The organism is Ureibacillus acetophenoni, from assembly GCF_900220965.1.
Lineage (GTDB): Bacteria > Bacillota > Bacilli > Bacillales_A > Planococcaceae > Ureibacillus > Ureibacillus acetophenoni.
Genome location: NZ_OBQC01000010.1, coordinates 57,672 through 115,342, shown reverse-complemented (window position 1 = coordinate 115,342; position 57,671 = coordinate 57,672). Strand labels below are relative to the sequence as shown.

The window sequence follows — 57,671 nt, the reverse complement described above, 5'->3', positions numbered from 1 at the left end:
TACGGGCGACTTTTAATCTCTTATGAGCAACTTTCTGAGGATTACGAGCAACTTCTTGAGGATTACGAGCAACTTTTCTTCACTTATGAGCGACTTCATGTGGTTTATGAGCAACTTTTCATAGCTTATGAGCAACTTCTTGAGGATTACGAGCAACTTTTCTTCACTTATGAGCGACTTCATGCGGTTTATGAGCAACTTTTCACTTATGAGCGACTTTCTGAGGATTACGAGCAACTTTTCATTTATGAGCGTCTTCTTGGGGTTTATGAGCGACTTTTTATTACTTATGAGCAACTTCTTGGGGGTTACGAGCGACTTTTTATTACTTATGAGCGACTTCCTGGGGTTTATGAGCAACTTGCGGATGTATATGGGAATTTGAACAATAAAAAAACACCGACCCTATTAGATCAGTGTCTTCACATTTTATTCCGCAATTAATACGCTCAATCCACCAGATATTCCAAAGGGGATTTCCTCTTTTCCATCTTTATAATATCCTCTTAACTTAATATTTGGATATTCAATATCTAGTAAATCCGTATCCCCAAATACCTCTTTTATAGGCGCATCAATTAAAAAGGTCATTGTCTCGCCAGATTTCAGATTGACGTGTAGATCTGCGTTAACTGGTTTTCCTTCTATCTCGTACGGATTACTTTTTGAACCATTTAACTCTTTAATTGGATAACTTAAATTAAAGATTAAGTGAGTTAGCTCATATCCAGTATTGTTTGCGATTTCGAATCTGTAAGATTCATACTCTGCAGTTGCTTCTTTTTCAACAATATAGAAACTAATATTTCTATCATCAAAGCTTTCTTTATTCGCCGAACAGCCAAATAGTGTGCCGAGTAAAATCACAAAAAAAATTAAACAAACATTTCTCTTCTTCATTTTTTCCTCCTACTTAAGCTTCAGCTTCATCCCCTCGTGTGTCGCTTGAAAGCCTAGCTTTTCATAAAATCTTATGGCATCAGGTCTTTGTTTGTCTGTTGTTAGTTGTACTAAGTGACAACCACGTTCTTCGGCGCGTTGAATGGCGTAGTTTATTAGTTTCGTTCCGACACCCTTTCCTCTTGAAGAAGCAGATGTTCTTACTCCCTCGATTGTCGCACGCCATCCACCTTGATGTGTTAGATAAGGTGTAAAGGTAATTTGTAGAACGCCAATCACTTCATTGCCATCATCTGCTACAACTAACTCGTTATTCGGATCAGCTGAGATTGCTTTAAATGCCTTTATGTAACTTGTAGGAAGCGGCAACCCGTAACGCTCACGTTTACTTCCGAGTACATCATCTGCAAGCATGGCAACAATCTGTTCTAAATCATTTCTAGTAGCCAATCTAAAGTTTATTTCTTTTTCCATTGGAAACCCTCTCTTCTTATTAATCTAGAATGCTATACTATTAAATGAAATAAATTACACTAGTGAGCTGGAAATCTAGTTGAAGGTGGTAGAAAACATGTTAATGACTTTACGGGTTATATTTTCGATTCTAACATTGGCATTAGCCGGTTATGGATTAATTACTCAAAACTTCAGATATCAAGCATATATGATGCTATTTTTAGGTTTAACTATGTTGGTGACGGGAATCCAAGAAATGCAAAAAGGAAGAAAGATAATGGGTTGGTTATTAATCGTCGTATTTGCATTTGCACTCTATGTATCTATTCAAAGTTTTATGTTGATTTAGGTTAATCAAGAAGAGTATTCGAATAAATCGACTACCCTTCTTCTTTTAACTAAGTCATTTAATACTTCAATAAAAAGAGACATTAATCCTTCTTGAATTAATGCCCCGGTCGATCTATCGATTATCTACTTACCTTGCGATAAAGTAAGTACACACTAAGAAGGAAAAGTAAAAACGGAATTCCTTCTACGGCTAAGAAAATTAACCAAAATCCTGCTGCGCCCCCTGTCTGAGTCGCGATTGCCCCCATAAAAAATGCAAGTAAACCAGTAAATATATTTACAACAATCATAACTAGAAGAAAGAATAATTCCTTATGAAACTCGGGGACCATCTTCTTTATTCCAGTATAAATTACGCCTCCAATTAGAAAAGCAATGAGCAATAGCCCAACTATTGTGTAGTCCATCCCTAAACTCCTTTATATCTAGCCGTTCAAAATTATAAAATAATTATAGATATAAAAAAGAAGAATGAACAATGGGATTATTTACTTAATCTCTGAAGATAGTGTATTTAGACTAGTTCTCCGGAATTACAGGATGATGTTTTTGACAAGCATTTTAATAGTTTCTGCGGATCTTACAAAGTTAAACCCATTTATACATAAGAATGTCGTCTACGTATTCATTTTCATTTAACTTAATTTCTTTTATTTTACGACCTTCCTCTACAAACCCCATACTTTTATATAAAGAAATCGCCCTATGATTTGTTGAGAAAACTCCAAGAGATACTTTCTCAATTAAAGGATTTCTTTCTGCCCATTCTAATAAAGCCTTCAATAGCATTTTTCCAATCCCCATACCTCTGTAGTTTTTTAATATCATCATTCCAAAGGAACCGGTGTGGGCTAATCTAAGTCTATTTTGGCAAAGAAAGACGATCCAACCAACAAGTTCACCGTTCGCTTCAGCTACAATTAACGTTTCTCTATCATTTTCTATTAGCTTTTTTATCCATTCCCTTTGTTGAGCAGGTGTTTTATTAAACTCTTCCGTAACAGTTATTAAGTATTCACCTTCGGATATAACTGAATTCTGTACGGCTAAAACAGCTTCCGCATCATCTAATCTTCCAGTCCGAATATAAATTTTTGTATTACTGTTTATAGTGGACATTCAATCCCCCCTAGTAATCCCTTTGTAGTAAAATATCTTACTCATTCGTACCGTTATTAAACTTCAATAAAAAAAGCATTAATCCTTCTTGGATTAACGCCCCCGTTAGTTCAATAAAAAATTAGTCCCATATTTTTGGACGTTCAATCCCCATTGTCCTCATATAGTCTAATAGCTGACCTGTGTGAACAGATTCGTGATAAGCAATTCGGAGTAACATATCCCCAAGTTTTCTAACATAACCCACATCGGAACGGTCTATTTCAACACTCTCCAAATCACTTACACTTAACTTTTTGATATAGTCTATGAAATCGTCACGATAGGGTTTGGCAAAGATAATCTCATTATCCACAGTTGTAAATTCTTTTCCATCAAATGGATTAGTTATATCGGATAGTGCCTTGCTTCCACCTCCAATTAGAACTTGATGGTAAAGAAATTCACCTTGTAATATATGTCTAATCATTTCCGCACAAGTCATTGCATCTTCATCAGGTTTCCAATCTAACATATTGCTGGGTATTGCTTTCCATACCTTTATACTTCTACGTCTAATTTCTTCAAAGTTTAAAATTATTAAATCGTTCACATTCACTTTGTTGCTCCCCCTTTTTATCTCTTATTTATCTAATTCGACAAATTAGGAACATTTCCTTGTTCAACAAAATTGCCCCGTTAGTACAATAAGATCAACAAAAAAGGAAATTAATCCTTCTTGGATCAACGCCTTCGTTAATGGAAGAAGGCTATTATTCAAAAGAATTTCGTTAGAAAGGTTCCGAATCAACTTTTTTGATAAAAAGATACCACTTTGGAACGAATGTCGATATTAAGGCAACAAAAGGAATCCATAATATTATCCCCTTTAAAGGAGAGCCACATAACAAATTTATATTGTCTCCTTTAGCTAATTCTATTTCATATTTTTCACTCTTAACCCAATCTATTGTTATATGTAATTGATGACTTCCTGCTCTAACAGGTATGGAAATTTCTTCTCCATTTGCTATATCATTTATATATTGATTATCCAGGTAGACCTTAAATTTCCTTGCTCGATTGGCAAATTGCGATGTTCTTTTTAATCGGATAAATTCTTTATCTAAAGTTGATACCAATAGTATACACCCCTTAAAATTAACATTAATTCCTATCCCATTGTTAAACTAACCCTACCCCGTTATCTATTCATTACCAGATTTCAATGAAGATACGGTAATCAAGGGCTGTTGTTCGGTTAATACATCAATAAAATAATTTGCAGAAATATACAAATGATGTTCAATACAGCAGTTTTGAGGCGAAGGTAAAGATGGATCCATCCTTCTATACCAAGATAGAAATCTAGAATTTTGTACTTTATAAAAAGTAGGATTATATGTTAACGTCGGTAAGCCAGCTGCAGCCCTTTCTTCTCGTTATAAATCTATTAGCGTTTCATAATTAGTCCAGCAAAATTCTTCAAGCATACGAAAATGGCGAATTGCATAGAAATTTGCTTCATCTTGCTTATAAGTGAAATGATACATCCTATTATTCTGGTGATCTAAAAAGGATAATTCGAAATTGCCATTCCATTGCAGTGTTCTTAAATCCATCACGTTATAAAATCGCTCGAATGGATTATTTTTAATGGGTTCCCAAAGGATAAGTTTTTCATTTTCCAAAAATCTTTCCCCCTTGATTAATTATGGTGTTATCAATCTTATTAAGCTACCCTCATTCTTGTACTAAAACCTTCGTTCGTTTATTAACCATTTATTGTGTATTGATATACTCACTACTTTATTTTTATTACTTTTTTAATTACCTTCACTAAATATTTCGTAGCAAAGTAAGATAATGGAATTCCTAAAATCAAGACAAGATAACTCATAAAATGATTGTCAAAAAAGTACTTATCTGACAGGTAAGCAGCTAGTTTAAAGTATTGAAGAAAAAGTATTATTGCTAATACTATTAAGCCTGCTTCTCTCATCATTATTTTATTTTCGTTAACCTTTCCCTTGCCATTCCAATTTTCTTCCATAACCGAATCTCCCCCTTTTCATTTGATTCTTCTCGCATTACCTGCCCCGTTAGTACAATAAGTTCAATAAAAAGGGCGCTGAATCCTCTTGGATCAACGCCTTAGTTTAGCTTAATAATAGCATTATTGAAATGGATGACTTTATCGTGAGGAATATGCCAAATAGACAACAAATAATACCTCCTAAAGCTTCTAACTTTCCACTTTGTCTATAACGGTTAATTTGTCCTAACCCAATAACACCAAAAATCAGCCCAACAATCCCAAGTATAAAGCCTACTGCTAAAAAAGAAGTTGCAATTGAAAGAACACCAAAAACCAGTGATACGATACCTTTGTTATTCATCTTAATATTAGCCTTAATATCAATATCTCCTATTAAATTAACATTCCTTCTCCATTGTCAAACCTATAATTAAAAATATATATCTTGAAGAGATAATTACCTATACTAAAGATTATGAGTAAAGCTATGAAAATAGAATCCCAAAAGGATCCTTTTATAAGTTTCCATATATTTAGTCTTCAAACAGCGACTTTAATAAACCTATTATTACATCTTGTTCTTGTTTAACTAACCTGCCCCTTTAGTTCAATAAAAACTACTTACTATAATTATGAAGTTCGAATGATTCTTCAAAGTCATTCCATTTCACATTTACTTTTATTACTGCATCTTTAGCTATTTCCCCCCCACCTTTTGAACTTCCTGAAAATGTTAATGTAGATGGAGGTTCCGTGAATTCTTGAGATTCATAAACTCTCATATCAAAAGTTTCAAATGTGTATTCAATTTTTTGTAATGATGACATTTCTTCTAAAGAACCTTTATAATGCAATTTGAACTCATAACTATCTGTATCCTCTCCCCTCCATTTCACTTTTCCAATATAGGAGTATACCGCTTCCCAATGTTCACTTTCTCCATTAAACGTATAACCGTTAGTCGTTTCTGAACAAGCTGTTAAAAGTATCATTGTTACTAATAAAACAACTAATTTCTTCAAATCAACTCTCCCAAAAAAGTGAATTTAGTCATCTCTATAAATATATTATTTGGATATTCTCTTTCATCTAAAAAATGCGAATAAGATTTAACAACCTTTTCATCTATTTAACTAATAAAATAGAATACCTGCATACTAAACTATATTCCCTCGTTAGTAGCTTCTTATAATTAATATTTCATTGCTAAACGTTCTTTAACTCTTTCGACCATTTCATGGTGTTCATCATGCATTGCTTTGTAGAAGTCTCGGTCACTTCTTATTTCTTTTAGGTCCATGGTTATAAATTTAGTTGCGTATAGTGCTTGATTTAAATCCTCGATATCTACTTCGGATAACGTAGAGCCATATAAATAATCATTTATATATCTTTCAATATCATCTATTCGATATTTCCATTCACGATGGACATTGAATTCATAACCGTTAGAAAGCAGCAAATTTGCTGTGCGTGAAAAATCTGCAGAAAGGTGTGTAAAATAATCGACTTCTGCATCGGTTAGCGGTTGATTATAATTCCATTTAATTAATTTATCTACCATTAAAAATAAGTATCTGTTTGTATCTTTATATTGATGAACTGCACCCCAATTGTTAGACACACATCTAACAATTGGAGGTGCATTTTTTTATGGCTAAATATACAACAGAGGAAAAAATACAAGCAGCTCTTCGCTACTTGGAAGGCAAAGAAAGTTCATATGAAATTGCTAAATCAATTGGAACTAATAATTCAGCAATTCTTAAATGGGCGAAACAAATTGAGTATCACGGTGTAGAAGCATTTGTAAAACGGTATACAAATTATTCAGCACAGTTTAAACTAGATGTACTAAATTACATGATTGAACACGGTACATCCTCGCGGGAAACAGCAGCTATCTTCAACATACCAAGTCCTTCTACACTTGATAGTTGGAAAAAACAATTCGAAACAAAAGGATTTGGTGCCCTTCAATCAAAGAATAAGGGGCGCCCATCCATGAAGAAAGAAACATCTAAACAACCAAAACAAACTCCAATAGAGGGATCACCAGAAGCACTTCAAGCAGAAATCAACCGTCTACGTATGGAAAACGAGTATTTAAAAAAGTTGAACGCCTTAGTTCAATCCAAGGAAAAATCACCAAAGAAGACAAAGTGAAGGTCATCTATGAATTAAGGCATAAATACTCGGTGAAGGCGCTTGTGGCATTCGCAGGCATTCCACGTAGCACGTATTATGATTTAGTGAAGAAGTTGAATCGACCAGATCCAGATATCGAGCTAAAAGTTGAAATTCAAGCCATTTATAACGAACACGAAGGCCGTTATGGGTACCGCCGTATTCGAGATGAGCTAGCTAATCGTGGGAAAAAAGTTAATCATAAGAAAGTGCAGCGCATTATGAAAGCCTTAGGCTTAAAAAGCATTGTTCGAATGAAAAAGTATAAATCTTATAAAGGAACAGTTGGTAAAATTGCCCCGAATATTTTAGATCGTAATTTTAAAGCTGATGCACCAAACGAGAAGTGGGTAACGGATATTACGGAATTTAAATTATTTGGTGAAAAGCTCTATTTATCGCCTGTTTTAGACTTATTTAATGGAGAAATAATTACATACACAATTGGTAATAGACCAACCTATTCACTTGTTTCAGATATGTTAGAGAAAGCATTAGGAAAGCTGCCAGAGGAACATCAATTATTAATGCATTCGGATCAAGGATGGCATTATCAAATGAAGTCATATCGTCATGCCCTTGAATCAAGAGGGATTACTCAAAGTATGTCCCGTAAAGGAAACTGTTACGACAACTCTGTAATGGAGAATTTCTTTGGCATTATGAAGTCTGAATTTCTGTACTTAAAAGAGTTCGATAGTGTCGAGCATTTCAAAAAGGAACTTGAAAACTATATAACGTATTACAACACGAAACGCATGAAGGCAAAATTAAAAATGAGTCCGGTACAGTACCGAACTCATTTTAACCAAGCTGCATAAGTGAAATAACCGTGTCTAACTTTTAGGGGTCACTTCATGATAACCAATGCCTTTTTCTAATTCTTTTACTTGTAGCTTCGCTGGATGAACCAACCATACGATGCCACATAATGCTATAACAACTACTATATTCACATATGGTTTCAACCTAGCCACATGATCACTCTCCAAGACATATTTAATGATTGCCATCCATCCATGATGCACACTGCCCGTTAGAAACTTTTAGCATTATCGCATTTTAATACTATAGTATCGCATCCCCTTCGGAACACCTTCCATATCAAAGATACCGTCAACGATTAACCGTCTGATGCGATATTCGATAAATTGGTCGCCAACATACTGATTTAAATGACCAATCACTTCTCCTATTATTCGAGCTGATTTTATAAAATCATTGTGTTTTTTCTCCTCATGAACCTTCTTCACTGTCTGAATAATGTACTCATCGTAGAAAGTCTCTGGAACACTTATTATTTTGTCAGTTTCCCAAATTCTTAAAACATCCTGATCCTCGCAAAGTTGCACCCACTGCTGCTCCAATGCATGACGTTCCGTTTGAGTGAATGCATGGCTACTTTTCTTCTTTTCATAGATTTGTTTAAGTAGCTCAGCCGAAAGTTCACCCGTATGTAATGAAGTAAATTCGAATTCAGCTCGATTAAAATGAGCTTTATATGCCTCATTTGTATTGATGATGACCATTTCATTTGTTTTCTCTTTTAATAGATAGAGAACAAATCGTAACCCTGTTTGTTCATGCGCGTTGTCTCCAGTCCAGATAATAATCGGGTGGTGACTTGGCGTTTGTTCGATGTTTCTATCGTTTGTTTAAACTGATTTTCATAATGTAAAAGAACTTCCTCATCTATATTTATATGTTTTCTTAACCATTCAAAACGATTCGCAACACCTTGTGAATCATGCAAATTCCCAATTGGACCGATTGAAAATAAGTCTGAAAGGTTAATTATTCTTTCTTGTTCATTTAAACCTAACTCTTTTAAAGCTAGCTTCAAGCTACCAGCAGACGAATCTCCAAAAACTATATGTGTAGTGTAAAATTGTGCTAGTTCGGCTCTTGCTTGATTTTTCTTATACTCTAGCAGTTCATTGTATGTATTTTTTATATCTAAGAAGAATTGCTCTTCAGAATAGCCCTTTCGTTCCTCAACAGTTTGCATACGTAAAAAGAATTGAAGTAATAAAGATTTTGATTCTTTTTCATCCAATTGGTTAATCACATCTTTTATTTCATCTAACAATCCTCTCGCCTCCTACTAGAATATTTTACCATAATGTAGATAAATAACATTATTACAGTATTCCCCGGTAACCAAAATTTGCTAATATATAACTAATAGAAAATTCGAGCAATGAGTCTATTAACTGTTCTTAGAAAGGAAGTGGATTTTATGTTTCGTCATTTAAAATACCCAATCATCCAAGCTCCGATGGCTGGTGGGATTTCTACTGTTGAGCTAGCACTGGCAGTTTCGGAAAATGGTGGACTTGGTTTTTTAGCAGCTGGTTATAAAACGCCAGAAGAAATCGAACAAGAAATTGTACAATGTAATGCATCAGGATTACCATTTGGGGTGAATCTGTTTGTTCCACAAAATGATACGATTGATGAATCCGTGCATTCGTATAAGGAACGTCTTGAAAAAGACTATGACATTCAGTTGCCTATTCCAGAACCGAATGATGATTATTGGAATGAAAAACTAGAGTTAGTCATGAAATATAAAGTTCCCTATGTTTCATTCACATTCTCTTGCCCTTCCAAGGAAATCATTGAACAAGTTAAAAACAATGGAAGTCATGTCATTGTTACTGTGACGAATTTGAAAGAAGCGAAAATCGCAATAGATCTAGGTGCGAATGCGATTTGTTTACAAGGTGTGGAAGCTGGAGGGCATCGTGGAACATTTGAGAATGTGGATGAAGAAACGAATGTTTCATTAAATGAATTAATTTCCACTATTCGTAAGGAAATCTCAATCCCAATTATCGCTGCTGGTGGCATCATAAACGGAAAAGATATTTATCTTGCTTTACAAGCAGGAGCGGATGCTGTGCAACTTGGAACAGCATTTCTATGTACAGAGGAAAGTGGAGCGAATGCCGCTTATAAACAAGCTCTTCAGTCTGGTGAGTTTTCTGAAACAGCCCTTACAAGAACATTTTCAGGCCGCCTTGCGCGAGGATTAAAAAATGACTTTATGGCTAAGTATGAAAGTTTCGCACCAGCAAATTATCCTGCCGTCAATTCATTAACAAAGCCGATTCGTGCGAAAGCATTAAAAGATCAAAACCCACAAGATATGTCACTTTGGGCAAGTACACGTTTTAAAGAAATTAAACAAGGTACTGTGAAGGACGTATTCGAACAATTAACGAAGGAATTGCTATCATATCAATCATAACGCGAAGGTAGTTATGGTAAACCGTTGCTGAATTTACCTCTATGCATATAAAAGAACCTGTTCAGATTTAAATTGAACAGGTTCTTTATATATAACGAATTAGTTAATCGTAAATTCTACTTTTTCAAACTCCACTGTACCTTGAAGAAGAGGCTAGCTGCTATATCCCGGTTCAATTTACTGGCAGTGGTTGATCATTAAAAACAATTGCACCCGCGCTATTGTATGCAATAAATTCAGCTTCATAGATATCATCGATTTCCGTTCTAAATAATCCAAATTTCTCCTCTGAATCTTTCGAACGAAGTTGATATTTATGAATGGTTTCCCCTTCTTTAACGATTTCCACGCGATCAATTTCTTTATCGAATACTCTTAGCAAAACCAAATGAATATCTTCTTCATTTGTATAAGGCGAATTGGAAAAGGAAAGATGGATTGGTTTAGTGATGCCTTCTCTAATAAAAGTAAGGTCTCTTATGTTCTTCCAAGAAAACAACGATTTTTCAAGATAGACTTCCCTTTCCTCACCATCAGCTGTATGAAAGAAAGCAACTGATTTATTGTCCTCAATGACTTCTATATGCTCTATGTATACCGAGTTCCAATTGTTATGGATGACTCTTGCTATTTGTTCATGATCATCGCCTCGAGTGAACAATGGTAAAAGGATAAACAATAGAGAACTTATTATGAGTGTGATTGTTACATTCTTTGGGAGTTTCACTACTTCTTTTCCTTTATACCACCCTGAAAATTGCAACTTATTTCTATATAAAACAAAAATCAATAGTAAAATGGCGATTGTCCCAAGCCAATAATGAGATTCATTCACTGTATTTAGTGCATAAAAATTCCCTATTATCCCCCAGCCCAACGCAAAAAGGATTATTAAGATAAGTACAATACGTAGTAATTCTAAAAATATGGTCATTTTATTAATCACACCTATACGGAGTTGTGGTTTCACTGCTATGTAAGTATTACTATAAAAAAGCATATGGATTCGTTTTATATTCCATAGTTTCTTAAATTCATTAATATGAACTTTTCGGTTATAGCCCTTACCATCGTCATTACAATTCACTAGATTCTTTAATGATTCTGAAAGGTATATAAAGTGTAAATCCTTGTTAGATCAACGCCCCTCGTTAGCTTAACAAGTAAAAACAAATTTTCAACTATTTTGTTCTCTGTTCCATTTACAATTCTCTTTATATTTTGTCGATGTAGAATGATTATCGATACGCTTATTAGTAGAGAAAGTGCTATGATAATTTTATCTTCAAATATAAGACTGTAAATGAATAATGCTATACTAGCTAACATTGAACTTAATGAGACATTTTTAGTAAATAGCAAAGTTAACACAAACACAAAAAAACCAACTAAAATCCCCAATGGAGTCAAAAACAAGAAAACTCCAGTTGATGTCGCAACTGCCTTACCACCTTTTAAGCTAGCAAAAACAGAAAATATGTGCCCTAATATGGCTAATAAACCACATACAATAGGGTTAATTGTAGAACCAAGAATCAGGGGAAGTAAACAAGCAAAGGTACCTTTTAATATATCAGCAATTGCAACAATTACTCCTACTTTTATAACTCTATAAGCATTAGTTGCACCAAGATTACCACTACCGTAATCACGAATATCTTTTCTTATAAAACATTTTACCTATTACTAAAGCAAATGAGATTGAGCCAATTAAATAACTTAGAATCAAAGTTATAATGTTCAAGGTATTACCTCCTTCAGTTTCTTAATTAGCAACCCTGTGTTCTTGAACTAGCCTCCGTTAGTTCAAGAAGTATGAATAGATTTTAGCTTTCTTCCAATGAAATTAGCAGGTACAGGGTTGAGTTCTAATTCCCTTGACCAAACAGAGAGTTGACCAATGTGGTGAATCTCATGAGCAATTATATGATGTAATATTTCTTCAACCGTATATTTATCTTCGTCCCAAGGGACACTAACAACTATCTCTTTTAGTTCATCTGAATTTTTTAGAAATTCAGCTACTTCATTTTGATATCTATCTGAAAGAGATTTAACCTTCTCAGGCGTATCATAATCAGCGAATTCAACTACTATATCTTCTTTACCTTGAATACCACGAACCCAACTATATTCAACATCAATAATGTGAAATAGGGTATATAAAATACTTCCTACTCCTCCAGTTCTATCTTTTAACAACTCTACATTTGGCAGTTGTTTGCACCAATCAAACCATTCATCTCTTACTTGCCAGTTATACTCAAAAAAATTTAGCAATATAAATCCCCCTAATAATTGTTTACTTTTGTTCCCTAAATCTTCTTTTTATTCAAGTAAACTGCCCCGTTAGTACAATAAGTTCAACAGAAAGGGCTTTAATCCTTCTTGGATCAACGCCTCATTAGCTTAATGATAATATTATTGAAATGGATGACTTTATCGTAAGAAATATTCCAAGCAGACAACAAATAATACCGCCTAAAGCTTCTAACTTTCCACTTTGTTTAAGACGGTTAATTTGTTCTAGCCCAATAACACCAAAAATTAGCCCAATTATTCCCAGTATAAAGCCTACCGCGACAAATGAAGTAGCAATTGAAAGAACACCAAAAACCAGTGATACCATACCTTTGTTATTCGTCTTAATAGCAATATCTCCTTTTAAATTTATCTACCTTCTTCAATATCTAACCTATTATCTAGAAGAGAGAATTCCCTATACCAAAGATAATGAGCAAAGCTATTAAAATAGAACTCCAACAGAATCCTTTTTATAGATTTCCATATATTTAATCTTTTAACATCGACCTTAATAAACCTATTAGTACATCTTGTTCCTCTTTCACTAACCTGCCCCGTTATTCATTAACAACAAAAAAAGCATCAATCCTTCTTGGATCAATGCCGGGAATGCTATCTTAATGGTTTTCCAAAGACTATATGCCAATGGAGATGTTTGGATTCCTGGTAATCTCCTAAGTTGGTAATCACTCTGCAGGCACCGTTTTCTTCAGTAACCATCGCTGCAACCTTTTTAATGACTCCCATTAGTTCTAGTAAAAGTTCGTGATCACTTTCTTCTAATGTAATTAAAGAAGGGATATGTTTCTTTGGGATTGCAACAATATGGACTGGATAGAAAGGTTTTGTATGATAATAGGCTAAAACATTTTTTGTCTCCAACACTTTATTTACTTTTGTTTTACCACTTAATACTTCATCGCAATAAAAATCATTCATCACAATGAGCTCCCCCTTATTCTATCTTTTGTTCAACCATACTGCCCGTCAATACAGTAATCCTCCATTCCTATTGGATGAATGTCTATAAACTATTAGTCTTCTTTTAACGTTTTAATCAATTCTTCAAAGTTTTCATTAAATCTGTTTAATTGGTATTCGTACTCGTAATTACCTGTATGCGTGGTTTTCGTGTCTCTTATGGCATCTGCTATCAAATATGCAGAAAATAGTATACTGATACTTAAAATAACGATTGCCCCTGTCAAAGGCAATTTCTGTTTTTTCTCGTTCATCACTATTCCCCCTTGTAAATCTACATTTATCAACTTTAAGTGTAGCATCCATATTTACGAATTTGAGAGATGTTTTCCAATTTGCATGAAAAGTCCTAAAAATTCGACCACGCATTTGATAAGAATGAAATATCCTCCCTTTTGCTTGTAAGCTGTTAACATTTTATTCATATTACTATGAGAGGATATGTTGTTAGGAGTGATATACATGAAGCGACCAATTAAGGTTTTAACGATAGAAGATGATCCAAATATTGTTGAATTGATCCAATTATATATAGAGAAAATCGGTTTTACTTCTGTTTGCGCAACAGATGGTGAAGAAGGTTTGAAGCAATTTTACAAAGAGTCCCCTGATTGCATCATTCTCGATTTAATGCTGCCTAAAATGAATGGATGGGAAATTTGTAAAATGATTCGTTTAGAAGATAAAAAAATCCCAATCCTTATGCTGACAGGAAAAGGCGAAACTTATGATATCGTGAAAGGTTTAGAAATCGGTGCAGATGATTATATTGTTAAACCGTTTGACCCTAACGAGTTAATTGCACGTGTTAAATCTGTGTTAAGAAGAACGGTTTTATCTGAAAGCGAAGAAGGGATTCTTCAGTTTTCCAATATCGTTATTAATATGAATGAATATCGAGTGCTCATTGATGGTAAGCAAGTGTTGATGGCACCAAAAGAAATGGAGTTATTTTACTACTTAGCCATGAATCCAAATCAAGTCATTTCTAGACAGCAATTACTGGACCGCATTTGGGGGTATGATTTTAATGGTGACCCGCGCACAATTGATGTACATATTAAACGCATTCGAGATAAGTTAGCCCTACATCATGCCGATTGGTCGGTTATCACCATTCGCGGGGTCGGCTATCGATTTGAGGAGAATCCACATGATTAAAAGAAAATCAATCTTTTCAAAATTGTTTTTAAGTTATTCCTTCATCATTGTGACTTCCCTTTTATTGTTCATTGGTGTGTTTTTCTACTTATTCCACCTTACACTTTACGATGAATATGAGGAAACGTATCAGCATCAATACAAACAAATTGAAAAACAGTTGCAAAGTCACGAGAATTTGGAATGGCGTAATCCTGAAACCGCCGAGAGACTTAGTTACTCTTTAAACCAGCCAAGTTATCACATTTATATTATTAATGAAGAAAGTAGACAAATTTTTGGCCCAGATCCGAATCAAACTTCAGAAATGATTGATTTACCGGATAGAATTATGAAGCAAGTTCTTGCGGGCGAAAAAGTATCCGAAGGAGGTTTTAATAACGGCGAACTTCGATATATTGTCGCCTCCACTCTTGACTCTACTATTAATGGTGTTAACGTGCCTATCATGGTCATTATCTTTCATGATTTGAGCCATGAATATCAACAAGTCATTTATATGATTTTATTTACATTCGTTATAGCCATTGTCTTTGCGGGCGTGATTTTATGGTTTATTTCTAAAAAGATAACGGCTCCATTACGAGAAATGAATGACATTGCAAGACTTTATGCTAAAGGTGATTTTTCAAAGTCTGTACAAGCCCCTTCCGATGATGAGATTGGTAAGCTGGCGAAGTCATTTACGTATATGGCGAAAGAATTGAATCAATTGGAAAACCGACGTAAGCAATTTATTTCGAATGTATCTCATGAATTACGTTCCCCTTTAACTTCTATTAAAGGGTTTATCATTGCTTTAATGGATGGAACAATCCCCGTGGAAAAACGGATTCACTACTACAGTTTAATGAAAGATGAAACCGAGAGAATGATTAAACTCGTAAATGACACATTGGATATGAATCAGCTGGAAGAAGGGCATAGCAAATTACTAAGAGCGGATTACAATTTAACAGAACAAGTAAAACAGATTATTCATAAGTTTGAACCTCATTTTACGAAGAAAAATCTAGAGGTTCGTTTAACTTCGGATTCTGAGTACATTGTCTATGCCGATAAAGCGCGAATCGAACAAGTTATCGTGAACCTCTTACAAAATGCGGTTCAATTTTCTAAAGAGAACGATCGTATTGATGTTACTCTTACGAAGGATCGTCAAAATGTAAAAGTGAAGATTCAAGATTATGGTGAAGGTATTAATGAAGAGCATTTAGACATGATTTGGAGTAGATTCTTTAAAGTGGACGAAGCTCGGACGAATAAATCTGGAGCGGGTCTTGGATTAGCAATCGTCAAATCGATATTGGATCTCCATGAAACAGACATTCAAGTTCAATCCAAATTAGGTGAAGGCACGGTCTTTTCGTTTACCCTTCCCCTTGTTGAAAATTCATAAAACCAAGTGGACTATCGAAATTTTTCGGTAGTCCTTTTTTATTTTCTATTAAAAAGTTTTGTTAACGTTCCGTTCATATTTCATTGCTATGATTCAACATGGTAAATAAATAAGAAAGGATGTCGACTATGTATTCTCTTTATTACATTCTTCACATAGTAGGTATTGCGGTATGGATTGGTTCATTTCTAGTACTTGGGTATCTATTAAAAACATTGGCAAAAGAACAAAGAAGATTAATAGACCTATCCCCTGTCATAAAGAAAATTCAAAAATGGGTAATGGTTGGAGTTGTGCCAAGTTTGGTGCTCATTCTTGTATCTGGGTCATTTATGATTTTTGAATTTAACCGAGACTCGATGCCACTTTACCTAAAATTGATGGAACAAGGTGGAACATTAATTATTCTATTAACGATTATTTTTGTATCCATTTACAGTGTGAAAATCACGAAAAAACTACAAGGAATTCAGTTAAAGAAAGATAAATCCCTTGCCCAACTAACAAAAATCTATGCGAACTATCTATTAATCTCGACTTTATTTGGTATAGGCGTTGTGATTGTAGTTGGCTTAAGACTTGTTTAGGAATTAGAGAGGAGAAAAATAATGTTTCTTGCAACAAGGGAATTAAAACATTCGAAATGGCGTTTTGCTATGATTGGCATGATTTTAGTATTGATTTCATGGCTTGTATTTATTTTAGCAGGACTTGGTAATGGACTTTCCACGTTAAGTGCTGCCACTTTTAAAAATATGGATGCTGAATATGTAGCCTATGAGGAAGGCTCTCGCCATTCGATGTCACGTTCAGTTATTTCTGAGAATCTAGTAGAAGATTTGAAAGCTTCTGGAGATGTAAATGATGCTGCAGCAATGGGTAGCCATGTAGCAGTTGTGTTAAAAGAAGGCGTTGAAGATGATAGTGAAAAAATAGATGTTTCAATCCTTGGCGTTGAACCGGGTTCATTTTTAGAGCCTGCTGTCGTAGCGGGTAAACCTTTAACACAAGGTGATAATTACCAAGTGACTGTTAATAGTTCGTTGAAAGATAAAGGAATTGAAATTGGAGATACGTTAGAAATTGAAGGATTTAATGAAACCCTTGAAATCATCGGGTTTGTTGAAGGCGAAACGTTTAACCACTTACCTTCCATTTTCATCGACCTAGAACATTGGCGTGCGATTCATTTTGCTGCACCTGGTTCTGATATGGGTGTAGAAGCCCCTGTTAACGCGATTATGTTACAAGGTGATGGGATTGAGCAGGACAAGCTTGCCAACGCATTAGATGGCATTGAAGTTGCTACGAAAAAAGAAGCAATCAATGGAATTCCAGGTTATAAAGAAGAAAATGGAACGATTATGATGATGCTAGGATTTTTACTTGTCATCTCAGCTTTCGTGATTGGCGTATTCTTCTACGTTCTTACATTACAAAAGGCAAATCAATTCGGTGTAATGAAAGCAATCGGTGCAAGTAATGGATTTTTAGCGAAAGCGATCATTTCACAAATTACGTTATTAGCAATCATTAGTATTGGAATCGGAATCATCCTTACATATGGTACTGCAGCAATTCTTCCTGCAGGTATGCCGTTTGCATTAGATTCTACGTTAGTGTTTAGCTATGCCATTATTCTATTAGTAGTTTCTGTACTAAGCTCACTTGTTTCTGTAAGAAGAATTACGAAGATTGATCCGTTACAAGCAATTGGGAGGGTAGAATAATGAGTGGAATTCAGTTTAAAAATGTAACAAAATATTATCAAGATGGTGCAGGTACGAAGTTAACAGTTTTAGATAATGTTTCATTAACTGTCCAGCCAGGCGAACTTGTAGCAGTTATTGGCCCTTCTGGTTCAGGAAAAAGTACTTTCCTATCGATTGCTGGTGCACTCTTACAAGCTTCAAGTGGTGAAGTGATTATTAATAATACAAATCTTACTCAATTATCATCAAAGCAAGTATCTAAATTACGTTTAGATGAGATTGGTTTCATAGTGCAAACATCGAATCTTGTACCCTATTTAAATGTTCTTGATCAATTACTCGTTGTGAAGAAGATGAAGGGAAAAATAACAGCGGCGGACAAGGCGTTCGCAAAGGATTTGCTCAAAGGTGTTGGCTTAGAGGGCAAATTGAAAAAGTATCCTGAACATCTATCTGGAGGCGAACGTCAACGTACTGCCATTGCTCGTGCATTTATGAACAATCCAGACATTATCCTTGCCGACGAACCAACTGCGAGTTTAGATAGTAAACGAGCCTTTGAAGTCGTTGAGCTAATAGCTGATTTTGTTAAGACAAGAAATAAAGCAGCCATCATGGTAACCCACGATGAACGAATGTTTTCTTATTGTGACCGAGTTTATCATATTAATGATGGTAAGCTGAAATTGGTAGAGAAATAATTAATGCGAGATCAATAAATAATACTAACCTATCCAAAAAGCGACTCAGAAAATGGTTCTGAGTCGTTTTTACTTTTCGCGAGATTAGTTTTGTTGTTGTTCGGACATCAGTTGGGTCCTTAGTTGTTGAACCACCTCATCCGAAGCTGGCGCTGCAGGTTTATAGTGTCCCTTTTGAAGAGCATACATATATAATGTTCGTTGACGTGACTCATCCTGATTTCTCAAATGTATTAATGTCTGTCTGAGATCTGAATTATTCGTTTGGGCAATGATATTGGCATAACCTGTTAAGCTCGCATTTAATCCAGCTAGATAATCATTTACCATTTCTTTATCTTGAAACATGGGAAACCTCCTTAATTTAAATAGGCCATTAATTCTCGTTGGGCTTGTTTAGCTGCTTGTGCATCTCTTTCTAAGATGGTTTTTAACTCAGGATCTGTACAATTTTGTGCATACATTTCTAGTTTTTTTGATAGATTCCCATGGCCACCGATTAAACTTCTTAAATGCTCCACTTCAAGTTCCGTTAACTGATAGTTCATACCTCATCCTCCTTTACTATATAAATTCTCCATTTTATATAGTTACATACATTTCTTTATAATGAATTAGCCACACCTATACCTTTGGAAGGTTTAGGTATTTGAAGGCAAGTCTGGGTTCTAATGGACAAAACTTCGGTGTATCGCTGCTCTAATGTCCTTTATACGCCTTCTTATGGACAAAACTTTGGTGTATCGATGCTCTAATGTCCTTTATACACCTTATAATGGACAAAACTTTGGTGTATCGCTACTCTAATGTCCTTTATAGGCCTTCTTATGGACAAAACTTCGGGAAATCGCTGCTCAAATGTCTTTTATAGGCCTTCTTATGGACAAAACTTTGGTGTATCGCTGCTCTAATGTCCTTTATACGCCTTCTAATGGACAAAACTTTGGTGTATCGCTGCACTAATGTCCTTTATAGGCCTTCTAATGGACAAAACTTTGGTGTATCTTGGCTATAATGTCCTTTATACACCTTCTAATAGACAAAACTCCGGGAAATCGCTGCTCAAATGTCTTTTATAGGCCTTCTTATGGACAAAACTTTGGTGTATCGCTGTTCTAATGTCCTTTATACACCTTATAATGGACAAAACTTTGGTGTATCGCTGCTCTAATGTCCTTTATTGGCCTGCTTATGGACAAAACTCCGGTGAATCGCTGCTCTAATGTCCTTTATAGGCCTTCTTATGGACAAAACTTCGGTGTATCCTGGCTATAATGTCCTTTATACACCTTCTAATAGACAATACTCCGGTGTATCGCTGCTCAAATGTCTTTTATAGGCCTTCTTATGGACAAAACTTTGGTGTATCGCTGCTCTAATGTCCTTTATACGCCTTCTTATGGACAAAACTTTGGTGTATCGCTGCACTAATGTCCTTTATAGGCCTTCTAATGGACAAAACTTTGGTGTATCCTGGCTATAATGTCCTTTATACACCCTCTAATGGACAAAACTTTGGTGTATCGCTGCTCTAATGTCCTTTATAGGCCTTCTAATGGACAAAACTTCGGGAAATCGCTGCTCAAATGTCTTTTATAGGCCTTCTAATGGACAAAACTTTGGTGTATCGCTGCTCTAATGTCCTTTATAGGCCTTCTAATGGACAAAACTTCGGGAAATCGCTGCTCTAATGTCCTTTATAGGCCTTCTAATGGACAAAACTTTGGTGTATCGCTGCACTAATGTCCTTTATACGCCTTCTTATGGACAAAACTTGGGTGAATCGCTCCTCTAATGTCCTTTATACGCCTTCTAATGGACAAAACTATGATAAATTCAGGCTCTAATGTCCTTTTTCAGCCCTCTAATAGACAAAACTCCGGGAAATCGCTGCACTAATGTCCTTTATAGGCCTTCTAATGGACAAAACTTTGGTGTATCGCTGCTCTAATGTCCTTTATCCCCCCTCTAATGGACAAAACTTCGGTGAATCGCTGCTCTAATGTCTTTTATCAGCCCTCTTATGGACAAAACTCCAGTTAAATCACGCCCCTAATGTCCTTTATAGACCTTCCCCTCCCCCCTATTCAGAAGTTAAGTCACTTCTACTTCACAACATGACAGAATAATAGTTTTAATTATTTGAAATTTCTAAAATTAAAAGTTAGCATTTAAATTATATGGGGAATTTCAAAGGGGGAAATGATTTTGACAACTGAATTGGCTTATAAGTCGCTAAAGGAATTATCGGAATTAATTCGAGAGAAAAAGTTATCACCAGTGGAGTTACTAGAAAACCAGATTAAGCGGATTGAAGAACGAAATCCAAGTATTAATGCTTTTGTTTTTACAGATTTTGAAGGTGCACGTAAAAATGCAAAGCAGATGGAAAAGGATATTTTAGATGGAAACTATCAAGGACCGCTGCACGGAATTCCGGTAGCTATCAAGGATTTATTTGACTTTAAACCAGGCTGGCCGACAACTTTTGGTGGTATCGAATTATTCAAAGATAATATTGCCGATCATTATTGTATGTTTGCGGAACGTGTGGAAAATGCTGGTGCAAACCTTGTTGGTAAGACAAACAGTCCTGTTTTAGGGTTCCGAGGTGTGACGGATAATCCATTATTCGGACCGACACGAAATCCATTCGATCTAAGAAAAAATAGCGGTGGTTCTTCGGGTGGTAGTGGTGCTGCTGTTGCGGACGGTTTATTAGCATTGGCTGAAGGTACGGATGCAGGCGGTTCGATCCGAATTCCTGCTGCATGGTGTGGCGTTTATGGATTTAAGGCTTCCTTTGGACGAGCTCCTTTTGTCACTAGACCGAACGCGTTCACGACAGGCAATATCTTCATTCATGAAGGAACAATTACAAGAACTGTTGAGGATGCGGCAATTGCTCTAAATTTAATTACTGGAATTGATCATCGCGATCCATTTAGTGTAAGTGATAAATTAGATTATCTATCTGCACTTGGACAACCTTTAAAAGGAATGAAAATCGCGTATAGCCCTAATTTAGATGTTTATCCTGTGGATCCAGAGGTAGCTTCAGTTGTTGATTCGGCTGTGCGATTGTTTGAACAAGCAGGTGCAACGGTTGAGGTCGTATCCCTAGGGTTAAAACGAACACATAAAGAATTAAGTGACTTATGGTGTCGTTTAGTGAGTATTTCAAGTGTTGGATTTATAGAAGGATTAAAAGAAGATGGATTGGATATTTTGAAAGACCATCCAGATGCTTTACCGCCTGAGGTAGTTCATTGGGCAGAAGATGTGAAACGACTTGGTGTTTATGATTTAATCAAAGACCAACAAATGCGTACAGAAGTTTACGATGCCATCCAAAATGTCTTTAATAATTACGATTTACTTGTAACACCAACAGTGGCAAGTCTTCCTGTAGATAACAGCGATGACCGTAATACTGTTGGACCTCGAAGTATTAATGGCGAAGAGGTGGATCCATTAATCGGTTGGTGTATGACGTACTTTACAAACTATTCTGGTCACCCAAGTGCATCGATTCCAGCAGGATTATCTTCAACAAACTTACCTGTGGGCATGCAAATCATTGGAAATCGATTTGCGGATTTGGATGTTATTAAGGCTAGTGCCGCTTTTGAAAAATTAAAACCGTGGCATGATACTTATAAGATTGTGGAGAATCGAAAATTAGAAGTTTTGAAATAAAGTTGGGCTCGGCTTGAGCATATTCCAGTGCGATGGTACATGATTTCCATCGTACTGGATTTTTTTGTCTCTCTTATTAAAGTCTGTACTTTCCATCATAAGGTTTAAAGTGAATAAAACGTAAACGTATAATCTAAAATTATATTGGACATTAATACGTGAGAGTGATATTTCATTAAACGAGGTGAAAATTGTGAAAAAATTAATATTTGGTGCGTTCACAACAATCCTGTCTACAGCTTTATTGTTCGGGTGTGGTACACCGAATGATGAGCAGGAGCCAGATCCAACAGAAGAACCTTCTGAGCAACATGAGGATCAAAACCAATAAATTATTTAAGCAACGAGAGGATTGAAACCGGTATTGAACCTGACTCAATCCTTTTTATTTCATAATAAAAAGGGCTACATTAGTGTAGCCCCTTCTCGTCGAATCAATTAGTTATTAACTTTTTCCTCTTCGAATAACATCGTACCTTTTTCTTTTAGGTTCGTATGGAATTTGAATGCTTTTTCAAGAATGTGTGGTGTGTGACCGCCCACTTTTTCTTTTGCTTCTTCGAAGTACGCACGTAATTGTGGTCTGTATGTTGGGTGTGCGATTTCGATTAATTTTTCTGCACGCTTCACTGGAGGAAGTCCGCGAAGATCCGCATATCCTTGCTCAGTTACGATAACGTCTACATCGTGCTCTGTATGGTCAGCATGTGAGACGAAAGGAACGATTGCTGAGATTGCTCCGTTTTTCGCTAAAGAAGGTGTTACAAAGATTGTAATTTTTGCGTTACGAGCAAAGTCTCCCGATCCACCAATTCCGTTCATCACTTTTGTTCCGCTAATGTGAGTTGAATTTACGTTTCCGTAAATATCTACTTCAATCGCAGTGTTGAATGAAATAACACCTAAACGGCGAATCACTTCAGGGTTATTTGAAATTTCTTGAGGTCTGAACATAATTTTGCCTTTGTATTTCTCTAAATCTTCAGCTAGAGAATCTACACGTTTCTTAGAAAGTGAGAATGCCGTACCAGCTGCAAATTTAACAACACCAGCATCAATTAAGTCAAACACACCATCTTGTAATACTTCAGAGAATACCTCGATATCTTTAAATTGAGAAGTTTTCATTCCGTTAAGAACAGCGTTCGCAACAGACCCTACTCCAGATTGTAGTGGAGCTAGTGAATCTGTTAAACGTCCTTCTTTAACTTCGTTCGCAAAGAACTCTAATAGGTTATCTGCGATTTGTTGAGTTTCCTCATTTGGCTCAAATAATGGTGATGGAATATCAGGTTGTTCTGATAATACGATACCTTTTACTTTCGCCGGATCTACTTTAATACCGATTTCACCGATACGATCGCCTACGCTGTAAATCGGAATTTCTTTACGCTCACCTTGCTCTTTTTGTACGTAGATATCATGAAGACCTTCGTACGCGCTAGGTGCTGTAGTGTTAATTTCAATGATAACGTTTTCAGCTTTTTCAACAAAAATCGGCGAATTCCCTACAGAACCTGTTGGGATAATTAAACCGTCTTCCGTGATTGCAGCTGCTTCAATAATTGCATAATCGATTTTGCCTAAAGTGCCTTTTCTTACCTCTTCAGCTGTATGTGATAAATGTTGGTCAATATAATAAAGTTCGCCAGCATTAATTTTGTTACGCATAACAGCGTTACCTTGGTAAGGAACACGTAAGTTAATAATTCCTGCTTCTGCCATTGATTGGTCAGCAGTTGGTCCTAATGAAGCACCAGTGTAAAGGTTTACTTTAAAGTTTTCTTTCTCCCCACGTTTTGAAAGTGCTAGTGGAAACTCTTTTGGCTCACCGAAAAGTGTGAATCCACTCATTCCAAGGTTCATTCCGTCTTCAATCCAAGAAGCTGCTTCTTCAGCAGAAACAACCTTGTCTAAAAACGCTTTGTTTCTGATGAATTGACTTAAATCTTTTCCCATTAACAATCACCCCGAATTATTTTGTTTTTAGTATCTACAATATAGCTTTTGGCAATCCTAAATATTATTGCCAAAGAGCAATCCCCAATGCGTGCCGATTCTCAGTTGTCCTATATTTATTGTATAGAGTAGTTCTTGGAATGTCTATTAGGTCATTTCTATGATAATGATAGATAAAACCTATAATACAGAACGATATAATGAATGAATCGCATCTTTCTCTGTGTGAAACTGTAGCTTCTCTATCTCACTGACTAATAATTTAATAAATTCCCGGGCCGCATAATTTACAATACAATCTTTTTTCCTCACAAGATAAACTCCCCTAGTTAAAGTAGGCTTTTCAATCTGTTGAAAATATAGATCTGCCGTATCATAAAATTCGAATAATGTTCGGGAAACAACACTTCGTCCAACACCACTTCTTACAAGATTTAAGATTGATTTTATACTAGAAGTTTCAACAATCGGCTCTAGTTTTTTGCCGATTTCATTGCTCGTTTTGTTAATGATTTTTCTACATTGATGTTGATTTGGGAATAATATTAGTGGCTCCTTGACCACTTCGGCGAAGGCTACTTTTGATTCTTCATTTTTTTGATTACTAATGAGATAAAATTCTTCCTCATACAACTTCGTTACTTGCAGTTGGTCGTTTTGATTTAGTTGGAAACTAATGCCGAAGTCCGTTCGGTTGTCGAGCACTGCCTTTTCTACTTGATCTGTCGTTTCGATGGACACTTTGATGTTTGGATAAAGCTGGTTAAATTCAATACATAAAGTCGCTACGAGGTCCGTGATTTCTCCCGGTAACACAGCGATTTTTAATTCACCGAGATCCCCTTTTGAAAAGGCGGAAATCTGGGATGAAATATTTTCGATGGAGCCTTGGATTTTCAGTGCTTCTTGTTGAACAATTTCCCCCACCTTCGTCAGCTCGATTTTCTTGCCAACTCGGTTAAAGAGCGAATAGCCAATTTCTTTTTCTAGCATTTTAATTTGTTGACTTAAAGTCGGTTGTGAGATTCCTAATTTTTCAGCTGCTTTTGTAAAATGTAGTTCTTTACTAACCATTAAAAAGTACTCTAAATGTCGTAATTCCATACTACATCCACCCCTTTTAGTGAAAACACTCATCTCTTACACGTTATTAATCTATGTTTAACAATTATTTCATTTAATAGAATTATCACACAATTATGTCGGTAAAAGCAAAGGAGTTGGATTGGAATTTATTTTAAGGTTGTTTGGGAATGGATTCAATGAATTTGGTTGGAATGTTTTCGGCGTTCGTTAATGAAGTTCAGAGTATATATATTGGGTGCGGGAGATAGATATGAGCGTTTGTTAGTTATTTTATTCGGGGATTTTATGTGATCCGCATTGGGAAGGACATTTATTTGGGATTGAATTTCACTTCCAAATTTACTTCGTAACCCCTGTGATAGACATTTCGTATGGATTTTCACTTTCAAATGTCTTTCATCATCCTTATGAAGGACATTTCGTATGGATTTTCTCTTCCAAATGTCCTTCATTACCTTTATGAAAGACATTTCGGACTGATTTTCACTTTCAAATGTCCTTCATCACCCTTATGAAAGACATTTCAGTTGGATTTTCTCTTCCAAATGTCCTTCATTACCCTTATGAAAGACATTTCGTATGGATTTTCTCTTTCAAATGTCCTTCATCATCCTTATGAAAGACATTTCGTATGGATTTTCTCTTCCAAATGTCCTTCATCACCTCTATGAAAGACATTTCAATTGGATTTTCTCTTCCAAATGTCCTTCATTACCCTTATGAAAGACATTTCAGTTGGATTTTTTCATATAAATGGGCTTCATTAAGATTATAAAAGACATTTGGACTTGGATTATTCTAAGTTTTGTCCTTTACAAGGCAGATAAAAGACATTCGAACCGGAAATCTCCTTTGTTCTGTCCTTTAGAAGGCCGATTAAAGACATTCGAACCTGGATTACTCTCAGTTTTGTCCTTTAGAAGCTCTACAAAAGACATCCGAAACAAAATCCCCCTCTATTTTGTCCTTTAGAAGGCCGATTAAAGACATTCGAACCTGGATTCCTCGTAGTTTTGTCCTTTAGAAGCTCTATAAAAGACATCCGAGCCAAAATCCCCCTCTATTTTGTCCTTTAGAAGGCCGATTAAAGACATATGAACCTGCATTCCTCACAGTTTTGTCCTTTAGAAGCTCTATAAAAGACATCCGAGCCAAAATCCCCCTCTATTTTGTCCTTTAGATGGCCGATTAAAGACATATGAACCTGCATTCCTCACAGTTTTGTCCTTTAGAAGCTCTATAAAAGACATCCGAGCCAAAATCCCCCTCTATTTTGTCCTTTAGATGGCCGATTAAAGACATATGAACCTGCATTCCTCACAGTTTTGTCCTTTAGAAGCTCTATAAAAGACATCCGAAACAAAATCCTCCTCTATTTTGTCCTTTAGAAGGCCGATTAAAGACATTCGAACCTGGATTACTCTCAGTTTTGTCCTTTAGAAGCTCTATAAAAGACATCTGAACCAAAATCCCACTCTATTTTGTCCTTTAGATGGCCGATTAAAGACATTCGAACCTGGATTCCTCGTAGTTTTGTCCTTTAGAAGCTCTATAAAAGACATCCGAACCAAAATCGCCCTCTATTTTGTCCTTTAGATGGCCTATAAAAGACATCCGAACCAGAATCCCCCACTGTTTTGTCCTTTAGAAGGCCCTATCAACGACATCCCGACCAGCTTCCCCCTCTGTTCTATCCCTTAAAAGTCCAATTGAAATCTCCGCAAAAAATTATTTTCCCAAGGGGTCTGAAGGTGTATTGTATTTGCAAAAAGACGTGATAGAATCAAAGAAAAAGCAGTTTTTTGAAAATAAAAAAATCTACATGAGGGTAGAGGGACCGTTGAATGCCACATCAGCTAATGTTGCCGGATTTTAATCTTTTATCAGATGAGGAATTGTTTAAAAATGTCATGCAAGATACTGCCACGGAATTAGGGCTAACTATGGAATTCTTATACGATGGTTGGATAGTGCGATTTACGAATCCGTACGATCCATCTAAACGCTACGAGTTATTAGGATATGACATCGGACTCAATAGTAGTCAATCTTCGTTTATCGCAAAAGACAAGGCCATGTGTTTTCACTATCTATTGGAAGCTGGTGTGCCTGCCATTGAGCATTTTCTGTTGAAACCTAAGGATTATAAGTACTCCAACGAAGATGCAAAAGTGACATTAGCGAAAGTGAAAAGTCATTATCACTTTCCTTTTGTGGTGAAGCAAAACAACGGCGGTGGCGGGAAAAATATATGTTTTGTCGCAGATGATTCCGACCTAACGTTTGCGATTGCTGAATTTTCATCGGAAAACTTAGAGATCTCAATAAGCCCTTACTACGATTTCCCGATTGAGTACAGATGTACTTATTTAGATGGCGAAGTGTTAATGTCTTACGGAAAGACAAAAGGTGAGAATCTACAAAATAACTTGTCCAAAGGTGCACGAGTTGTAGAGGTGCCAGAACATCTTAAAGAAGAATTGCACGCAATTGCTATCAAAGCAGGAAAAGCAGTTGGTTTACGCTTTGGCAATATCGATATTGTCGAAACGAATAAAGGCTTAATGGTCTTAGAAGTGAACGCGTCTGTTGCTCAAAAACGAGTTGCCCGCTATTCGCCGGAACTCTATCATCAATCGGTCAATGTGTATGTAACTGCGCTTAGAAAGTTAATTGATTTAGGATAATAAATAAACAAGCTAGCAGCTATTCATTAGTTGCTAGCTTTCTCATTTTATTTTCTTTCGGATAGCTTTTCTTAACTTTCATTCGGTAATCCCCAACATGCCCCAGAATGCATTTTGTTAAAATTAGGTTATTGTTAATTGGCAAATTTTATCACACCATTGCGTCCTGCGAATAAAAAAACCTTCTAAGCGGACCGTTCGTCAACAATCAACTTAGAAGGTTAAGCGTGATTTTATTTTAATTCCCAATAACCTCGCCAGTAGGGATCGTCTGGGAAAAACATGATGCCGACTTGTACGAAGCTAAATAAAAATAATGCGATACTCGGACCTAGCATAAATAATGTGACCATCGCGACTTCAATGACTACGTGTAATGAAGAATATCTTTCCCCACTTCTCCAGCCCTTACAAATTCCGATAAAGTATTTTAGGAGTAATACCGCGAGAATAAAAGTTATGGTCGCCCAAATAATTGTAGCAATGTAACGGATTACAATCACAATATCGGGATTCCAACCCCATTCTTCAAAGTAATCATATCCGCCACTGATTAAGAGAAGAAAACCGATGATGAATATAAATAGGATGAAGGGGAAAATTCTCCAGAAGAGAGGGTTTTTTGTTTTATTTTTGTGCTTTGGCTTTCCCACAGGGGTCCTCCTAATTTTTAGGGCATTTCAATTCGCTTTATTCACCCTAGTGATTTTCCACAGTAATTACAATATAGGGCGTCGGCTGAGTTCGCCTTTTCGCAATGTGCGCAAGTTTTCGCTAATTGATCGCCGCACTGTTTACAAAACTTAGAGTCGCTTGGATTTTTCTCGTTACAGTTTTGACACGTGATGGAATTCGCTGGTGCTTGGGCTGGGGCTGTTCCTTCTTTAATAGCCTTAGTGATTTCTTTTACCCCGGTAGTCGTTTCAGATGCTAAATAATTAAATGTGTCCTTTGCAACTGGCGCATATTCTCGACTTCCATATCGTGCAATTGCTCCAGCATATCCTGCATTCGTTAGTACAAACCCAATGAAAAGAAGAGGGATCCCTACAAAAAATAACCAAAAGAGCTTCGGTCCTCCAAACCCATCCATTTCCCCGAATGCTCCAAATCCCGTGTCGAATGGGTCGTAAGTGAAAAAGTCAATAAATGCGATAATCATACAAATAGCCCCTGCGGCTAGAATTATAGGACCTAGCGTACGAAAGGTCGTACGTGTTTTTTCATGTTGTTCCGTAACAAACTTTTTCTTTTCCAAAGGACAGTCCCCCTTTTATTTACCTTCAGTTAATGAATATACGGATAAACTCGGGGATAGGTTCCACTTTTTCACAAAATTAGCATAGGAGTCTATTAACCTGTGCAAGATTTTACTATGAGAATAAATACGATAATCATCACGATGGAACCAATATTTGTTAAACAACTGCTACTGGGTGAACCTATATGTGCTTGACCAATTGCATCGTTTAAAGCACCTCCAGGGTTTTTGCTTAGTTCTTTTTGTTTTAGCCTTTCGCGCTCAAGTTCTTGATCGGACATTGGAAATCCTCCTCGCTTAGTTATAGTGAAAAATCATCGATAATCTCAATAACTTCAATCGTTCCATTGATTAACACTTCGGGAAGTTCGTTTTTTATGTTGCCCTTCCAATACTCCCGCGCCTGCTCAATTTTCTGAGAGAATGGTACTCCATCTTCTTTCGGGAGAAGGTTGCCATCTCCAAGAAATGTTTGCCCTTCCACTCGAAGTTTTACAATCTGTAATACTTTACGATTGTAAGATTCAAAGATTTGTTTCCATTTTAATGCATCTTCATAGGTTTTGGCTGCGTATAAACAAGACAACCGTGAAGGATACTGCGGAAACTCTTGCAGCCTAACCATTTCCACAATCGTTTCTCGCGCGGCTCGAATGGTTTGACTTATGTATTTTTGGGCTACGTCGGAATCTTCTTTGTTCAGGTGCAAGCCGTCCTCTGTGTGATTCCCGTATAGAATCTGAATAAAATCTTCACCCTTGGAATTGCGTTGTTCATTTTCGAAAAAGAAGCGATATAGTGTATTCTTTTGATCCTGATCGAAGTGAATGATCTGGCCGACGTTCATTTTTTTTCTAGTAACAACGTGATAGAAAATGTGCTCGTTCATATATGGCGGTCACCCCTTTTATTTGTTTCTATGATTTTACCAAATAAAGGATTCTCAAGGACATAAAACTAGAAAAATAAAAATAGTGTCCTCGACGAGCTGTCTCGTGGACACTAATTCAGGAAAATCGTAAAATCTGTCCTCGACAAGTCGTCTCGTGGACAGTAAATCTTGAAAATCGAAAATTTTGTCCTCGACAAACGTTTTCGTGGACATTAAATTCTTAAAAATCGAAAATTTTGTCCTCGACAAACGTTCCTGCGGACACTAAATCCTAAAAATCGAAAATTTTGTCCTCGACAAACGTTCTCGTGGACATTAATTCTTGAAAATCGAAAAATCTGTCCTCGATAAGGGGTTTCACCATTCTTCTCTGGACACTTTACCGGAGTTTCTTCTTTTTGCGTGACAACTTTTTGGGGATTTTCTGTTTCTTGTCACGCAATTTGATTTTGCGTGACACTTTTACGGAGATTCTTCATTTCTTGTCATGCAATTCAACTTTGCGTGACACTTTCCCGGAATTCCCCATTTTTTTGTCATGCAATTCAACTTTGCGTGACACTTTCCCGGAATTCCCCATTTTTTTGTCATGCAATTCAACTTTGCGTGACACTTTCCCGGAATTCCCCATTTTTTTGTCATGCAATTCGATTTTGCGTGACACTTTCCCGGAATTCCCCATTTTTTTGTCATGCAATTCGATTTTGCGTGACACTTTCCCGGAATTCCCCATTTTTTTGTCATGCAATTCAACTTTGCGTGACACTTTCCCGGAATTCCCCATTTTTTTGTCATGCAATTCGATTTTGCGTGACACTTTCCCAGAGTTTCACGATTTCTTGTCACATAAATCCTTATAACTAATAAAAAAGCATTGAATCCCCTGAATCCAATGCTTTCATTTCATTTATTATCCTCTCGATGCTGCCTCTCTTAATGCAGGACGATTAATTGAGAAGATGGAGATGTCATGTTCCGTTTTGCCTGTAGTGACGAGTTGGCTTAAGGTTTCGCCAACGACGCTGGAGAATTTGAAACCGTGGCCGGAGAAGCCTGCTGCAATCGCGACATTGGAGTACTCAGGATGCAGGTCAATCACGAAATGCTCGTCCGGTGTTTTTGTATAGATGCAGACGGAGCCTTTGATCAGTTTGCCATTGGCACCAGGCATGTACTCCGCCAAGAACTTCCGAAGATTCGCTTCATCTTCGGAAAAAGCACCAAATTCACGATTAATCGTATCGGGATCCCCCGCCTGACCAAACGTATGGTAGCCAACTTTCAGACCGCAGCCCCCAAAGCTTGGGAATCCATAATAAATTCCGTTAGTCGTGTCCACCATGAATGCCGGAAAATCCACGTTGCTGCTGTACAGCGATTCATCTGCTTCAAAGAAACCAACCGCTTGTCGATAAGGCTGCAAAGGAATCGTCACACCCAACTTCGAAAGCAGTTTACTGTTCCAAGCGCCCATGCTAACAATCAACTTCTCTGCAGTATAGGACCCCTTCGCCGTATGAATAGTCACCAGATCCTCAGTCACTTCGAAATCCTCAACTGCCGTATTCGTTAAAACTTGCGCGCCATTCGCTTCAGCGAGCTCGCGGTAAGCACGGATACAATTTTCGCTGAATAAAACCCCGGAGTTCGGCTCGTAAATTGCATTAAAATTGTCCGGAACCGTGATCCCAGGCCAGCGCTCATTTAACCCCTCACCTTCCAGTAAATCGACAGTTAATGAATGAACTTTTGCTGCTTCCATCGTTTCCGCTACAAAATCAGATTCACCTTTAGGACCATAAACGAGCACACCCGTTTGTGTAAAAATTTTATGATGTGTCTTCTTCTCTAGCTCGTACCATAATTCCTGACCCCTCAATGCAAAGGGTACATACTCTCTCCCCTCACCATACGCATGACGAATAATCCGCGTTTCCCCATGGTGACTTCCTTTCGTATGGGGTGGATCAAATGCGTCCACTAATAAAGTTTTGATTCCTTGCTTGGACAAAAAGTATCCTGCCGCCATCCCCATTGACCCAGCGCCGACCACAATCACATCAAAATGCGTGCTTATAACAACCCCTCCATTTCGGATAATAAAATCCCTAATATATCGTTTTTATATAATACGTGGGGGATTTTATTTATAGTACAGGCAGTGATGATAGATTTAGAAAATCAAATAAAAATAAGAGCTAACCCCGCCTTAACTCCGGCAAGGTTAACTCTTCATTTATTTTCTCGCATCTTGCTTTTTAATAATAATCGGTGCCACAACAAGTGCAAACATTAAAAACAGGCCTAGGTAACCTATCAATGGATAGAAATAGCTGATAAGGTCAGTGAATCCGACATAGCTTGCTAGATACCCAACAGCCATTGTGATAACAATAATCGTTTTAAATTTTTTCGTTCCTGACTCTGCAAAACGGGATGTAAATGCGAAGAACATACCAATTGCCGTGTTGTAGATCATTCCAAAGATAACCAACGCCATCACAATCCCTAAAATCGGTGAAACATTACTTACAATCCCAAGCATCGGCATATCTAACGTGCCCACTTCTTCGATTTTAGAGAAAATCGCTAGATGGATTAATATGATCATAATCCCTAAAACAAGACCACCAACTAATCCGCCCCATGCTGCAGTTTTTGGATTCTTCTCTGCTCCACCCATGACAATCGCCATCGAAGCTCCAACAGCCACATTAAATGAAACATAATTCACACTGGAAATAAACCAGTTCGGCAGCGTCGTTGGAATCGACTGTGCAACCTGGTTAAGGGAAGCAAATGATCCATCCATCGTAACCAAACTATATATCGCAATTAAAATTACAAAAGCAATAAGAACCGGCGTAATACTACCAATAATGGAAACAACTCGATTTACTTTTAAGAATCCTGTTAAAACAACAAGAAGCGTCATCAAGGTTGTCCCAACAAAGAACGGCAGACCAAATTGCTGATTAAGGTTAGAACCTGCACCCGCAATCATTACTACCCCTACTCCAAATAACGTAAATAGTAGTATGTAATCAATCACTGTTCCTAGATATCGTCCGCTAATTCTAAATATGACATCTTTATGTGAGGTTGTTTGCGTATGACTTCCAAGCCACACAAGGATCATTCCTAGATAAGAAAAAAGAATCGTTGCTACAATAGCTGCAAAAATTCCGGGTATGCCAAAACTAGTAAAGTACTGCAAAATCTCTTGCCCAGAGGCAAATCCAGCACCTACTATCACCCCTATAAAGGCACTTCCGATTCGTAAAATATTTCCCACACATTTCTCTCCTTTCTGCTACATTTAAGCCTCGTTTATGTCATGAATAATGTAATGAATATTTACAAATTCATCGTAACAATTTGATAGACTAAATATTCTAAATTATTAATTTGTACATTTTATCATTAAATTGATAATTCTCATAGTACTGAACATAAGAAAGGACTCTTGACCTATTTACGTACAAAATATTGGCATATTGGAAAAAATTGAAACTTAGCGATAACCAAATCGTATATTAATTAAAATAAAATCTTTCAATCAAAGGAGGAAAGCCAATGGATATAGTACAATTCATCGTTATAACTATATTATTTATTCCACTCTATGGTCTTTTAATATGGTCCTACTTTGATCCTAGAGAAGCTCTCCTCTTCGGAAACCGTTGGAAATATAAAGAAGATCCGGAACCATCCGAAAAATTGATTCGTTATACGAAGTTTACGTCGAAGTGGGGCATGATTGGAATCCCTATCCTTCTAATTAGTTTATTACCTGGCATTCCCCTACTAATTCGGCTTTCGCCAATTGTCATTCTTTTTATCATGATCATGGGGGCATTAAAAATTTTTGCTTCGGAAGATGAGGTCTAGACCCTTACTATAAAAGGAGGCTTATCCAATTGTTAACGGCAATTGAGCCATTATTTATTGATAAGTTAGTGGAACATGCAGTATCAAAGAAAAACATATTTGGTGCTGTATTTTGTGTGGAAAGCGGAGATAATTCATTTTCCTACATATCAGCAGCTGGAAATCTAACACCTGACCAACCCTACTTCATCGCAAGCGTGACAAAACTTTACGTCACGGCGGTCATACTGAAATTACAATCAGAAAATCGTCTCAACTTACAAGATAAAATCTCCCAATACTTTTCTGATGATATACTCCAAGGACTCCACGTCTATAAAGGAAGAGATTACTCCAAAGAAATCACCATCAAACATTTACTGTCCAACACATCAGGAATCCCAGATTACTTTTCCTCGGATGCAATGAAGGAATTACTTGCAGGAATGGATCAGCGCTGGGGTTTCGAAAGAGAATTAGTCAGCGTGAAGCAAATGAAACCAAAATTCGTGCCCGGCCAAAAAGTTCAATATTCGGATACAAACTTTCAACTGCTAGGCAAGATTATCGAAACCATCACGAATAAAGACATCCATTCCGTGTTTAAGGAATTCATTTTCGATGAAATAAAGTTGGAGAATACGTACTTATATGAAGATGCGAACGATTCGCGACCATCCCCTTTCTATTACAAAGAGAAGAAAATCCACCTACCAAAATATATGTCATCGATCGGGCCAGAAGGTGGCATTATCTCTACAGCGAAGGAATCGATGATTTTCTTAAAAGCATTTATGAATGGACACTTCTTTCCAGTGGAATATATCGATGAGTTAAAAGAGTGGAAATTCCTCTTTCTTCCTGGGACATTCTTTTATGGTGTGGGGATCGCCAACCAACCCATTTCATTTAAAGACTTAAAAAATGGATTAATCGGCCATTGGGGACAAACCGGTGCTTTTGCCTTTTATCATCCGAAAACTGACCTCTACTTTACTGGAACGATGAATCAGTTTTGGGGGCAACGGGTTGCGGCTCAGATAATGTTGAAGGTGATTAAGCAGGTGAAATAAAGGAATTCGGGTTAAAGCCGAATTTCTACTATATAATTTCCAAAACGATCGCTACGAACATGAAGGAAACAAACATAACCCCGATTGTTATGGACTTAAATCGTTTTTGATACTTCTCCGATTTTGTTGATAAAAACCGTAATTTAGATAGGCCATATCTATAAATCGATTCCGCTAAAACGATCGCAATCATAAAAACTAGTAATTCAATAAACAAAGAAAATCACTCCAATAAAATAAACTTAAAAGATTATAACATATCCTTATGATCCTATTATGAAACAAAAAGGAGCCATCCAAAAGTCCTTTCAGATGGCTCCTTTCATTTATTAAATTACACTTAACTCTGAATCTATTAAGTCACTAATGAATATCTCAAACACCCTTCCCGTTTAAAAAAGTGTAGAAAAATTATTAATTAATGTATAAACACTCAAAATAGCCATTATTACTACAACAAAGGCCCCTGTGATTGTTAAAACTTTTGGATGTTTATATGTTCCAATAATTGATTGTTTATGTGCTGCAACTAACATAATCCCTAAAGATAACGGTAATATTAACGCATTCAACGCTCCAACAACTACTAATATCTTAACTGGTTGACCAATCGTCGCAAAAACAGTTGTAGATACAACAATAAATCCGATAATAAACCAGTTATGATATTTTTCAATTACTGGATGGAATGAACGAATAAATGAAACTGAAGTATAAGCTGCCCCTACAACAGAAGTAATTGCAGCAGCCCACATAATCACACCGAATATACGGAATCCTGCTTCACCAATAGCAAGTTGGAAAACCGATGCAGCCGGATTTGACATATCTAACTGTAATCCTTTAGAAACGACACCTAATACCGCTAAGAACAATGCAATTCTCATAATACCAGTGATTAGAATCCCTGAAACTGCGCCATTAGAAATTTGTTTTAGATTTTCCTGACCTGTAATTCCTGCATCAATTAATCGGTGACCTCCAGCGAATGTGATATAGCCACCAACAGTTCCCCCTACTAAAGTAACAATGGCTAATAACCCTAAATCTTCTGGCCAAACAGTTCGAACGATTGCTTCACCTACTGGAGGTGCTGTCGTAATGGCAACATAAAGCATTAGGAAAATCATAACGAATCCGGCAACTAGTACAACACGGTCCATTACTTTCCCAGCTTCTTTAAATAAGAATATGATTATAGCAAAACCCGCACTCACAATTGCACCATAGATAGGATCCACACCTAACATTGCATTAAGTCCTAATCCAGCACCACCGACGTTACCAATATTAAATGCTAGACCACCAATTACTATTAAAACTGCTAAAACAACCCCAAGGCCAGGCAATACCTTATTTGCTACGTCCTGTCCACGTAATCCAGAAACACCAATGACACGCCAAACGTTAAGTTGCGCAATGACGTCTAAAATTAATGAAACTGCAATGACGAATCCCATACTTGCTAGCAACTGATTTGTAAATACAGTGGTTTGGGTTAAGAATCCCGGACCTATGGAAGAGGTAGCCATTAAAAAGGCTGCACCTAACAAGGCACTACGTTTGGATACTACTTTTCTTCCTTTTGGATTGGGCTTATTATTGTTGCCCGTCTCCTCCACTTTGTTCTCTACATCAACATTCCCCATTCATTTCCCCTTTCTATTTAAATGCTTGTACTTCTATCCCCTTACTTTGTAACTCCCTTTTTATATATTTTGCAAAGTCTACAGCATGTTCACCGTCTCCATGAATGCAAATAGAATCTGCACGTAACGTGACATCTGTTCCTTGTACCGTTCTCACTTTCCCATCAGTCACCATACGAATCACTTGATTGGCAGCTTCCTCCTGGCTCGTAATAAGAGCATTTGATTGTTTACGAGATGTTAATGAACCATCCTCTTGATATGTTCGATCCGCAAATACTTCATGGGCAGTTTGAAGGCCGATTTTTTCTCCAGCCTTTGTTAACTCGCTAGATGCTAGGCCAAATAAAATAAGGTCTTGCGAAACATCATATACCGCTTGAGCAATGGCTTCTGCGATTTTTGCATCTTTTGCAGCCATATTATAAAGAGCACCATGGGGCTTTACGTGTTGCATCTTTACTCCTTCGATTGTTAGAAAAGCCTGAAGAGCACCAATTTGATAAACAACCATGTCATAAGCTTCTTGAGGTGTGATTGCCATTTCTCTACGTCCAAACCCTACTAAATCTGGAAGCCCTGGATGTGCACCAATTTTCACATTATTTTTTATCGCAATCTTCACCGTTTCACGCATCACAGATGGATCCCCTGCATGAAAACCACATGCAATATTTGCTGAAGTCACATGACCTAAAATCTCTTCTTGATTGGCAAGCGTATATCTTCCAAAGCTTTCACCGATATCACAATTTAAATCTACACGAACCATTTTATTAACCTCCTAAAAGTAAATAACGCCCAAAATCTATTTAATTAAATGTATATTAACACAAAAAAATAATATGATAGGATATATTTAGAATATTAAAACAACTCGGAGGGCTATCCATGTCAATACACTTTAAACCTCTTGGAGATAGTGCTATTTTAGTAACTTTCGGCGAAGGCATATCGGAAGAAATTCATTTATCTATAAAGAAGTTTTTGAAAATACTTGAGGATCACGGCTTTACGGGTTATATAGAAGCAGTTCCAAGTTATACGAATATATGTATTTACTACGATGTTTATCAGGTGAATCAATGGAAGTTTGAGGGTTCTTCACCTTATGAGAAGGTTGTAAATTATATTAAAATTTTATTGCAAAAAGAAGAAATAGAAGTAAATGAAACTAATAGAATCATTGAAATACCTGTATGTTACGGCGGTATTTATGGACCTGATTTAACTGAAGTTGCTACATATAATAACTTATCAGAGCAGGAAGTTATTGATATACATACAAAAAATGAATGCCTTATTTACATGCTTGGGTTTGCACCGGGATTTGCTTTTATGGGAGGCATGGATGAAAAGATTGCTACTCCGCGGAAGGAAACACCTCGATTAAAAATACCGGCTGGTTCTGTTGGCATTGCTGGAAAGCAAACGGGGATTTATCCGTTTGAAACACCTGGCGGCTGGCAAATTATTGGACGAACTCCGTTAAAGTTATTCCTACCAGACCAAAATCCCCCAACACTGTTTCGAGCAGGTGATCGTATCCGTTTTGTTGCGATCTCTGAAGAGGAATATAAGAATTTGGCAGGTGAAACAAAATGACAATGACTATTTTGAAGCCCGGCTTATTAACAACCATTCAAGATATAGGAAGAAAAGGTTCTCAACAATATGGCGTCATTGTAAGTGGTGCAATGGATGCCACGTCCTACCGTCTTGGAGAAATTCTGTTGCAACAACATCCTTCTGCAGCGATTGAATTTACTTTAGTTGGGCCTACTGTGCGGTTTAATTGTGATACTGTTTTTTGCTTAACTGGAGCTGACTTTCATCCCCTACTAAACGGTGAAGCGTGCGCTATGTGGAAACCAGTATTCGCTGAAGCTGGAAGTATATTGAAATTACAATCTTGTGTGAGCGGAGCGCGTGGATACTTACACATTAAAGGCGGTATTCAGGTTGAAAAGACGTTAGGCAGTTACAGCACTTATATACGTGCAGGGATTGGTGGCTATAAAGGGCGCCCTCTTCAGAAAGGAGATGTTCTTCCAATTTTGGTGTCAGCCCCACCTCAAAATAATAATTGGGCGATTCATCCAAAAGATTGGATCTCGACTTCCCAAGATGCTATCATTCGTGTGTTGAAAGGAACCGAGTACGAACGATTTACAGATGAAAGTAAGGCGGCCCTTGAAAATACAACATTTACCGTGACCAAGGACGCCGACCGCATGGGATATCGTTTGGAGGGAGAACAACCTCTTACTTTGGAAGAAAAATTCGAGCTATTATCTGAAGCCGTGACATTCGGAACCATGCAAGTTCCTTCAGGTGGTCACCCGATTATTCTAATGGCCGACCGTCAAACGACCGGTGGATATCCAAAAATCGCGCAAGTTATTTCAGTTGATTTACCAAAACTAGCTCAACTTCAGCCTTTTGCGAAAGTTCGATTTGAACTGATTACACTGGAAGAAGCGCAAGAATTGATTATTAAGCAGGAAAAGGAATTTGGGTTGTTGAAGAAGATAGTAGATGGTGTCGTTTAATAAATACCTCAATACGCGCAAACCTTTGTCATCCTAGGTTTGCGCAATTTGATTATTGGAGGAAATTAAATGATCGAAAAGCAAATAAAATCTCCTAGAGGCACGGTTTATTACTGGACAAACACGCTGACTTCCCCTCAAAAAATGGCCATTGTATTTTGCCACGGACTCACCGCAGACCATACCCTTTTTGATAAACAAGTGGAGTACCTATCTGCTCACTTTAAGTTAATCACTTGGGACTATCCCCTTCATAGAAAATACAGATCTTTTCAAGATTTCTCCTTCGCCAATGTAAATAAAGAACTGCTAGCCATTCTCGAACAGGAACACATTGAAAATCGTTTTAGTGGGACAATCCGCAGGTGGTTACATTGCCCAATCCTTTATTTCTGACCATGCAGATACGGTCATTGGTTTTATAGGAATTGGCACTACCCCCTTCGGAAATAAAAAATCGGAACTTTTCTGGATTAAACACTTCGCCACAATTGCAAAGTTTTACCCGTATAGTTATTACTGCAAAACGTGCGCAAAAGCGATTACTGTAACCGAAGAAGCAAGGAATAGTATGTACGAATCATTAATACGTTTAGGTAACAAGGCATGTTGAAAGCAGCGAGTGCGGTATACGGTGAGTTTTTGAAAATTGAGGATGAGGTGCAATTTAACTTAGTGAGCATGAAAATACAGGTTAAATAAAAAAGTACTGTGAGAGTTGGGCTGAAAAGACAGTTTTTACGAAGAAGGTTATTCCTAACTCCTCACATAATGCAAATTACGACAATTATGAAGAATTCAATGTACTGCTCCTTTCTTTTGCACAATCAATTATTCATTAATTAATAATCTTAATTCAGGAATTAATTTTATTAAACCTAAAATTAAAATAATTAATTTTTAGACTTTATTTTCTGAATATTCTGTTGTATAATCAAATTAACTTAAAGAAAGGAATTTGATTATGGCCTATCAAGTAATCACAACCTGTCCTGTCTGTAGCGAAACGTTAAAAATTACAAAATTGCAGTGTACCCATTGTCATACGACGATTGAAAATGAGTTTGAGCTATCAAAGCTTGCTTCTCTATCAAAAGATCAACTACATTTTGTGGAAGTGTTTTTAGCTAGTAGAGGTAGTATTAAAGAAGTTGAAAAGGAACTGGGGATTTCTTACCCAACAGTTCGAGGAAAGCTCAATAACATCATTTCAGCACTTGGTTATGAGCAAAAAAAGAAAAATGAAGTTGATGAGAAAAAGATTGTCACGATGTTGGAAAATGGCGAAATCACAGCAGAGGAAGCCATTAAACTTTTAAAAGATGAATAGGAGGAAAGTTCATGAAAGATGAGATTACAAAAGTGTTATCGATGGTTCAAGAAGGCAAAATTGATGCCAACCAGGGAGCGGAATTGATTCAAGTGTTACAAGAGAAAGAAGCTACTAGTAATACAATTGTTAAACCTGCTAAATATTTAGATAAGACATTAAAAGTTCGTGTAGTATCTGCCCAAAATGATAACGTCACAGTGAATTTACCTATCAAGCTTGTAAAAGTCGCTTTAATGGCTGGCTACAGCATCGCATCGACAATTCCTCAATCAGAAAAATACGTAAAAGACCTAGACATCGGGATCATTATCGAAGCAATTGAAAACGAATTAGATGGACAAATTGTTGATGTGAAATCGGCAAACGGAGATACCGTTGCAGTCTTCATTGAATAGCGGGTACGGCCTATGATGCGAGTAAAAGTTAGGTCAAATAAAGTTCGGCTATCCATCCCAATTCCATACGCGTTTTTTAACATTGCGATTTCCATTCTGTCTTCAAAGCGATTTCAGCGGAGAATTAATAAATTGATTCATGAAAATGCCGAAAGAAAAAAACAAGACGTTCCCTTTACCTTCCCACAAATAGACAAAAAAGCATTAAAGCCTTTCGCGAAGGAATTGAAGAAGCATAAGGGGCTAGTGCTAGTGGATGTTCGAGCGAAGGACGGGTCGGAAGTAAAGATTAAATTATAATGTATGTATGAGGTCCCCGCCCGGAAATTCGGTCGGGGTTTAAATTTATGCGCCTGATGAAAGTTCATGGATGGAAAATAAGCGGAATTTTTACCCTTAAGGTATCAATGAGTGCTCGTTTCGGGGTAAATAAGGGGAAATTTTACCCTTATGCTAAAAAATTCTGCTCTTTTTCTCGTTTTTCTAGTTAATAAGGGGAATTTCTACCCTTATATCGGTCATTTTTGGGACTTTTTATTAAATAAGCGTAATTTCTACCCTTATTGTCCCCTCCCCCGCATACAACATCGAATGAAACCTCGTCCGGAACTTAGGACGGGTTATTTTTAATTCGGATTTGAATTCAACGTTCTCTACCTGGGTAACCTGGGGCAGAACGTTTGATTATTTACCCTTGACGAGCAACTAAAAAGTTGCATATAATTGACGAGCAACCAAGTAGTTGCGTATAATCATAACTATGAATTGGGACAAAGACATTATATTTAAGGCTCTAGCTGACTCGACTAGACGTCTTATATTAGACGAATTATCAGAAACGAATGAACAGAGTTTATATGAACTTTCGGCCCGTCTGATAATGAAGCACAACATTTCCATTTCTCGGCAAGGGATTGCTAAACATATTTCCCTATTGGAAGAAGCAGGCCTTATCAATTCGGAACGAAAAGGAAAATATCGAGTACTACTATTCAATAACGAACCACTTAAAGATTTATTGAAAGGATGGGTAGATTAGTTTTTACAGTAATAGAAATTATGATTTCTACTTCTTGGAGAAAATCATCCGTAGCAACAATTAAAGGAGGCAAAACAATATGAATATTATTGTTACAAGTATATTTGTTCAAGATCAAGATAAAGCATTAGATTTTTATACAAACACATTAGGCTTTGTAAAAAAGCATGACGTTCCTTCAGGGAAATACAGATGGATTACTCTTGTTTCACCAAACAATCCGGAAGGTACCGAACTTTTACTGGAACCAGACGAACATCCAGCTGCAAAAGAATACCAAAAGAAGTTATTTGCCGATGGAATCCCAGTAACGATGTTTGGGGTTGAAGATATTCAAAAAGAATACGAGCAACTAACAGATCGCGGTGTAACGTTTACGATGAAACCAACTAAGATGGGGCCAGTTACTATCGCCATCTTCGACGATACGTGCGGCAACCTTATTCAATTAATTCAGCAGTAATAATTCGATAAAATTTAGTCAACCTCCCCTATTTTTGGGGTGGGGTTTTCTTTTTAATGCGAAAATAACAGTCGCATATTAAGCTCTTTTTATAAAAATACAGCCCAAGTCGTCGCTCCAATTATTGAATCCAAAAACATTGGTTATAATGTTTACGTACAAGGAGACGATGAACTATGGCAATATACAAATATTATTCCATTATTGATTGGTGCGAGGAAGATCAAACCTTTAATGTAGACTTTCCGGACTTAGAAAATGTAATTACAGATGGCGACACATTACATGAAGCCATCACAATGGCTGAGGATACTCTTGGCGTAATGTTGAAGTCAAACGAAGATGACAATATTCCTTTTAACCCACCGAGTCCCGCTAAGGAAATCCATATACCTGAAGGCGCTAGCTTAGTGCTGATTACGGTTGACACGGATGATTTTAGGGATGATGAGGAAGATTAGTGGAGTGAATCCGCGCTATGCCGGCGAATAAACAAGAAAGCATTGATTCCTTTTGGGATCAATGCTTTCGTAATTTCAGTAATTCATTTTAAATATTAAAGTTTCCCACCAAACGAACGCTCATCTAATTTAAATCCATATTCATTGTCATATTCGGTAATATATAACTTCGCTTTCCCGTCATTTTTATGGATTTCACCATCCATCTCGTACTCTTCAATAAGATGAACTAATACCGGGAAGAATTCTAAGCCATTTCGCTTTTTAGGCTCTTCTACTGGTATTTCAATGAACTCAAGTTCACTTTTTATTATCTTCGTTCTTCCTACACTGCTTTCCCAATCATCAATAAAATCCTCTTTTTTAACAGACGAGTCATTTTCAAAATAGATCATTTCGTACATCTTTTCTGCTTCGTTGGCTGAAGCTAATTCATCGAGGAATTCCTTTAATGCTTCTACATCAACATCAGCGGCAGTTATCGGTTTATCTACATCCCCAATATATGTAAATTCACTCTGGGAACCATCCATGTCATTGATTTTTAACGTGTATCCATCATCCTCAATTTTAAATGGCGTTACATGTTCACCCGTATTTAGGAAATTCATAACCAACTTATCACCTTTTATTTCAAATGTGCCACGTTTCTCATCATCAAATCTCGTGTGAAACACCGTTCCATCATACTCGAACACATATTTCTCAGTATATTGATCATTCGCCCATATTCTATAGAGCTCTTCAGGTGCCGATTGTTCAGTTTCTTCTTGAGTTGTCTCATTAGTGATTGTGCTTTCGCTGACTTCTTTATCTGAACAGGCTGATAAAATCAATAGCCCTGCAAATAAAAGCATCAATGTTCGTTTTTTCATTTTCTTTCTTCCTTTCACTAAAACAATAGTACTACTCAATTGTGACATATTTCCTAGATAAAGTTCACCCTAAGTTAAGTAGAACATTGCTCGTTCGTACATCGAATTGGAAAGAATGCACTAATCCTAATTGAACAATGTTTAGTATCTTCAAAAAAACACGCTCAATATGAAAGATGAGTTCAATGTTAAACTAGGTTAAAATATACTCATCAATTGAAAGTAAAGGTGAAATAAAGAATGAAAAAAACAGTCCACGTAGTCGGAGCAATTATTGAAAATGAAAACAATGAAATTTTCTGCGCATTAAGGGGGCTGGAAATGTCATTGGCAGGATATTGGGAGTTTCCTGGTGGAAAGATTGAGGCTGGTGAAACACCGGAACAAGCACTAGCTCGTGAGATCCGTGAAGAATTCAACTGCTCCATTGAAGTTGGAGATAAAGTAGAAGATACAATTTATGAATATGAAAATGTGATTGTGAGACTAGAGACGTATAAAGCGAAATTAATTGAGGGACAACCTGTTGCGGTGGAGCATGCTGATACGAGATGGGTGTCGCGCAAAGAAATAACAGGATTGAATTTTGCGCCGGCGGATGTGCCGGCGGTTAAGAAAATAGAATTTGGTAACTCGTAGAGAATAAAAGCTAGCAACTATATTTTAGTTGCTAACTTTTTTAGTTATTTCAAAGAAATTAACCTAATTTTCTCTGTCTCGGTCTAAAGTTTGCATTCAGAGTTCTACGTTCTAGGTTTCTTCTCATTAAACTCTGACTCTTCTCCATTAGTAACATTACAAATTCATATGTCCCGTAGTTTGCTTGAATATCAAGTGTTTCTTCACTTGTATGCTCATTATTGTAACCAGTAGATAGATTCACACTGTTGATGCCTTGCTCTGCCCAGATGCGTGTATCACTACTCCCACCAGGTACTGTTTGCCAACGCCCTGGATGTACAATTCTGCCGATTCTTTCAACTTGTCTAGCGAATTCGGCTGAACAGAAAGGAAGGTAGCCTCCACAAGATGTCACAATATCACCAGTGCCACGGCGATCGACCACGAATGCCATATCCACGTCCCAAAGGAATGATTTAGCTACTTTACTTGCTCCGCGCAACCCGATCTCTTCTTCCACTGTGAAAACAAATTTCACTGTTCCATTAAAGTCCGAATTTCGAATCGTTTTGGCAATTGCTAAAGCAACACAGACTCCCGCTCGGTCATCTGCACCTAACACCCCTTCACTGGAAGACCAAATGCTACCGTTTTTTAATATCTCACGGTCCTCTACAAAATCATAAACTGTATCTAAGTGGGCATTAATTAAAACTGTTGGGCCATTGCCTTTACTTATTTGAGCTAGCACATTTCCGTAATGGTCGACTTCAAGGTGATCGACTTCTTGCGTCAGATTTTGGGTCACGAACTCGCGAATCTGTCCCTCTTCTCCACTGACACCATAGATAGAAAGCAATTCTTCTAATAAACGATAATACTCTTGCTCTTTCAGCAATGTACTGTTCTTATCCATAATGTCATCCGCCTCTCCTTTTGACAATTCAGCTAAGCCACTCACAAACTTTGGCAGTTCATAACGTTCATTTCTAATTTTCACACTTCTATTTTCCAGTCGACATGTTAAACCAACATGTTCTAAAAGAAGTTTCGCTTTCCGCGCCACACCTACTGTTTCAAAGTAAACTTCTGCTCTGCGGCGGCCGTGTCCATCACAGCTATAAGTTGTGGAACAACCTAAACAATTCAACTGCATTACCAAACCGCGCACATAAATGTCTACGGTGTGAATTGCTAGCTCATTTGTGTGAAATAAACTCTCCCCTGTTGATTCAAAGAAATCTTCTAAAATAGTAATAAAATCTTCTTCCACCATTTCACCATGAAGGGTAATCCCACGTTGTTTTAACACGGCTACCACATCCATAAAGTGTTGCTGATTGTCTAAATTGGAATCAATACACAGAATCCCATCAACTCTTGCCTCAACTAAAAATCCGAAACGCACCATTAACTCGATAATTGATAATTTGTTCATTGAAAATCCGCTCCTTAGATTATGTGATCCGCCTTAATAAACGGTATAGATAAGTTATAGCACGGTGTCCCGGACAACATTGTCCAACACCGGTATATCAACACTTTCTAGAAACAACCGGATTTTTGAACGTAAAAAAGCAGCAAACTTTGCTCGTCTGCTGCTCAAGTATTATTCTTCTTCATCAATATTTAATGAAATAAAATTAAACTGTTCGGTTTCTCGATAGACATAAATGTAGTTATCAGTCAGAAGCTTTACTTTTGCGGCTTCTCGATTGGAACGGTCTAATTTAAATAATTCAAAGTCATCTTCATCACTTAATGGCTTGCATTCTTCATGAATTTGATCAATTTTTCGTCTAATTGTATCAGCAGTATTTCGTCCTTCTAACAATTCTTGTAGTCTTTCAACCGTAACATTGCCATCCTCTGTAATTTCTTGCATAATAACATGCATTAACCTTGATAACGCAGGTCGAAAATCTTTCGTTTTCCACTCACCTAATTTAATAAAGGTCGGACCTTCCACTTCGCTAATGAACAAACAATCCTCTTCTAACACTTCTTTATACCGCAAATATTCGGTTAAGGAGATGGCCCGTTTTTCACCATTCACAATGGCATAATATTGTTCACGTTCATTCATAACCATAAGTAACGCCTTTGTCATAGACCGTCCTTCAGTTTCAAATGACTCAAAGTCTGGATCAATCTGCCCCAGCTGCTCTAAACTATTCTTTAACAACTGGCCACCACAAAAGCCAATATACATATGAGCTTTAACCTTTTGTGCTTCTTCTAAGGGGTTCGTACAATTGGATTTGTTATGTATTCGTAACGCCTCTTCAAGAAAACGGATTGCCCGAGAAAAGTTCATCTCCTCCATATGAAAATAACCATATCGATAACGAACGACTGCATTATTCGGTTCATCCCTCATAATCTGGCGAAACTGATGTTCAAGTTCTTTACGCTTTTTCTCAATGATGGGTCTTTCAGAACTTCTTGAGTTATGGCCAAAAATTCGTTCACGTAAAGGGCGACTTTGGGGATCCACTTTTCTGAAATATTCCTGTTTCGAACTCTGAAGCCGTTGCATTCTCTCTTTAGCTTTCTTCTCATCTCTTTCTTGTGAAGCTATTTCAAGTTCACTCAAAACTTCATGGAATCGATGGTCTTCATTAGGCTCAATATTAAACTGTTTGCATAGCCGTTCATACGCGCGTTTAAATTTTTCAAGATCTTTGTTCATGGTGGACCTCCAAGTTCCTCTTAAGGATAAAACTTATGCACTTTTATTTTATTACTATATACTTTCCCTTCCCAACACGTTCAAAATCATTATATACAACCTGATGATTTCTTGGTGCATTCTTACAACACCTAGAGGTAATTTGTGTTCTTATGGTCGACTCTTTATAAGTAGTTCCTTTTAGTTTCATGTAATCTATTATTTCAGATATTGTAAATTCTTTATTATTTCGAATCCTAGTTATATTGTAAGCTGCATCCAGTATTTCTTCTCTACACCCCACTTATTTAGCCCCCCATCATCTAATATCGTTTAAAATCATTTAACTTCGGAAACTTCTTATGATTCCTAAATTCATAATACTTTCTAACAGCATTTTGATAAACACCATTTTGCTCGTTCATCCTCTTTGGGATTAGGGTTAATAATTCATATGTTTTGTTATCATCACAAACAATACTATCCAAGTTTACATTTAAATCTCTCTCAACTTTTAATGCCTTTGATATTCTAGACCTTACGGCTTTTTCCTTACTAGAAATATTTGAACTATTTTCTAAAAACTCTTTAAATGAAACTTCATCCATAATTATACATCCCCCTTTTCGATATAAGAATATCATAAAAAGTGTTGACTGTATCTTAGCAAATTCAGTGCTATCAACGGTTAATTAGCTATTGGAAGGTTAACAAAATAATAGAATCTACATATATAAAGAGCCAGCAACTAAATCTTAGCCGCTAGCTCACTTAAAACTTTAAATGTATTTTCTCTGATTTCTGTTAAAGGAATTTCTTCTATAGTCTCACCATACTCATGGAGTAAGGAATTACTTGTCCAAGTAAATATATGACCGCGCAGTTTGAAGGATACAATTCTAGAATTTCCTGATATTGTTTTCGTGTTCAATTTAATTTCAACATCCGTTGATTTTTCTTTTAGCATAATCCAAAGCTGACGTTGTTCATTCGAAGTAATTAACATTTCCGGTAGAGTCACAGCATCATTATAGACATGTTCTTCGATTAGAACCGGTTCACTAATTGATTGGTCATTTGCAATTACTGGATTGAATCGACTAACCCAGGCTTCCACATGGAATACAATATTGTTAGCTTGAATTTCCTCGCTTTGGATGACGCCTTCCTCTACTATTCCGTTTGCATTGGCTAAAGCAATTTTCTTAGCTTTTGCCCATTTCCCGGGTAGATTAATTTTTGCTACTTTCACTTTTCGTTCAATAATGATATTTTCAAATGAACCACTAACAGGAACAATCAACACATAATCTTTGTTGTCATCATACAAGAATTCCTTCGTACCCTTTGGCAAGATCCCCTCTTCTTGTAATTCATCCGCTGTTTTATTTAATAAATTATCAATAATCCCCTCAACCAATTTCGTTGCTTTCGGTAAGAATGGCAGACCACCAATATTCACCTTCTCAATACTTTTGTAGAGGTGGTGTTCTTCGTACCTATCTAAGTCATTCCAAGGGAATAAAACATAGGCACCAAAGGCAGTTCGTTCGTATCGGCCATCACTTTCTGCAATAATCGCATCGCGATAACGGTGCATGGTATTGATATCGTCTTCCATTGGTCCCGGCCCTGTTCGACTTTCGTCATTTCCAAAGTTGATACGATATTTTGCATCGAAAATGTACATATAATCATAGTCTCTACCAAGTTTTTCAATGATAAGCATTGTGTCAGGAATTTGCGTTACTGTGGCAGTTTCCTCTTTGCGAGTTGAATACTGATAATGAAGTCTAATAGTCTCCCCAGTTGTTTTATTACGGAAAGTTCTCTTAGCTCCGCCATCCAAATTCAAAGTTAAACCATCACTTTTTACCTCAATCAAATTATGTGATACATCCTCACACTTATCTTTCAGTATCTTACCTAGTTTTAAGAAAGTCCAATATTCATAGAGTAATGCAATATCTTTAATGGACATCTTGTAGATTTCACCAGTTAAGACAATCCCCTTTGAAAGGGTTGCATAGATTTGGTAAACATCACGATATCCTGTAGCCATCTGTAAAACAACACTCATGACAGACCGGTCTAACCTACCAATATTTTTCCAAAATGGCTTCTTTAATTTCTTTGAGATTGTATCCGTCATTCTATTTAGGATATTGATAACCTCTTCATCAGGTTTTGAATTAAACTTGTATTTTGCCTTTTGAATACTTTGGGATAACGTTTCGATTCGAATAGAAAGCCGTTCTAAGGTCATTTTTACATAACGATTTTCGTGTGTATCATACGTATGTACCTTTTTAATAAGCAGCCCTTTTTGTGGCATCATCTGTCTACCATTTAGATGAATACCCTTCTCCACTTCGACAAACAAACTCGCATTTTTTCTTAAGTAAGCTCGTCCAACAGAGTCCTGCTTCCGCAAACGATCCCCACGTACTTCTTCATAAGTTGTTTCTAATCTTCTATGTGGCTTTTGCTCAACAAAATTCACTGCCTTCATATAATCATCGAAATTTTTTTCTAGCAGTCGATAGAATTCCACACCAGTTGGCTCTTTATATACTTTTTCTGAGCCGGTTAAATATGTTCTTCTCAAAAAGTCATAAGCAAGATTATAAACGATATCACTTACTTCATCTAATAACGCTTGATAATCTTTTTTATAATCTAACTTAGTAGGATAGACCTCAATGACAACGGAAAGTAACGTGTTTCCGTGTTCATCTCGAATTTCGAAATTACTAAAGCCAACTTCATTCTGGAAATGAAGAGTACCACTTAATATGTTTGTTTTCAAAACAGGACGAACGGATTTTTTAAAACCCTCGTATTCATGATGAAATTGAATCTTCTTATCTTTTAGTGGCATCACTTGCACTTCATATCTTCCATTTTCAAAGAAAATAGGTAAGAAAGCTTGGCCAGTTCGTTCAACCAATTTCATACTCTGGATATCGAAAATTTCTACTTGTGCATTTTTAGAAGTACTTGAATACATGGAATCATTATTTTCGATAAAGGATTTATAACTTTCTTGCCTGTAACGGTTTAAATCAAGGTCCCCAGAAATCACTAAGTAAAGATCATCGGTTTTGATCGTTAGCAGTTGTTCATTTTTAAGCATTCCAGAAGGATACGAAACCATCAATTTTTACCCTTTCTAACATTTGTTCCACTTTCGCTTTACTCTTTGGATACTCTTTTAATTCACTTTGTAATTCTTCTAATACCGGCTGCACTATATTTTGTGTACCACCTATTCGTGGAAGAATCTTTTGCATAATACAGAAATCCATCGCTTCAGTTTCTGTTAACAGCATTCCTGCTTCCGTGTTATGCGCCATGTAGAATGAAACCTCGTCTCGAACACGGTAACCAACCTGTGCATAGATAGGTTCCAATTGTTTATTAATTGTATTTATGATCTCTGAAACTTTTCGAATCAGCGCTTCATGAGTTTGGAATGCATCTTTCAAATGAATGTAGGTAGATTCAAGTACATCGTTTGAAACTGTAAGTGGCTTATCTGATTCACCTGACTCATTAACCATCATGGAATCAAAATTTAATAAGTCAATTTCATTAAATTCAATGGTATTAGCACGATCCAAGACCTTCTTACTGAATGGATGTGTTGTTTCATCCATATTCACGGTACCAATGATATACAAGTTACCAGGTAACGTTAGATCTTCGTTATACTGTGGAAGCAACGGTGAGGATGTAAAATTCCCTTCCTCATCTTTTTTACGACTCTCCATTACACTGAGGACATCACTAAAGTAATACTCAACACGAGCCAAGTTCATTTCATCTAATAAAACAAAATGCGGTAATTGAGGATTAGCTAATGCGTTTTCAACCATTTCAGTCAATGGACCTTTTATAAAATCCCCTTTAATATCTCTGTAGCCAAGTAAATCTGAACTGTCGCTCCAATCAGGACGGATTGAAATTAACTTAAATTGACCGTTTTTCTCTGTTGCTCCAATCGCTTCGGCAAATAATTGAACGATTTTTGTTTTACCAGTGCCTGAAATCCCGGAGATTATAGCAAATGGTTTTGAACGTAATGACAGATAGAAATTTTTAATATCCTCTTCTGAATAATTAAAACCTTTAGCAATTAAGAAGTTATTTATATGCCTAATTATTTCACTGTTATCTAAATCATCTAAAATCAATTCTTTTTCATAACTAAAATCACTATCAACTTCACCAGAATATGCACTAATAGATTTTATAAACTTATCAACATCTTTTTTCAAATTTTCTACATTTGAATATTTCATGCTATATAAAACGTTTTTATTACTAAGATTAAAAACTGTAAAAAAATCACCAATTGAAATTATATTAAATTTCCAATGATCTCCTCCTGTTGATGTAGATTTCATATCTTCTTTTCTCATCATTTGAGTAGTAAAGTCATTTAGGTCTGCAATTAGAAAGTAGGTATTATGACGAAGCAATAAAAGGCCCTTTTTTTTGCTGTTATAGAATCTCTCTATATTAATTTTCCTTAAATCAAACCAGTTAGATCCATTTTGTATTGAAGGGGAAATTATAAATAACTCTTCATTTTGAAAAACAACTTCTGCACCTTTTCTATCTACCTTTAATTTCTCCTTAAGTACATCAACATTTACATTACCTACCTCAGAGCTATATGCCATTAAAATTCATCCCCTTTTGCATTTCATTTCTATTTTATTAGGGGAAAAAAGGATACTTCCCCACTATTTAAAATATTGCCAACAACCCTCAATAGAACTCTTTTATGATACTATTATTTAATATAGTGTTAATTTGGAGGTAGATATATGTTTGAAATTAATTCACCAGAATACATTGAATTCTGGGAAAATGAGTATTTAAAACAAATATACCACGTCTTGAGTATTGACCTGGAAAAAATGTTAGATGGGTTTAGCACTAAAGAGGAAATACGCAATCAGTGGGAACAATATTTAGGACAAGAGACTTCCGATTTCGCTGTAGGATCTGAACGAATATTTTATTGGTTATTCAACCAATTCGGACAGCCAAACTCATCCCCTATTGGATCTGATATGTTCTTTGAAACTTATAATGCTTATGTACACATAGATATTAAAACAGTAACAACAGATAATATTGGAGATATTACTAAAAATATTTTCGTTGGTGATAATCAAAACAGTTATGAAGGTTTTATTAAAGTAAGAGGGAAAGAGGATCGTCCCTATAAAGGTAACCTACCACCTATATACAGAAAAACAGATGGTACTTTAAAACCTTGTTTTACTTATTTTATATGTATTTTATACGATAAATCTGGCGATATTCATATGATTCATTTAACTTGTATGCCAAATGGAATTCTAAAAGATGTATATAATGACGAACCTTTAGTGGCAGGTAAAAATCCTGGTAAAATTCGTTTTAATTATACAAAATGTCATCAGTTTAAGCTTCTGAATAATCAAAGTCGCTTAAAGATAATTCTTTGGAATGAAAACATGCCTGAGGATATTAATAATAAGATTAAACATATTAAAGAATTAGTCGGTCCGGATAACATTCTTTATACAAAGAAAATATAATTTTGTATTTGTTAAAAAACCCGATTAAGATACAATTCAGTTGTATCCATAACGGGTTTTATTATCTATTTAAATAAGTTGAAAATTTACTGATTTAGTTGTAAAATAAGAACAAACGTTCCCGCCTAGTGTTTTTCAGTTAACATTTTACTTATCATAATCTCAGTTTGCCTATGTTGCATTTGCGGTCAAATTAATGTATTATAGAAAAGTAAATAGAAAAGGGTGAATAAATATGCCACAAAAAACACTTATCACACTATTTTCTGGAGCCGGAGGTATGGATTTAGGATTTAAGAAAGCCGGATTTGATATCTTATGGGCCTGTGATTTTAATAAAGATGCTGTAAACACATATAGAAAGAATATTGGAGATCATATAGATCTAGTTGATATAAAAACTGTAGATTCAAAAGATATTCCTGGGACTCCAAAAGAAGTGGACGTTATTATTGGCGGATTCCCCTGCCAAGGATTCAGTGTTGCAAATAATAATAGAAGCATGAAAGACGAGAGAAATTTTTTATATCTCGAAATGCTTAGAATTATTAATGATAAACAACCAAAATTTTTTGTAGCAGAGAATGTAAAAGGTCTAATTTCCATGGCTGGTGGAAAAGTTATTGAGATGATTATTGAAGACTTTAAAAAGATTGGTTATAAAGTAGAATATAAATTACTTAATGCTGCAGATTACGGAGTACCTCAGGCTAGAGAACGTGTTATCATTATCGGAAATCGTATTGGAGCAGAAAATATTTTCCCAGAGCCAACACATGCAGATTTATCAAAAACTACAGATTTATTTTCATTCGAAAAAGAACTTTTACCCCATATTACCGTCGAAGAAGCTATTGGCTACTTAGCTGACGTTGAAATTCAAAATGGTAAAACGAGTGAATATGTACTAGTTAATGGCGAAAAAATATATAATCATATCGCTTCTACTACAGTTCACGACACTTTCTTTGGAAGAAAATATGAAGTAGATCAAGCTGAAATTTGTGATTACTTAAAATACTGGCGTAGCAAATCAGGTTGGTCAACTAAAAGAATTGATGAACATTTTGGTTATAGACATACTGCCGGCCATTGGTTTAGAAAAGATAATAAATCAGGAAGCATTCCTAAACCATCAGATTGGTGGGAATTAAAAAGGCTTCTTGGTTTCGACGATAAATACGATGAGGTTGTTACTACATTTGTTGAAAAAGAAATTAAATTTGAACAATCACTACGTATAACAAACTGGGATCGACCAAGTGATACAATAACTGCAACTTCTCCTGAAATCCATGTGAATCGCCAACGTAGATTATCTGCACGTGAATGCGCAATTCTACAATCGTTTCCAAATGATTTTATTTTTACAGGAAGTTTAAACTCAATGTATAGACAAATTGGGAATGCTGTTCCAGTATTATTGGCAGAGAAAATTGCAACGAAGATTGTTGAACAAATAGAAACTGTAGAATTGGTGACTGTATAAATTATAAGCTCTCGTCTTACGGCGAGAGCTTATTGTATTTATTTGGAAGTAATGTTAATGTATATGTAAATATTTCTTAAAGGAGAATTACATGGAGCAGCTAAATAATCTAGAAAAATACTATTATTTTAAACTCAAAGAAATACTAGAAAGTAACGGAACTACCTTCTTTAAAAATCTTACCTCACAATTCCTCTTTAATGATATTGAAGAAACATATTCAGGGAAATCTGCTGTAGCAGATGTTATGGAAAGAGTTGTTCAAACTATTATCAGTAACAACACTGATTGGGAGATTTTCTCTCACCCAGCAAGTTCGGACAGTTCATTTCTTACACCAAAAGCCGTAATACATATAGATTGTAAATCTACACTTGATACCGATCAAGATGCTATAGGACACAAGGTAGATTTAGGAAAGAATCAAACGTCATATGCTTCAATTGATCCAATTGACTATCTAGGTACCCCTTTTAAATCTAATTTACCCACTGTATATGACCATCAATTATATGGAGAATTATATACACTAACTTACATTGTAAAACTAGTATATAACTTAGATAGTGGTATAGATTCTTTACGGAACTTTGAACTATACCTTTGTTCAATTCCAAATGGTTTAATGCGTGACGAGTTAGGTTTAGATTTTGTACAGGCCGGTAGGACAATGATTAGACCTTTCTTTACTACCTTGGATAATGTAGAATATACTAACCTTTATAATACTTTAAATTCTACAGAAAAAGCCATATTTGATCAAAGTTATCAACAAGATTCTAATAACAATTATCTTTTACACGATTGGTTATTATTCAATGCAAATAGTTTAGATGAAACCAAAAAGGAAGTAAAAAAGCAATTAACCAAAGTATATAAGGATAATAGGATAAATCAACAAAGAGAAAAACTAAGAATAAATTTTAATGATATGCAAATAGACAATGATAACGAATATAAATGGAATAGATATGAGTTATTATCGTTAAAATAACACAACTAGACATTATAGGTCTATGGATAGTTAATTATCAGTACTAAAAAAATACTAAGCTAAAGCTTAGTATTTTTATTATTCCCCTCTTCTTTATAACGGTTCAATATCCTTCTCTATTTATATACATTCTAGGTACTCTACTCCTGATGAAAAAGATGACTCAGAAAAAACCAAGTCATCTTGTAACCAAATTCAAATTCCTTATACTAGTTTTTCTCTAATTCATACTCCCAGTAACCATAAACTCTCTTATTATCATCATAAATGTTTCCGATAAGATAAGCTCGATTTAGATCTTTATTAAAATGTTCACAGGAAATTTCGTTAATGTTTATACATCCTAAACAAGCGCCTTTATCTTCTATACAAATTGGATCATAAAGGCAATTGTCTGCATTTTCCAAACTATTTATTAGCCATTTATCTAAAAACGCTTCATACAAATTAAACATTGCCCCCAATTTAAACCCTTGAGCATTATGACAATAAATAAATACTGACGGTATTGCAGGGAATATATATTCTGAGATGGAGTCGATGCCTAAACCACATAATTCAGCTGCTTTTTTCATCAATAGATGTGAAATTGTATGGATTAAGGTATATACATGCTTAGTCACCTTGTATTGTTCATCTATTTCTTCATGTCTGTTAATAACATTAGGATTTATATGTGTTAGGAACCAGGCCTTAAGAGCTTGATCATCATTAAGGTCTTCTGGTACATTGAATGCATCTCTATTGATAATTTTATTTTGTAATAACCACTCTATAATTCTCTTTCTATCAAATTCAAACAAAATTCCCTCAGTTTCTAATTTTGTACCGTATATAGGTTTTTTTGAAGTGTTTTCTAACTCCCTATCTTTTGGAAAACCTCTTAATTTTACCTTAGTTGGACTAGAGTTTCTTCTAACGTATCCATAGGATGAGAATAACATTGGTACACCAGAACACGCCTGCACATTAATGAATCCCTGTCTCTTAACTACCTCTCTAAATTCATCAGGTTTAGATGAAGAAGATAATATTTTAGCCTTTTCGATCGCGTCTTCAATTGTTGAAACAGACTTACTATTCTTAACTGCATGATATTCTAATAAATTTAAAGAATTTTGATATAGTTGTTCTGATGTTGTATGAATAAAAGAATTTACCTTTGACTCAATTTCATCTAATTTATTATCAGGATTATTAACTTTCAATGCGTTTTTCGCGAATGTTCTGGCTGAATCCTCATCCATACCATAACTAATAAATTCAGCTATCTTTTCATTTAATAAGGTTTCAAAGTCTTTATTATCTCTTTCTTCTTCAACTTGATTAATAATTTTCCTAACTTCCTCAAGATCAGATATTCCTAGATAATTTGCATGTATTAATTTTTGTACATACTCCTTTTCTAAGTATCTTTCTTCTGGGTCCTGTTTGAATACATGAGTAGTGGTTTGGTCTGATCGAATTAGATCAATCATTGCTAATGTTTTTGGAATATAAACATCAGATTGTCTAAATGGTGAAAGCATTAATCTAGTTTTGCAATCAGGACAGAATTTGATTAAAGGTTTTTCTTGTCCACATTCGTTACATATCCATCTTCTTTTACTTAACTCTTTATGATCTTTAAATTTCATATGTTTAAAACCATGCTCTTTATTTCCACATGGGGAGATTTGAATAGGACCAGCCCATCCACATTCACAAGCATACATCAGATCAAATTGCTGTAGTTTACCTGAGCATTTTTCACAGCAATACTTACTTTTAGTTTTCTTTTTCATTTGTTCTACATTTTGATAAGAATAACCACTTTTACATCTTTTGCAGTAGAATGTTAATGGATTTGCTTCAACGTAGATATATTTGGGTTCCATTATCTCGTAATCTTCTTCAGATAGAGTATCTAAAAAGCCACTTTTATTAGAAAAAACTTTTATTTCATTCTCTATTCTTTTTATTAGTCTTTTTTTATTTATTCCATGTAATGGTCTAGAATCCCACTTTGTTACTTTAGCAACTCCATTTCCCGAATCAAAATCAATCCAATTCTCAGGAAGATATCTAAAAAGTGACTGAAGTATTCCTCTAGACATTGTAATTTTTGCCATCTTGATCCTCCCGGTTTTCATTACTTTCTCATTAATTCTGCATCTGGATCTTCCATTATTATATCTAAAGGTGTGTCAGTATCTCTCAAACTTCTCATTACCGGAAAGCCTATTTTACTTAATGCATTTGTTATAAAGTAATCATTTCGTTCATTTACTTCTTCTGACATTAATCCTTTAATAATTCTCTGTGTTAATTGAGCGATTTTTTCCTTATATAAAGCACCGAAAGTGTCCTTATCTGCTCCATAAGCACTACATAAAATATCTGATAGTTCTTCATGATTTGGTAATTTATCTGCTCTAATAGCTTCTTGAAACCCTGATAACATATAAATCTTATAACCTTCTTT

The 57,671-nt window shown here is 36.1% G+C and carries 67 protein-coding genes and 2 pseudogenes (2 of these 69 cut by a window edge); 27 read left to right on the top strand and 42 right to left on the bottom strand.

Features of this window, described 5'->3' with window-relative positions; all coding sequences use genetic code 11:
* Window positions 1-444, top strand: partial view of a hypothetical protein gene (locus CRO45_RS13535; RefSeq protein ID WP_097150166.1) — the 3' portion only. It extends 39 nt beyond the left edge of the window; 444 of the gene's 483 nt are visible here — the last part of the coding sequence; its start codon lies off the left edge, out of view; its stop codon occupies window positions 442-444.
* On the opposite strand, the gene CRO45_RS13530 is transcribed toward CRO45_RS13535, so the two are convergent.
* Both CRO45_RS13530 and CRO45_RS13525 read right to left on the bottom strand, forming a co-directional pair.
* The gene (locus tag CRO45_RS13530) at window positions 430-900 is read right to left on the bottom strand and encodes a hypothetical protein (protein ID WP_097150165.1); all 471 of its coding nucleotides are present in this window, start codon (window positions 898-900) and stop codon (window positions 430-432) included. The genes CRO45_RS13535 and CRO45_RS13530 overlap by 15 nt on opposite strands.
* 9 nt (window positions 901-909) lie before the next feature.
* Window positions 910-1,374, bottom strand: a complete 465-nt coding sequence (locus CRO45_RS13525; protein WP_097150164.1) for a GNAT family N-acetyltransferase — start codon at window positions 1,372-1,374, stop codon at window positions 910-912.
* 97 nt (window positions 1,375-1,471) lie between these two features.
* On the opposite strand from CRO45_RS13525, the gene CRO45_RS13520 reads away from it, so the two are divergent.
* Window positions 1,472-1,705, top strand: a complete 234-nt coding sequence (locus tag CRO45_RS13520) for a YczI family protein (protein WP_097150163.1) — start codon at window positions 1,472-1,474, stop codon at window positions 1,703-1,705.
* 121 nt (window positions 1,706-1,826) lie between these two features.
* Here CRO45_RS13520 and CRO45_RS13515 read toward each other — a convergent pair whose 3' ends face one another.
* From CRO45_RS13515 to CRO45_RS13475, 9 genes are all read right to left on the bottom strand, one after another.
* Window positions 1,827-2,114, bottom strand: coding sequence for a hypothetical protein (locus CRO45_RS13515; protein WP_097150162.1), 288 nt, complete (start codon window positions 2,112-2,114; stop codon window positions 1,827-1,829).
* Window positions 2,115-2,295: 181 nt separating this feature from the next.
* Complete coding sequence (locus CRO45_RS13510; RefSeq protein WP_097150161.1) at window positions 2,296-2,826, bottom strand: GNAT family N-acetyltransferase; 531 nt, start codon at window positions 2,824-2,826, stop codon at window positions 2,296-2,298.
* Window positions 2,827-2,947: 121 nt separating this feature from the next.
* Entirely contained in the window at window positions 2,948-3,424 is a 477-nt protein-coding gene (locus tag CRO45_RS13505) for a DinB family protein (protein WP_097150160.1), read from the bottom strand.
* Window positions 3,425-3,596: 172 nt separating this feature from the next.
* Window positions 3,597-3,947, bottom strand: a complete 351-nt coding sequence (locus tag CRO45_RS13500) for a hypothetical protein (protein WP_097150159.1) — start codon at window positions 3,945-3,947, stop codon at window positions 3,597-3,599.
* Window positions 3,948-4,247: 300 nt separating this feature from the next.
* On the bottom strand, window positions 4,248-4,496 hold the full coding sequence (locus CRO45_RS13495; RefSeq protein ID WP_097150158.1) for a hypothetical protein: 249 nt from the start codon (window positions 4,494-4,496) through the stop codon (window positions 4,248-4,250).
* A 113-nt stretch (window positions 4,497-4,609) separates the two neighbouring features.
* Entirely contained in the window at window positions 4,610-4,858 is a 249-nt protein-coding gene (locus CRO45_RS13490) for a hypothetical protein (RefSeq protein WP_097150157.1), read from the bottom strand.
* 106 nt (window positions 4,859-4,964) lie between these two features.
* Complete coding sequence (locus tag CRO45_RS13485) at window positions 4,965-5,204, bottom strand: DUF4190 domain-containing protein (RefSeq protein WP_097150156.1); 240 nt, start codon at window positions 5,202-5,204, stop codon at window positions 4,965-4,967.
* A 256-nt stretch (window positions 5,205-5,460) separates the two neighbouring features.
* A complete protein-coding gene (locus tag CRO45_RS13480) occupies window positions 5,461-5,865 on the bottom strand; it encodes a membrane lipoprotein lipid attachment site-containing protein (RefSeq protein ID WP_097150155.1) in 405 nt (134 codons plus the stop codon).
* 170 nt (window positions 5,866-6,035) lie between these two features.
* Window positions 6,036-6,467: a hypothetical protein gene (locus CRO45_RS13475; RefSeq protein WP_097150154.1), complete on the bottom strand. Its 432-nt coding sequence runs from the start codon at window positions 6,465-6,467 to the stop codon at window positions 6,036-6,038.
* Window positions 6,468-6,496: 29 nt separating this feature from the next.
* Between CRO45_RS13475 and CRO45_RS13470 the strand changes: the two genes are divergently transcribed.
* Window positions 6,497-7,851 (top strand): IS3 family transposase gene (locus CRO45_RS13470; RefSeq protein ID WP_097150153.1). Its coding sequence is split into 2 segments (ribosomal slippage): window positions 6,497-6,950 and window positions 6,950-7,851, totalling 1,356 coding nucleotides; the frame shifts between segments, so codons are not numbered across the junction.
* Between the two features lie 15 nt (window positions 7,852-7,866).
* On the opposite strand, the gene CRO45_RS20095 is transcribed toward CRO45_RS13470, so the two are convergent.
* The 3 genes and pseudogenes from CRO45_RS20095 to CRO45_RS13460 all read right to left on the bottom strand — a co-directional run.
* Complete coding sequence (locus CRO45_RS20095; RefSeq protein ID WP_170949493.1) at window positions 7,867-8,007, bottom strand: hypothetical protein; 141 nt, start codon at window positions 8,005-8,007, stop codon at window positions 7,867-7,869.
* 75 nt (window positions 8,008-8,082) lie between these two features.
* On the bottom strand, window positions 8,083-8,559 hold the full coding sequence (locus tag CRO45_RS13465; protein ID WP_097150152.1) for a DUF3658 domain-containing protein: 477 nt from the start codon (window positions 8,557-8,559) through the stop codon (window positions 8,083-8,085).
* Window positions 8,560-8,601: 42 nt separating this feature from the next.
* Window positions 8,602-9,038: pseudogene (locus tag CRO45_RS13460) on the bottom strand (DUF1835 domain-containing protein); the annotation flags it as partial.
* A gap of 231 nt (window positions 9,039-9,269) precedes the next feature.
* On the opposite strand from CRO45_RS13460, the gene CRO45_RS13455 reads away from it, so the two are divergent.
* On the top strand, window positions 9,270-10,283 hold the full coding sequence (locus CRO45_RS13455) for an NAD(P)H-dependent flavin oxidoreductase (protein WP_097150150.1): 1,014 nt from the start codon (window positions 9,270-9,272) through the stop codon (window positions 10,281-10,283).
* Between the two features lie 172 nt (window positions 10,284-10,455).
* On the opposite strand, the gene CRO45_RS20220 is transcribed toward CRO45_RS13455, so the two are convergent.
* From CRO45_RS20220 to CRO45_RS13420, 6 genes and pseudogenes are all read right to left on the bottom strand, one after another.
* Window positions 10,456-11,217 (bottom strand): hypothetical protein, encoded by a 762-nt coding sequence (locus CRO45_RS20220; RefSeq protein WP_212613433.1) that lies wholly within the window; start codon window positions 11,215-11,217, stop codon window positions 10,456-10,458.
* Between the two features lie 245 nt (window positions 11,218-11,462).
* Window positions 11,463-12,027: pseudogene (gene plsY / locus CRO45_RS13440) on the bottom strand (glycerol-3-phosphate 1-O-acyltransferase PlsY); the annotation flags it as partial.
* Between the two features lie 62 nt (window positions 12,028-12,089).
* Window positions 12,090-12,563: a DinB family protein gene (locus CRO45_RS13435; protein ID WP_097150149.1), complete on the bottom strand. Its 474-nt coding sequence runs from the start codon at window positions 12,561-12,563 to the stop codon at window positions 12,090-12,092.
* Window positions 12,564-12,687: 124 nt separating this feature from the next.
* Window positions 12,688-12,912: a DUF4190 domain-containing protein gene (locus tag CRO45_RS13430; protein ID WP_097150148.1), complete on the bottom strand. Its 225-nt coding sequence runs from the start codon at window positions 12,910-12,912 to the stop codon at window positions 12,688-12,690.
* Window positions 12,913-13,199: 287 nt separating this feature from the next.
* Window positions 13,200-13,526: an HIT domain-containing protein gene (locus tag CRO45_RS13425; protein ID WP_097150216.1), complete on the bottom strand. Its 327-nt coding sequence runs from the start codon at window positions 13,524-13,526 to the stop codon at window positions 13,200-13,202.
* A gap of 95 nt (window positions 13,527-13,621) precedes the next feature.
* Window positions 13,622-13,822: a hypothetical protein gene (locus CRO45_RS13420; RefSeq protein ID WP_097150147.1), complete on the bottom strand. Its 201-nt coding sequence runs from the start codon at window positions 13,820-13,822 to the stop codon at window positions 13,622-13,624.
* 208 nt (window positions 13,823-14,030) lie between these two features.
* On the opposite strand from CRO45_RS13420, the gene CRO45_RS13415 reads away from it, so the two are divergent.
* The 5 genes from CRO45_RS13415 (at window position 14,031) to CRO45_RS13395 (ending at window position 18,541) form a co-directional block, all read left to right on the top strand.
* Complete coding sequence (locus tag CRO45_RS13415) at window positions 14,031-14,729, top strand: response regulator transcription factor (protein ID WP_170949492.1); 699 nt, start codon at window positions 14,031-14,033, stop codon at window positions 14,727-14,729.
* Window positions 14,722-16,128 (top strand): sensor histidine kinase, encoded by a 1,407-nt coding sequence (locus tag CRO45_RS13410; protein WP_170949491.1) that lies wholly within the window; start codon window positions 14,722-14,724, stop codon window positions 16,126-16,128. The genes CRO45_RS13415 and CRO45_RS13410 overlap by 8 nt, the downstream gene beginning before the upstream one ends.
* A gap of 128 nt (window positions 16,129-16,256) precedes the next feature.
* Complete coding sequence (locus CRO45_RS13405) at window positions 16,257-16,715, top strand: hypothetical protein (protein WP_097150145.1); 459 nt, start codon at window positions 16,257-16,259, stop codon at window positions 16,713-16,715.
* 21 nt (window positions 16,716-16,736) lie between these two features.
* Entirely contained in the window at window positions 16,737-17,858 is a 1,122-nt protein-coding gene (locus CRO45_RS13400) for an ABC transporter permease (RefSeq protein WP_097150144.1), read from the top strand.
* Complete coding sequence (locus tag CRO45_RS13395; RefSeq protein WP_097150143.1) at window positions 17,858-18,541, top strand: ABC transporter ATP-binding protein; 684 nt, start codon at window positions 17,858-17,860, stop codon at window positions 18,539-18,541. The genes CRO45_RS13400 and CRO45_RS13395 overlap by 1 nt, the downstream gene beginning before the upstream one ends.
* Before the next feature lie 84 nt (window positions 18,542-18,625).
* On the opposite strand, the gene CRO45_RS13390 is transcribed toward CRO45_RS13395, so the two are convergent.
* Entirely contained in the window at window positions 18,626-18,889 is a 264-nt protein-coding gene (locus CRO45_RS13390; protein WP_097150142.1) for a spore coat protein, read from the bottom strand.
* Between the two features lie 11 nt (window positions 18,890-18,900).
* On the bottom strand, window positions 18,901-19,089 hold the full coding sequence (locus tag CRO45_RS13385; protein ID WP_097150141.1) for a hypothetical protein: 189 nt from the start codon (window positions 19,087-19,089) through the stop codon (window positions 18,901-18,903).
* 1,654 nt (window positions 19,090-20,743) lie between these two features.
* Between CRO45_RS13385 and CRO45_RS13380 the strand changes: the two genes are divergently transcribed.
* Window positions 20,744-22,240, top strand: coding sequence for an amidase (locus CRO45_RS13380; protein ID WP_097150140.1), 1,497 nt, complete (start codon window positions 20,744-20,746; stop codon window positions 22,238-22,240).
* A gap of 193 nt (window positions 22,241-22,433) precedes the next feature.
* Complete coding sequence (locus CRO45_RS20090) at window positions 22,434-22,571, top strand: hypothetical protein (protein ID WP_170949490.1); 138 nt, start codon at window positions 22,434-22,436, stop codon at window positions 22,569-22,571.
* A 107-nt stretch (window positions 22,572-22,678) separates the two neighbouring features.
* Here the strand turns inward: CRO45_RS20090 and CRO45_RS13375 are convergent, their stop codons facing one another.
* Both CRO45_RS13375 and CRO45_RS13370 read right to left on the bottom strand, forming a co-directional pair.
* Window positions 22,679-24,199 carry a succinate CoA transferase gene (locus CRO45_RS13375; protein ID WP_097150139.1) on the bottom strand — a complete coding sequence of 507 codons (1,521 nt, stop codon included), beginning with the start codon at window positions 24,197-24,199 and terminating at the stop codon, window positions 22,679-22,681.
* A gap of 180 nt (window positions 24,200-24,379) precedes the next feature.
* Entirely contained in the window at window positions 24,380-25,303 is a 924-nt protein-coding gene (locus CRO45_RS13370; protein WP_097150138.1) for a LysR family transcriptional regulator, read from the bottom strand.
* Window positions 25,304-27,129: 1,826 nt separating this feature from the next.
* Between CRO45_RS13370 and CRO45_RS13365 the strand changes: the two genes are divergently transcribed.
* Window positions 27,130-27,972, top strand: coding sequence for an ATP-grasp domain-containing protein (locus tag CRO45_RS13365; protein ID WP_097150137.1), 843 nt, complete (start codon window positions 27,130-27,132; stop codon window positions 27,970-27,972).
* 233 nt (window positions 27,973-28,205) lie between these two features.
* Here the strand turns inward: CRO45_RS13365 and CRO45_RS13360 are convergent, their stop codons facing one another.
* From CRO45_RS13360 to CRO45_RS13330, 6 genes are all read right to left on the bottom strand, one after another.
* On the bottom strand, window positions 28,206-28,625 hold the full coding sequence (locus CRO45_RS13360; protein ID WP_097150136.1) for a hypothetical protein: 420 nt from the start codon (window positions 28,623-28,625) through the stop codon (window positions 28,206-28,208).
* Window positions 28,626-28,666: 41 nt separating this feature from the next.
* Entirely contained in the window at window positions 28,667-29,230 is a 564-nt protein-coding gene (locus tag CRO45_RS13355) for a zinc ribbon domain-containing protein (protein ID WP_097150135.1), read from the bottom strand.
* Between the two features lie 95 nt (window positions 29,231-29,325).
* Window positions 29,326-29,514, bottom strand: a complete 189-nt coding sequence (locus CRO45_RS13350) for a DUF6366 family protein (RefSeq protein ID WP_097150134.1) — start codon at window positions 29,512-29,514, stop codon at window positions 29,326-29,328.
* Between the two features lie 20 nt (window positions 29,515-29,534).
* Entirely contained in the window at window positions 29,535-30,122 is a 588-nt protein-coding gene (locus CRO45_RS13345) for a DUF2441 domain-containing protein (protein ID WP_097150133.1), read from the bottom strand.
* 913 nt (window positions 30,123-31,035) lie between these two features.
* Window positions 31,036-32,202, bottom strand: a complete 1,167-nt coding sequence (solA, locus tag CRO45_RS13335; protein WP_097150131.1) for an N-methyl-L-tryptophan oxidase — start codon at window positions 32,200-32,202, stop codon at window positions 31,036-31,038.
* A gap of 159 nt (window positions 32,203-32,361) precedes the next feature.
* Complete coding sequence (locus CRO45_RS13330) at window positions 32,362-33,420, bottom strand: YkvI family membrane protein (RefSeq protein WP_097150130.1); 1,059 nt, start codon at window positions 33,418-33,420, stop codon at window positions 32,362-32,364.
* A 281-nt stretch (window positions 33,421-33,701) separates the two neighbouring features.
* Between CRO45_RS13330 and CRO45_RS20215 the strand changes: the two genes are divergently transcribed.
* Together CRO45_RS20215 and CRO45_RS13320 are read left to right on the top strand one after the other, a co-directional pair.
* A complete protein-coding gene (locus tag CRO45_RS20215; protein WP_212613432.1) occupies window positions 33,702-34,016 on the top strand; it encodes a hypothetical protein in 315 nt (104 codons plus the stop codon).
* Window positions 34,017-34,045: 29 nt separating this feature from the next.
* Complete coding sequence (locus CRO45_RS13320; protein ID WP_097150129.1) at window positions 34,046-35,068, top strand: serine hydrolase domain-containing protein; 1,023 nt, start codon at window positions 34,046-34,048, stop codon at window positions 35,066-35,068.
* Window positions 35,069-35,096: 28 nt separating this feature from the next.
* On the opposite strand, the gene CRO45_RS13315 is transcribed toward CRO45_RS13320, so the two are convergent.
* The 3 genes from CRO45_RS13315 to pxpA form a co-directional block, all read right to left on the bottom strand.
* Window positions 35,097-35,285, bottom strand: coding sequence for a hypothetical protein (locus tag CRO45_RS13315; RefSeq protein ID WP_097150128.1), 189 nt, complete (start codon window positions 35,283-35,285; stop codon window positions 35,097-35,099).
* A gap of 175 nt (window positions 35,286-35,460) precedes the next feature.
* Window positions 35,461-36,717 (bottom strand): NRAMP family divalent metal transporter, encoded by a 1,257-nt coding sequence (locus tag CRO45_RS13310; protein WP_097150127.1) that lies wholly within the window; start codon window positions 36,715-36,717, stop codon window positions 35,461-35,463.
* 13 nt (window positions 36,718-36,730) lie between these two features.
* Window positions 36,731-37,489: a 5-oxoprolinase subunit PxpA gene (gene pxpA, locus CRO45_RS13305; RefSeq protein ID WP_097150126.1), complete on the bottom strand. Its 759-nt coding sequence runs from the start codon at window positions 37,487-37,489 to the stop codon at window positions 36,731-36,733.
* Window positions 37,490-37,608: 119 nt separating this feature from the next.
* Between pxpA and pxpB the strand changes: the two genes are divergently transcribed.
* The 9 genes from pxpB (at window position 37,609) to CRO45_RS13260 (ending at window position 42,960) form a co-directional block, all read left to right on the top strand.
* Entirely contained in the window at window positions 37,609-38,322 is a 714-nt protein-coding gene (pxpB, locus tag CRO45_RS13300) for a 5-oxoprolinase subunit PxpB (protein WP_097150125.1), read from the top strand.
* Complete coding sequence (locus CRO45_RS13295) at window positions 38,319-39,269, top strand: 5-oxoprolinase subunit C family protein (protein WP_097150124.1); 951 nt, start codon at window positions 38,319-38,321, stop codon at window positions 39,267-39,269. The genes pxpB and CRO45_RS13295 overlap by 4 nt, the downstream gene beginning before the upstream one ends.
* A gap of 334 nt (window positions 39,270-39,603) precedes the next feature.
* Window positions 39,604-39,882 (top strand): alpha/beta hydrolase, encoded by a 279-nt coding sequence (locus CRO45_RS19930; protein ID WP_141400333.1) that lies wholly within the window; start codon window positions 39,604-39,606, stop codon window positions 39,880-39,882.
* A 351-nt stretch (window positions 39,883-40,233) separates the two neighbouring features.
* A complete protein-coding gene (locus CRO45_RS13285) occupies window positions 40,234-40,599 on the top strand; it encodes a DUF2089 domain-containing protein (protein WP_097150122.1) in 366 nt (121 codons plus the stop codon).
* 11 nt (window positions 40,600-40,610) lie between these two features.
* A complete protein-coding gene (locus tag CRO45_RS13280; protein ID WP_097150121.1) occupies window positions 40,611-40,997 on the top strand; it encodes an SHOCT-like domain-containing protein in 387 nt (128 codons plus the stop codon).
* A gap of 132 nt (window positions 40,998-41,129) precedes the next feature.
* Window positions 41,130-41,297 (top strand): hypothetical protein, encoded by a 168-nt coding sequence (locus CRO45_RS20385; protein ID WP_328588631.1) that lies wholly within the window; start codon window positions 41,130-41,132, stop codon window positions 41,295-41,297.
* A gap of 460 nt (window positions 41,298-41,757) precedes the next feature.
* Window positions 41,758-42,036, top strand: a complete 279-nt coding sequence (locus CRO45_RS13270) for an ArsR/SmtB family transcription factor (protein ID WP_097150214.1) — start codon at window positions 41,758-41,760, stop codon at window positions 42,034-42,036.
* Window positions 42,037-42,115: 79 nt separating this feature from the next.
* Window positions 42,116-42,499 carry a VOC family protein gene (locus tag CRO45_RS13265; protein ID WP_097150119.1) on the top strand — a complete coding sequence of 128 codons (384 nt, stop codon included), beginning with the start codon at window positions 42,116-42,118 and terminating at the stop codon, window positions 42,497-42,499.
* A gap of 176 nt (window positions 42,500-42,675) precedes the next feature.
* Window positions 42,676-42,960, top strand: a complete 285-nt coding sequence (locus tag CRO45_RS13260; RefSeq protein WP_097150118.1) for a type II toxin-antitoxin system HicB family antitoxin — start codon at window positions 42,676-42,678, stop codon at window positions 42,958-42,960.
* Between the two features lie 95 nt (window positions 42,961-43,055).
* Here the strand turns inward: CRO45_RS13260 and CRO45_RS13255 are convergent, their stop codons facing one another.
* Window positions 43,056-43,835, bottom strand: a complete 780-nt coding sequence (locus tag CRO45_RS13255; protein ID WP_097150117.1) for a hypothetical protein — start codon at window positions 43,833-43,835, stop codon at window positions 43,056-43,058.
* Window positions 43,836-44,075: 240 nt separating this feature from the next.
* Here CRO45_RS13255 and mutT point away from each other — a divergent pair, with 240 nt between their 5' ends.
* On the top strand, window positions 44,076-44,474 hold the full coding sequence (gene mutT, locus CRO45_RS13250; RefSeq protein WP_097150116.1) for an 8-oxo-dGTP diphosphatase MutT: 399 nt from the start codon (window positions 44,076-44,078) through the stop codon (window positions 44,472-44,474).
* A gap of 58 nt (window positions 44,475-44,532) precedes the next feature.
* Here mutT and CRO45_RS13245 read toward each other — a convergent pair whose 3' ends face one another.
* From CRO45_RS13245 to CRO45_RS13220, 6 genes are all read right to left on the bottom strand, one after another.
* Complete coding sequence (locus tag CRO45_RS13245) at window positions 44,533-45,894, bottom strand: M20/M25/M40 family metallo-hydrolase (protein WP_097150115.1); 1,362 nt, start codon at window positions 45,892-45,894, stop codon at window positions 44,533-44,535.
* A 171-nt stretch (window positions 45,895-46,065) separates the two neighbouring features.
* Window positions 46,066-47,148, bottom strand: coding sequence for a hypothetical protein (locus CRO45_RS13240; protein ID WP_097150114.1), 1,083 nt, complete (start codon window positions 47,146-47,148; stop codon window positions 46,066-46,068).
* Window positions 47,149-47,191: 43 nt separating this feature from the next.
* Window positions 47,192-47,431, bottom strand: a complete 240-nt coding sequence (locus CRO45_RS20500) for a DUF7669 domain-containing protein (protein ID WP_097150113.1) — start codon at window positions 47,429-47,431, stop codon at window positions 47,192-47,194.
* 19 nt (window positions 47,432-47,450) lie between these two features.
* The gene (locus tag CRO45_RS13230) at window positions 47,451-47,735 is read right to left on the bottom strand and encodes a hypothetical protein (RefSeq protein WP_097150112.1); all 285 of its coding nucleotides are present in this window, start codon (window positions 47,733-47,735) and stop codon (window positions 47,451-47,453) included.
* A 140-nt stretch (window positions 47,736-47,875) separates the two neighbouring features.
* Window positions 47,876-50,284 carry a restriction endonuclease-like protein gene (locus CRO45_RS13225; RefSeq protein ID WP_097150111.1) on the bottom strand — a complete coding sequence of 803 codons (2,409 nt, stop codon included), beginning with the start codon at window positions 50,282-50,284 and terminating at the stop codon, window positions 47,876-47,878.
* Window positions 50,256-51,815 carry an McrB family protein gene (locus tag CRO45_RS13220; protein WP_097150110.1) on the bottom strand — a complete coding sequence of 520 codons (1,560 nt, stop codon included), beginning with the start codon at window positions 51,813-51,815 and terminating at the stop codon, window positions 50,256-50,258. The genes CRO45_RS13225 and CRO45_RS13220 overlap by 29 nt, the downstream gene beginning before the upstream one ends.
* A 147-nt stretch (window positions 51,816-51,962) precedes the next feature.
* Here CRO45_RS13220 and CRO45_RS13215 point away from each other — a divergent pair, with 147 nt between their 5' ends.
* From CRO45_RS13215 to CRO45_RS13205, 3 genes are all read left to right on the top strand, one after another.
* A complete protein-coding gene (locus CRO45_RS13215) occupies window positions 51,963-52,724 on the top strand; it encodes a PDDEXK family nuclease (protein WP_097150109.1) in 762 nt (253 codons plus the stop codon).
* Between the two features lie 235 nt (window positions 52,725-52,959).
* Window positions 52,960-54,213 (top strand): DNA cytosine methyltransferase, encoded by a 1,254-nt coding sequence (locus tag CRO45_RS13210; protein ID WP_097150108.1) that lies wholly within the window; start codon window positions 52,960-52,962, stop codon window positions 54,211-54,213.
* Window positions 54,214-54,304: 91 nt separating this feature from the next.
* Complete coding sequence (locus CRO45_RS13205) at window positions 54,305-55,207, top strand: hypothetical protein (RefSeq protein ID WP_097150107.1); 903 nt, start codon at window positions 54,305-54,307, stop codon at window positions 55,205-55,207.
* 209 nt (window positions 55,208-55,416) lie between these two features.
* On the opposite strand, the gene CRO45_RS13200 is transcribed toward CRO45_RS13205, so the two are convergent.
* Both CRO45_RS13200 and CRO45_RS13195 read right to left on the bottom strand, forming a co-directional pair.
* Entirely contained in the window at window positions 55,417-57,318 is a 1,902-nt protein-coding gene (locus CRO45_RS13200) for a DUF1998 domain-containing protein (protein ID WP_097150106.1), read from the bottom strand.
* Between the two features lie 20 nt (window positions 57,319-57,338).
* Window positions 57,339-57,671: the end of a helicase C-terminal domain-containing protein gene (locus tag CRO45_RS13195; RefSeq protein ID WP_097150105.1), read on the bottom strand. Its footprint extends 3,102 nt past the window's final position; 333 of the gene's 3,435 nt are visible here — the last part of the coding sequence; the start codon falls outside the window, past its right edge; the stop codon is at window positions 57,339-57,341.

Bases quoted from the DNA above. Each gene is read 5' to 3' on its own strand.
- CRO45_RS13375 (WP_097150139.1), bottom strand. From the start codon at position 24,199: ATGGGAAAAGATTTAAGTCAATTCATCAGAAACAAAGCGTTTTTAGAC.
- CRO45_RS13510 (WP_097150161.1), bottom strand. From the start codon at position 2,826: ATGTCCACTATAAACAGTAATACAAAAATTTATATTCGGACTGGAAGA.
- CRO45_RS13465 (WP_097150152.1), bottom strand. From the start codon at position 8,559: ATGGTCATCATCAATACAAATGAGGCATATAAAGCTCATTTTAATCGA.
- CRO45_RS13230 (WP_097150112.1), bottom strand. From the start codon at position 47,735: ATGGATGAAGTTTCATTTAAAGAGTTTTTAGAAAATAGTTCAAATATT.
- CRO45_RS13525 (WP_097150164.1), bottom strand. From the start codon at position 1,374: ATGGAAAAAGAAATAAACTTTAGATTGGCTACTAGAAATGATTTAGAA.
- CRO45_RS13415 (WP_170949492.1), top strand. From the start codon at position 14,031: ATGAAGCGACCAATTAAGGTTTTAACGATAGAAGATGATCCAAATATT.
- CRO45_RS13385 (WP_097150141.1), bottom strand. From the start codon at position 19,089: ATGAACTATCAGTTAACGGAACTTGAAGTGGAGCATTTAAGAAGTTTA.
- CRO45_RS13390 (WP_097150142.1), bottom strand. From the start codon at position 18,889: ATGTTTCAAGATAAAGAAATGGTAAATGATTATCTAGCTGGATTAAAT.
- CRO45_RS13215 (WP_097150109.1), top strand. From the start codon at position 51,963: ATGTTTGAAATTAATTCACCAGAATACATTGAATTCTGGGAAAATGAG.
- CRO45_RS13310 (WP_097150127.1), bottom strand. From the start codon at position 36,717: ATGGGGAATGTTGATGTAGAGAACAAAGTGGAGGAGACGGGCAACAAT.
- CRO45_RS13240 (WP_097150114.1), bottom strand. From the start codon at position 47,148: ATGAACAAAGATCTTGAAAAATTTAAACGCGCGTATGAACGGCTATGC.
- CRO45_RS13255 (WP_097150117.1), bottom strand. From the start codon at position 43,835: ATGAAAAAACGAACATTGATGCTTTTATTTGCAGGGCTATTGATTTTA.
- pxpB (WP_097150125.1), top strand. From the start codon at position 37,609: ATGTCAATACACTTTAAACCTCTTGGAGATAGTGCTATTTTAGTAACT.
- CRO45_RS13425 (WP_097150216.1), bottom strand. From the start codon at position 13,526: ATGAATGATTTTTATTGCGATGAAGTATTAAGTGGTAAAACAAAAGTA.
- CRO45_RS13200 (WP_097150106.1), bottom strand. From the start codon at position 57,318: ATGGCAAAAATTACAATGTCTAGAGGAATACTTCAGTCACTTTTTAGA.
- pxpA (WP_097150126.1), bottom strand. From the start codon at position 37,489: ATGGTTCGTGTAGATTTAAATTGTGATATCGGTGAAAGCTTTGGAAGA.
- CRO45_RS13420 (WP_097150147.1), bottom strand. From the start codon at position 13,822: ATGAACGAGAAAAAACAGAAATTGCCTTTGACAGGGGCAATCGTTATT.
- CRO45_RS20215 (WP_212613432.1), top strand. From the start codon at position 33,702: ATGGATATAGTACAATTCATCGTTATAACTATATTATTTATTCCACTC.
- CRO45_RS13455 (WP_097150150.1), top strand. From the start codon at position 9,270: ATGTTTCGTCATTTAAAATACCCAATCATCCAAGCTCCGATGGCTGGT.
- CRO45_RS13410 (WP_170949491.1), top strand. From the start codon at position 14,722: ATGATTAAAAGAAAATCAATCTTTTCAAAATTGTTTTTAAGTTATTCC.
- CRO45_RS13220 (WP_097150110.1), bottom strand. From the start codon at position 51,815: ATGGCATATAGCTCTGAGGTAGGTAATGTAAATGTTGATGTACTTAAG.
- CRO45_RS13245 (WP_097150115.1), bottom strand. From the start codon at position 45,894: ATGAACAAATTATCAATTATCGAGTTAATGGTGCGTTTCGGATTTTTA.
- CRO45_RS13490 (WP_097150157.1), bottom strand. From the start codon at position 4,858: ATGGAAGAAAATTGGAATGGCAAGGGAAAGGTTAACGAAAATAAAATA.
- CRO45_RS13225 (WP_097150111.1), bottom strand. From the start codon at position 50,284: ATGGTTTCGTATCCTTCTGGAATGCTTAAAAATGAACAACTGCTAACG.
- CRO45_RS13485 (WP_097150156.1), bottom strand. From the start codon at position 5,204: ATGAATAACAAAGGTATCGTATCACTGGTTTTTGGTGTTCTTTCAATT.
- CRO45_RS13265 (WP_097150119.1), top strand. From the start codon at position 42,116: ATGAATATTATTGTTACAAGTATATTTGTTCAAGATCAAGATAAAGCA.
- CRO45_RS13395 (WP_097150143.1), top strand. From the start codon at position 17,858: ATGAGTGGAATTCAGTTTAAAAATGTAACAAAATATTATCAAGATGGT.
- CRO45_RS13285 (WP_097150122.1), top strand. From the start codon at position 40,234: ATGGCCTATCAAGTAATCACAACCTGTCCTGTCTGTAGCGAAACGTTA.
- CRO45_RS13270 (WP_097150214.1), top strand. From the start codon at position 41,758: ATGAATTGGGACAAAGACATTATATTTAAGGCTCTAGCTGACTCGACT.
- CRO45_RS13400 (WP_097150144.1), top strand. From the start codon at position 16,737: ATGTTTCTTGCAACAAGGGAATTAAAACATTCGAAATGGCGTTTTGCT.
- CRO45_RS13380 (WP_097150140.1), top strand. From the start codon at position 20,744: ATGATTTTGACAACTGAATTGGCTTATAAGTCGCTAAAGGAATTATCG.
- CRO45_RS20220 (WP_212613433.1), bottom strand. From the start codon at position 11,217: ATGACCATATTTTTAGAATTACTACGTATTGTACTTATCTTAATAATC.
- CRO45_RS13520 (WP_097150163.1), top strand. From the start codon at position 1,472: ATGTTAATGACTTTACGGGTTATATTTTCGATTCTAACATTGGCATTA.
- CRO45_RS13210 (WP_097150108.1), top strand. From the start codon at position 52,960: ATGCCACAAAAAACACTTATCACACTATTTTCTGGAGCCGGAGGTATG.
- CRO45_RS13260 (WP_097150118.1), top strand. From the start codon at position 42,676: ATGGCAATATACAAATATTATTCCATTATTGATTGGTGCGAGGAAGAT.
- CRO45_RS13205 (WP_097150107.1), top strand. From the start codon at position 54,305: ATGGAGCAGCTAAATAATCTAGAAAAATACTATTATTTTAAACTCAAA.
- CRO45_RS13430 (WP_097150148.1), bottom strand. From the start codon at position 12,912: ATGGTATCACTGGTTTTTGGTGTTCTTTCAATTGCTACTTCATTTGTC.
- CRO45_RS13280 (WP_097150121.1), top strand. From the start codon at position 40,611: ATGAAAGATGAGATTACAAAAGTGTTATCGATGGTTCAAGAAGGCAAA.
- CRO45_RS13515 (WP_097150162.1), bottom strand. From the start codon at position 2,114: ATGGACTACACAATAGTTGGGCTATTGCTCATTGCTTTTCTAATTGGA.
- CRO45_RS13405 (WP_097150145.1), top strand. From the start codon at position 16,257: ATGTATTCTCTTTATTACATTCTTCACATAGTAGGTATTGCGGTATGG.
- CRO45_RS13345 (WP_097150133.1), bottom strand. From the start codon at position 30,122: ATGAACGAGCACATTTTCTATCACGTTGTTACTAGAAAAAAAATGAAC.
- CRO45_RS13295 (WP_097150124.1), top strand. From the start codon at position 38,319: ATGACAATGACTATTTTGAAGCCCGGCTTATTAACAACCATTCAAGAT.
- mutT (WP_097150116.1), top strand. From the start codon at position 44,076: ATGAAAAAAACAGTCCACGTAGTCGGAGCAATTATTGAAAATGAAAAC.
- CRO45_RS13350 (WP_097150134.1), bottom strand. From the start codon at position 29,514: ATGTCCGATCAAGAACTTGAGCGCGAAAGGCTAAAACAAAAAGAACTA.
- CRO45_RS13370 (WP_097150138.1), bottom strand. From the start codon at position 25,303: ATGGAATTACGACATTTAGAGTACTTTTTAATGGTTAGTAAAGAACTA.
- CRO45_RS13530 (WP_097150165.1), bottom strand. From the start codon at position 900: ATGAAGAAGAGAAATGTTTGTTTAATTTTTTTTGTGATTTTACTCGGC.
- CRO45_RS13365 (WP_097150137.1), top strand. From the start codon at position 27,130: ATGCCACATCAGCTAATGTTGCCGGATTTTAATCTTTTATCAGATGAG.